Raw genomic sequence first — 57240 nt, forward strand, 5'->3', positions numbered from 1 at the left:
CAACTCGCCGGGGCTGAGTTCCGAGACCGACTCATCGATCGATCCAAACTGGCAGATGATGTGGTCCTGCTTGCGCGAAAGCCCGGATATGGCGGCAATAACGCCTTCGTTTTCTCCATGCAGGCGAATGGCGTGCAGCTCCAGAAGACTGTCCGTGCCCGTTTCCGGAAAGTTGGCCAGATCGTAGAAAAAGTCCTTCACCGATTGGCTCCGGAAAACATCCGGGATGCCCTGTGAGGCGAAGCGGGTGGCCTTTTGCCGGAAGAAAGCCTGCAATAACTCGCATTTTTCCTGTGGCGAACGGACAATCACATGGCTGTAACCGCCCATTTCCTCGGCCCTTCGGCTCTGGATACGGAATTTCTTTCGCCGCCTCTTGGCGTTGACCTGCCGCAAGGTGCTTTCAAAACTCTCCAGCAGCGGCAGTTGAAAGGCGGGGTTCTGATTTTCGACGGAGGCCAGATACGAAAGCGGATTGGTCCTGCCGCGCCAGGTGAGCGGTATGTTCTGCAAGGCCAGGATATCCGCCCGGCCATGTAGCAGTTTTCGCGCCTCGCGGGCGATCGCTGCCGCCGTCTTATGTTCTGCCTGTTCGGCAAAGGACGGATCGAAAAGCCCGGTATTGATATTGTTGAAACGGCCGCCCGGAAAACGCGCCTTGCGGATGCCGCCTTCCTGCACGATTTCAAGCGGCAACAGGAAAACCGTCTTTCCGACCTGTCTGCCGCGAATGATGAGCAGCGGGCTTTTTTGTGTCTGCGCCCAGATGGAGCACCAGCCGAAACCCTGATGCAGGGAGTTGAGCGGATCTCTCTCCATCTGCTCCCAGTCGGCGCGGATGGTGGAAGCATCATCGACGAGATCGATCACCAGACGGTCAGCACCTCGCCGTTCGCCTTGCATGGCGGTCGACGTTTTGCTCTCGCTAATTGTGACCGGCCCCTCAGCCGCCATCCACTCTCTCCGGTTGTTTCGATGGGACTATATCGCTGAGCGGCAAACAATCGGTTTATAAAATTGCGACCTCAGGGTGTTGCGCGAACGTTGGCGCTTATCCCTGCTTTTTGGGTCCGGCCATCCATTTGATGATGAGCATGGCCGGCAATATCCACAAAAGCCCGCTCAGCACGAAATAGGCGAGATGCACCCACCAGGGCGATTGCGCCAGCATCGCCGATGCGATGGCCGTCGCCGCCACGGCGTAGATGACGACAAGGCAGATGATGACGACGGTGCCGATAAGCGATCTGAAGCGAGGGTGCATGAAATCTTCCATCATGAGAGCATGTCTCCCCAAAGTGTCATCGGTTTTGGGAAAAAGACATGCGTAAAACAAAAAATCAGATCGTCTTGGCGATTCGAAGAAGAGGCAGGACGATCTAATATCTGGCGTGACTATACCGCCGCGACCGCATGCCGCAAACCCTGAGGCCTTGTTTTGTGGTGCCGGTTGGGGCTAATCAACATCACTGTATGAGGGAGACCTGAAAAGATGCGTTCAAGCAGCATGACGATGGCAAACGGTTCCGCGGAAATGGTGGTGGAGGCTGCCCTGCAGAAGCAGGAAAAGAACCGCCGCCTGCTGCGCATCTGGCTGCGCGTCGTTCTCTTCACGCTTTTCTGTCTCGTGCTGGTCGGCGGCGCCACGCGGCTCACCGAATCCGGCCTGTCGATCACCGAATGGAAACCCATCCACGGCGCTATCCCGCCGCTTTCGGTTGCCGAATGGGAAGAGGAATTCCAGCTCTATAAGCGCATTCCGCAATATCAGGAAATCAACAGGGGCATGTCGCTTGACGAGTTCAAGACGATTTTCTGGTGGGAATGGGCGCATCGCCTGCTGGCCCGCGCCATCGGTCTCATCTTCGCTTTGCCGCTCGCCTTCTTCTGGCTGACCGGCCGCGTTGAAAAGCGTTTGCGCCTGCCCTTGGTCGGCCTTCTGGGGCTCGGTGGTTTTCAGGGCTTTATCGGCTGGTGGATGGTATCATCAGGTCTCGTCAACCGCACGGATGTCTCGCAATATCGTCTTGCCACGCATCTGACCATTGCCTGCCTCATCTTCGCCGGCTGCATGTGGATATTGCGCGGCCTGTCGCATCATTCGCCTGAGGCAGCTGATGAAAAGACGGGCAGGGGCTTTGCCGGCCTGTTGACGGTGCTCTGTCTGTTCCAGATTTATCTCGGCGCGCTGGTGGCGGGGCTGAACGCCGGCCTTTCCTACAACACCTGGCCGTTGATGGACGGCTCACTGGTGCCGGGCGATCTCTTCCTGCAGCAGCCCTGGTGGATCAACCTCTTTGAAAACCCGAAGACGGTGCAGTTCATCCACCGTGTCGGTGCCTACACCCTGTTTGCCGCCACACTGTGGCACATGGTGTCGATGGCGCGTGCCTTGCCGAATACGCCACACGCACGCCGCGCCGTGCTGTTCTTCGTGCTCGTTTCCATTCAGGCGGCGCTCGGCATCACCACGCTTCTCATGCATGTGGATATTCATGTGGCGCTCGCCCATCAGGGCATGGCACTGTTCGTCCTTGGTTTTGCAGTCGCCCACTGGCGCGGGTTCATTGGCGAATATCCGGCACCTGTCGCCGTCGAAGTCAGGGACTGAGCGCACTCAGAACTGCTTCAACACCGTTTTGAGGGTGGCCGCGACAGCGAGTTCGTTGTCGCGCTCTTCCGCATTGCCGTCTTCTTCGTGCCACGCGGCCGAGAGGCAGCCATAAGCGAAGGCATATTGCAGCAACACCCGTTCATCCCGCTGTAGCGCTCTCGAAAAAATCGCCGCCATCGAGGCGATGCGCGCTTCGCTGCGTGTCAGATCGAAGCGGTCGAGTGGATTGGAGAACATGTTGGCGACATCGAGCGCCGCATCGCCGATCAGGCCGGCCGGGTCGATGATGATCCAGCCGCGCCCGCTGCGCATGATGTTCTCATGATGCAGATCGCCATGCAGCGGCTTCACATCCCGTTGCCCGTCGATAAGCTCCTGCGCCAGCGTGGCGGCTTCGATATAGATGCTCTCGACGCCATCGGTGCGATCCTGTTCGGCCTTGCGGAACAGGCTTTCGAAATAGAGAGGCAGTGTCAGCAGGCTTGAAGGCGGGGGCTGCTGCGATGGCTGATGGTATGTGAGCAGAACATCGGCGGCGATTTCTGTCGCCGCATCGTCGTCGCCGTCGCGGAACAGCACATCGCGCAGCGTCTCCGCGCCGGCATGTTCCATCAGCAGAATATCATCGGAACGCTCGAGTAGTTCCACGCAGCCGACACCCGCGCGCCACGTGATGAAATCCGCACCGCGAAGACTGTCCTTCAGCACCTTCTTTTTCAGGACTTTGGCGACGGCTGGAGAGCCGTCACCACGCGTCACCGCGTAGACCACCCCGGCCGGCGTGTCGGCAATCTGTTTTGCGGCCTCGATATTCCACGAGGCCGGAAAAGACGGGGTGGTTCGGCTCATGCAAAAAGCCTCATGCCGACAGCATCAGTTCCATGTTCTGCACAGCCGCCCCGGATGCGCCCTTGCCGAGATTGTCGAGCAGCGCCACGAGATTGATGTGTTCGCCGCCCGGCGTACCGAAAACGAACAGCTTCATCGTGTCCTTGCCCGCCAATTCCTCGGCATCGATGCGGGAAAGCCCCTTGCTTTCGGCAAGCGGCACCACACTGACGATATCCTGGCCCGCATAATGGGCGGTGAGCGCGGCATGCACCGTCTCGATGCTCGTACCTTCCTTGAGGTCGGCGGCAAACAACGGAACCTGCACGATCATGCCCTGTGCGAAACGTCCGACGGAAGGCGCAAACAGCGGCGCGCGGTCAAGCTGGCCGTGAATGGTCATTTCCGGTACATGCTTGTGGGCGAGCGTCAGGCCATAGAGGAAATTATTGGCGCTGATCGCGTCGTCCCGGCTCTGGTCTTCCATCTGCGCGATCATCTGCTTGCCGCCACCGGTATAACCGGAAACCGCATTGACGCTGACCGGATAACCATCGGGCAGGATGCCGGTAGCACGCAGCGGACGGATGAGGCCGATTGCGCCGGTCGGGTAGCAGCCCGGATTGGCGACGAAGCGGGCGGAACGAACCTTGTCGCCCTGCTCGCTGTCCATCTCGGCAAAACCGTAAGCCCAGTCCTTGTGGACGCGATAAGCGGTCGAGGTATCGATGATGCGGACATTGTTGTTGCCGGCCACCATCGAGACAGCTTCCCGCGAAGCATCATCAGGCAGGCAGAGGATCGAAATGTCGGCATTGTTGAGCATATCCTCGCGCATTGCGCCATTGCGGCGCTCTGCTTCGGGAATGGACAGCAGTTCAATATCGCGGCGACCAGCAAGGCGCGTGCGGATCTGCAGACCCGTGGTGCCGTGTTCGCCATCGATGAAGATCTTCGCTGTCATGTCCTTGTCCTGACTTTTCAAAGGGTTGTAAGGGTAATCGGAATCAGTTTGGCAAGTGCTGTTTTTTGTGTCAGCCAGCCTTGGCCAGCCGTTCGGCACGCAGGCCAAGCATATACATTGCAACGGTGGCTCCGGCAATGGCGGTAATATCCGCATGGTCGTAAGCGGGCGCGACTTCGACCACATCGGAGCCGCGAATATCCAGCTGGCCAAGCCCGCGCAGAACGGAGAGAATCTTGGCGCTGGTCGGCCCTCCGGCGACTGGCGTGCCGGTTCCGGGCGCGAAGGCCGGGTCGAGGCAATCGATGTCAAAGGTCAGATAGGTGGGCATACCAGCCGTATGTTTGACGATCAGCGAGGCAATGTCGCCCGCCCGCATCTCCTCCACCTCGTATCCATGGAGAATACGAATGCCGAAATCCTCCGGCGCATGGGTGCGGATGCCGATCTGGATCGAGCGGTCGGGATCGATCAGCCCGTCACGCACGGCGCGGGCCACGAAGGAACCGTGGTCGATGCGTTTGCCGTCGTCGAACCAGGTGTCCTGATGCGCGTCGAAATGCACCAGCGCCAACCGCCCGTGTTTGGCCACATGCGCGTTCAGCAGCGGCCAGGTAATGAAATGGTCGCCGCCAAGTGTCAGCAGATAATCCGTCTTGGAGATGATCCTGCGCGCTTCCTTTTCGATCGTCTCCGGCGTCTTCCAGTGATTGCCGTAGTCGAGCAGGCAGTCGCCATAATCGACGGTCGGCATATGGGCGAAGAGATCGCGCGCGAAGGGATATTGCGGGTCGTTATCGAAGATCGCCGAAGCGCGGCGGATTGCCTGCGGCCCAAAGCGCGCGCCCGGTCGATTGGATGTAGCGGCATCGAAGGGAATGCCCCAGACGGCTGTCGAAACGCCCTTGAGGGTTTTGGTGTATTTGCGCCGCATGAAGGAGAGGACGCCCGCATGGGTCGGATCGGTGGCAGCCGATGTCAGCGTTGTGGCGGTAAAGGCGTGGTCGATGGTTTTGGATGGCATTGATCACCCCTGTTGCGGTTTGCGCTGAGGGTGCTGTCTTCTCATCCAAAAAACAAGGGAAACGGCAATAAAAAAAGGCGGAGCCGAAGCCCCGCCTTTCGAATGTATTGCACCAGTAAGCGATTAACGCTTGGAGAACTGGAACGAACGGCGGGCCTTGGCCTTACCGTACTTCTTACGCTCGACAACGCGGCTGTCGCGGGTCAGGAAGCCACCCTTCTTCAGAACAGGGCGCAGGCCCGGTTCGAAGTAGGTGAGGGCCTTGGAAACACCGTGACGAACGGCGCCGGCCTGGCCGGAAAGACCGCCGCCTGCAACCGTTGCGATGATGTCGAACTGACCAGCGCGGGCAGCTGCGACCAGCGGCTGCTGGAGGATCATCTGCAGAACCGGACGTGCGAAATAAGCAGAGAAATCGCGACCGTTGATGATGATCTTGCCAGAACCGGCCTTCACCCATACGCGGGCGACGGCGTTCTTGCGCTTGCCGGTCGCGTAGGAGCGGCCGAGGGTATCAACCTTGCGGACGTGCACGGGAGCCGAAGCTTCCGATGCCGGGGCGAGGTCTTTCAGAGAGGAAAGATCGGCCATTATCAGGCGCTCCTTACGTTCTTCTTGTTAAGCGCGGCCACGTCGAGAACGGTGGGCTGCTGTGCTTCGTGCGGATGGTTCGAGCCGGCGTAAACGCGCAGGTTCTTCATCTGGCGACGGCCGAGCGGGCCGCGCGGGATCATGCGCTCGATGGCCTTTTCAACGACGCGCTCCGGGAAGCGGCCTTCGATGATCTGGCGAGCGGTGCGCTCCTTGATGCCACCCGGGTGACCGGTGTGCCAGTAGTACTTCTTGTCGGCGTATTTGTTGCCGGTGAAGGCAATCTTTTCCGCGTTGATAACGATGACATTGTCGCCATCATCGACGTGGGGGGTAAAGGTGGCCTTGTGCTTACCGCGCAGGCGGGTTGCAACGATAGTGGCGAGGCGACCAACAACGAGGCCTTCGGCGTCGATGATGATCCACTTCTTCTCCACCTCAGCAGGCTTCTGAACGAAAGTAGACATTGGTTTCACTTTCTAACGTGGACCCGTGATCCTCTTTTTGAATAAGAGCAAACGGGCGTTTCTTGTTGCTTGGTTTGGTTGCCCTGAGGGTAACCGCAAATGACCCTATTCCGGCTGGAATCCGATCTGGCGCGCTTATACGGTGCGCTGGCAGAGGCGTCAATATGACGTTTTTTGAAGGTCTCAAAAATAATTAAGTAAAAACAATAACTTATTTATGTGGTAATATTTTACCCCATTAAACTTGTCTGTTTTATCCCAGTCTCATGACCAGAACGCCTGCTGCGATGATGCCGCCGGCGAGATAACGCCAGATGCTGGCGCGCTCTTTCAGGATCACGACGGAGATGACCAGCGCAAACAGAATGGAGGTTTCCCGGAGCGCCGCAACGACGGCGACGGGGGCCTTGGTCATGGCGTAAAGCGCCAGCCCGTAAGAGAGAATCGAGCCGCCGCCGCCGATCAGGCCGCGCCACCAGTTGCGCCGTACATGCGCCGCGACGGTGCTTATTCCGCGTTGGTAAAAGGCGAAGCTGAAAAGCAGCACGGGCGGCAGCAGTGACATCCACAGCGTATAGGAAATCGCATTGCCCGAAAGCCTTGCGCCGACACCGTCCACGAAGGTGTAGGAGGCGATAACGAAGGCATTGATGAGCGCAAGGATGATCGCTTTTCCGCCGCCGCGCCGCGCCTCGAAGGCGAGTGTCAGGATGCCGCCGGAAATGATGGCGATCCCGGCAAGCGCCAGCGGGCTCAGCACCTCGCTCAGGAAAAGGCTGCTCGTCGCTGCAACGATCAGGGGGGCCACGCCACGCATGACGGGATAGACAAGGCCGATATCGCCGATCGTATAGGCAGCGGCGACAAGGCGGAAATAGGCAAATTGCAGAAAGGCAGACGCGATCAGAAAAGGAATGGCGACCGGAGCAGGAAAAGGCAGGAAGGGCAGAAACGGCAACGAGCAAGCCGCCGCGCCCGCCGCAATCAGCGAGGCGTCAAGTGACTTGTCGGAGCCGGACTTGACCAGCGCATTCCATCCGGCATGCAGGATGGCACCCAGAAGAACCAGAAAAAGAATGTCGATTGTCACAATAGGGACTCGCTTGCAGGCTACTTTCCGAAACCTATAGCATGGGTTTGAATACCGGAATCCATTTTCGATGGAGGTCGTGAGGCGTTATGGACGCTTTGCGATCATTCGAAAATGATTGCCGGTTTCGTCTGATCATCCGCGCGAATATTCAGCCTTCCGCCAATAATGACATGCGTAAAATTTTGGGTTTGTGCATGTCGCGAGACTTCCTGCTTCGCGAGCGAAATCGCGTTGCTCATGATTTCATCCGCGGGACGGGCATGCCGGCTCCGGATGCACAGCTCCAGTCTCGCCGAAATCTTGCGCGTTTTCTAAAAATCAGGGTTATTTCAGCGGATTTTCGCGCGTAATTCGCGTTTCTGGCGGAGCGTGAGAGCATAGTAGTTTCAGCGCCTATTTCTTTCATTATTATGAAAATAAATTTCACCGCCGTGTAAAATAACAAACTGCAACGTTGTAGATTTACAGATGGATTGATTTACAGAATAACTTTCTGAAAATTAGTCAAGTCTAATTCATCGGTGAACGGAATGAAAACAAACAGGAGACGAATGGCGCATAAATTGCACGCTAATGTTGTTTGAGCCAGCGTTCCTTCGCATATGGATCGTTTTGGAAACTGGATGAAAATACTCAATACCAGCTTATGCAGGGTGCTTTCGTGAAATCATTTTGCGTGAATGAAATACCCCATATCGAGCGAGGACGAGGCCATGTTCACGTGGTTTTAAACCGGGCAGGGGGTTCAAGAAAGCCACAACGCTTCCTAAATGACAATGAAAGCAACGGACAAAAGCAAGCGACGGTAGCGTGCAAATGTAGCTGCGGATTTATGCAGGAAACGCGATACTCGCGCTGATCTCTCGGAAGGGGTGCCTGCCAGCATCTCTCAAACTGCGTGATGCGCCAAAGGGACAAGTTGACATGCAGCATGATACTTACGAACCGGACTATCTCAGAAAAATCCTGACCGATGTCAGGACCATCGCCCTGCTTGGCGCCTCACCCAATCCGGACCGCCCCAGCCATGGCGTCATGCGCTTTTTATTGTCGAAGGGTTACCGCGTGTTTCCGGTCAATCCCGGTCAGGCGGGCAAGGAGATATTGGGGCAGAAGGTCTGTGCCCGGCTTGCCGATATTCCCGAACCTGTGGACATGATCGATGTCTTCAGGGCGCCGGAATATCTGTCGGCGATCGTGGAGGAGGCGATATTGCTGCCACAGCGCCCTAAAGTGATCTGGGGCCAGCTATCCGTGCGCGATGACAATGCCGCCGCCAAGGCCGAGGCCTATGGCATGGCTGTGGTGATGGACCGTTGCCCCGCAATTGAGTATCCGCGTCTCAATATTGTGCGATAGTTGGTACAGATCGGGCTTATCATTTCGCCGCAAGGCATTATGATCCCTCCAAAATTGTAATTGGAGGAAACATCATGTCGAGCAGCAATCCCGGTTTTTCAACGCTGGCCGTCCATGCAGGCGCACAGCCAGACCCGACCACCGGGGCGCGCGCGACGCCCATCTACCAGACGACCGCCTACGCGTTCCGTGATGCCGATCATGCCGCGGCGCTGTTCGGCCTGAAGGAATTCGGCAATATCTATACCCGCATCATGAACCCCACCCAGGCGGTTCTGGAAGAGCGTGTCGCAGCGCTTGAGGGCGGCACGGCGGCGCTCGCGGTCGCATCCGGCCACGCCGCGCAATTGCTGGTCTTCCACACGCTGCTGCAACACGGCGATAATTTCGTTGCCGCCCGCCAGCTTTATGGCGGCTCCATCAACCAGTTCGGCCACGCCTTCAAGGGTTTCGACTGGCAGGTGCGCTGGGCCGATGCGACCGATCCGGCCAGTTTCGAGCGGCAGATCGACGAGCGCACCCGCGCCGTCTTCATTGAAAGCCTTGCCAATCCCGGCGGTACCTTCGTGGATATCGCTGCAATTGCCGAGATTGCTCACCGCCATGGTCTACCGCTGATCGTCGACAACACGATGGCAAGCCCCTATCTGCTGCGGCCGTTGGAACATGGCGCTGACATCGTGCTGCATTCACTGACGAAATTCCTTGGCGGCCACGGCAATTCCATGGGCGGCATCATCGTCGATGGTGGAACCTTCGACTGGTCGGCGACCGACAGATATCCGGCGCTGTCGCAGCCCCGGCCGGAATATTCGGGCGTCGTGCTGCACGAGACCTTCGGCAATTTTGCTTTCGCCATCGCCTGCCGCGTGCTTGGCCTGCGTGACCTCGGCCCGGCCATCTCGCCCTTCAACGCCTTCCTCATCCTCACCGGCATCGAAACCCTGCCGCTGCGCGTTCAGCGCCATTCCGACAATGCGCTCGCTGTCGCCAAATGGCTGAAGGCGCATCCAAAAGTCGGCTGGGTGCATTATGCCGGGCTGGAGGACAGCGACAACTATGCCATCCAGCAGCATTATTCGCCAAAAGGGGCGGGCTCCGTCTTCACCTTCGGCGTCAAGGGCGGTTATGCCGCCGGCAAGGCGCTGGTGGAAGGGCTGCAGCTTTTCTCGCATCTCGCCAATATCGGCGATACGCGCTCGCTCGTCATCCACCCGGCGTCCACCACCCACGCGCAGCTGACGCCGGAACAGCAGACGGCGGCAGGTGCGGGGCCGGATGTGGTGCGCCTGTCCATCGGCATTGAAGATGTGAAAGACATCATCGCCGATCTCGAACAGTCGCTTTCGAAAATCTGAGAGGGCGGCTCGCTATGACGAACTTGCTGACATTTGATGTTTCGGTCGAAGCGGAGCATGGCGCGCCTGCGCCGGAACGATTGATTTCCGGCGATCCCAGATTCACCACGTGGAATCTGGAGGAAGCGCCGGGCGGCATCTATGCCGGCATCTGGCAATCCACGCCGGGCAAATGGCGGGTGGTCTATGACGAATGGGAATATTTCAACATTCTCGAAGGCCATTCCATCCTGACGGAAGATGGCGGGGCGCCGCGCCACCTGAAACCGGGCGACCGGCTGGTCCTGCAGCCTGGCTTTACAGGCACCTGGGAGGTCGTGGAAACGACAAGGAAGGATTACGTTATCCGGCTGTGATGGCGTAGTATTACCACCGCGCTTTACGGCCGGTCGAAGGATATGATCGACCGCATAAGCCCTGGAAAGCGTGCTTCCAGATCATCGTGGCGCATGACGTTGATGTTTTCGACGCCCTGTTTGTGGGTGCGTATCAGTCCTGCTTCGCGCAGGATACGCAGGTGGTTGGAAAGCGTCGAGCGTGGCATATCCGGGCAGGGTGCTGCACAAGCGCAATTCTGCCCGGCTTCCACTTCCCATAATTTCCGAACGATACCCATGCGGGCGGGGTCGCCGAGTGCGGCCAGCATGGCGGTGAGCGATATGTCTTCGCGGGCGGGGTGAAAAAACTGAACCATAAAACCGCTCTAGCACAAGGCTTGACAGGCTTCAATATTTCAATAAAACCGAAATACCGAATTATGCTAATTCGGAAGTTTAGATATTTTCAGGAGATTGCAATGTCTGGAATGTTCAGCGGGCAGGTCGTCGTCGTCACAGGCGGATCGACGGGCATTGGTTTTTCAGTTGCGAAGCTGTTTTTGGAAGGTGGTGCCGCTGCAGTTTATGTAACGGGCCGTAGTGCGGCCAATCTCGATGCCGCTGTCGCCAGACTTGGGGAGCGTGCAATCGGCGTCGTTTCCGATGTTGCGAATCTGTCGGAGCTGGAACAGCTCAAAAGCCGTATCGAAGCTGATGGGCGAACATTGGATGTCCTGGTCGCCAATGCCGGAATCGCGGAAAACAACGATCTTGGTGCAACTCACGAAGCGCTCTATGACCGGATTTTCGACATTAACGTAAAGGGCGTGTTCTATACCGTGCAGACGTTGTTGCCGGTGCTACGGGACGGCGGTTCGATCGTGCTGACGGGTTCGATCGTCGGCAATAAGGGCTTGGAAAAATTGAGTGCTTACAATGCTTCAAAGGCCGCGGTTCGCTCGTTCGCCCGTAGCTTTGCCAATGACCTGAAGGCGCGGGGAATCCGTGTCAATACGGTAAGCCCAGGTGTCACCCGCACGCCGATCATGGAAAATGGTCTTAAGATGGACGATGAAAAGATCGCCGGTTTCGAGGCCTATCTCAAGGACGCAGCGCCGATCGGCCGTATGGCCCATCCCGACGAAATTGCCGAAGCGGTACTGTTTTTGGCGTCAGCCAAGGCCAGCTATATCACCGGAGTGGAACTTTCCGTTGATGGTGGTTTGGCTCAGATCTAAAGGCGACCTCGCCTCCCGATTCACCACGCCAGATCAAGCCGCGCCAGACCATGGAAATGATAGACGTCCTTGACCTTCGGCGGCTGGGCGATCCTGAGACCCGGCAGGCGCTTGAACAGCAGCGGCAGGGCCAGATTAAGCTCCAGCCTTGCCAGCGGTGCGCCGATGCAGAAATGGATGCCGGCGCCGAAAGAGACGTTGGCGCCTTCGTTGCGGTCCGGCCGGAAAGCCAGCGGATCGGAGAATTTTGCCGGATCGAGATTGGCGGCGGCCAGAATGAGGCTGACCTTGTCACCGCGTTTGAAGGTCACACCGTCGATCTCGACCGGTTCCAGAACCCAGCGCTGGAAAATATGGACGGGCGCGCAGATGCGTAGCGTCTCTTCAATCGTGCGTTCCGTTGCGGTCTCGTCGTGGAACAGGGTTTCGGGCGGGATGCCGCTTTCGAGAATGATGCGTACGGAATTGCCGATCTGGTGCACGGTCGCCTCGTGCCCGGCGTTCAGCAGCACGATGGTGGTGGAAATCAGTTCGTCATCGGTCAGATACTGGCCCTTGTGTTCCGTATGGATCATGTGGCTCAGCAGGTCATCTTGCGGCTCCGCCCGTCGCTCGGCGATCACGCTGCGCACATAGTCCGAAAATTCCTTCGCAGCCTTGTCGGCAAGATGCTCGTCCTCGGGGGTGCGTTTGAACATGTACATGCCGACATAAGCATGCGACCATTTCAGGAGCTGCGGCCCCATCTCTTCGGGAATGCCGATCATGCGGGCGATCATCGTCACGGGAATGATATCGGCATAGGTGGAGAGCAGTTCCGTCGTGCCATCGGCTTCGAAAGCGTCGATCAGGCGGTTGGCGAGTTCTTCGATTTCCGGCTTCATCTTGTCGACATGCCGGGACACGAAGGCGCGGTTGATAAGCGTGCGCAACCGTGTGTGTTCCGGCGGCTCCAGTTCCAGCAGCGAATGCTGCTCGGCGGCATCGAAGTGCTTGACGTGTTCGAGCGGCTCGGCAAGGCCGATTTCCTCGCGGCTCGCCACATGCAGGATTTGCCTCCCGAATCGGCGGTCGCGCAGAAGCGCGCTGACATGGTCATATTCGGTAAAGAACCATTGCCGCTGCTCTTCCCAGTAAAAGGTGGGACATTGCGCGTGAAGCGCCGCATAGACCGGGTTCGGATCATTGTAGAAGGCCGGGTCGCGGGCATCAAGTGAAACGCGGCGCGTGGCGGGGTCGATGGTGAGGAAGGGAAATGTCGCTGTCATGCTCAAGGTTTAGTCCGCGTCTTGTGCTTTGGAAAGGGTGGGGAAAAACCGCTGCATGTTTTTCCGCCTGTCATCGCATGGGCATCATGTCACCGGCTGGCGATGGCCGATATCCGGTTCAGCGCTGCAACCTGCCGGTCGGCATTATTGTCCATCGGATTTTCGTCCCGGTCTGAGGAGGGGACGACGACATTGGCCGAATTCACGTGGATAACGGTCCTGTTGCGGCCGGCTTTTTTCGCGGCATAGAGCGCACGGTCGGCTTCCGTCATCATCACGCTCAGGTCGGCGTCCTTGATCATGGCTTCGGAGATGCCGACGCTGGTGGTGACTTCGATACCTTCGCCACGCGAACTGATCTTGGAAAGACGCAGATTGCTGCGAATGGCTTCCGCCAGCGTCACCGTGCTGGACGGGCTTTCGACTTCGGCGACCAGTGCGAATTCCTCGCCGCCCATTCTGACGAAAAGGCCACGATCGCCGATGACGCGCCGCGCCATGTCGCAGAAATGCACGAGCACCGCATCGCCGGACTGGTGGCCATATTTGTCGTTGATCTTCTTGAAATGGTCGATATCGAACAGCACCAGCGCCACATAGCGACTGGAAGCCTGTGACCGCTTCTTGATGCGCTCGAACTCCTCCAGCAGGCCGCGCCGGTTGAGAACGCCGGTGAGGTGGTCAGTCATCGCCAGCCGGTGCAGGCGGTTTTCGGAATCCTCCATGATGATCTTCGCGCTGATCATGATGATGATGGTAAAGCCGAGAATGCCTGAAAAGGCGAGTGGCGACGTCAGTGCGACGGCACTGGGGGACGCGATGTCACCGGGAATGACGACCAATGCGATGATGGCGCCGAAAAAGGCCTGTAAAATGAAAATCGCGGCAAGAACCTTGCGGCTGAGCGATGCCCGGCTCCTGTTTGCCAGAACGACGCCGGCCAGCATGAAATAAGCGACTGCGGCACAGGCATGGTAAAGCAGGATACGCGAAGCCATGCTTTCCCGCACTGGCGGGATGAGCATGCCGCCGACCCACAAAAGCGCTGGAATGGCGATCCAGCCGGCGAGCTTGCGCTGTTCGAAGGAGAGAAGGCCGGCCAGCCAGAAACCGAAAGCTGAAAGCGCCAGCGTGTTGCCGACTTCAATCGACAGGTAGTTGGGAATGTCGCCGCGCAGGGCGACAAGAATGGCGCCGATACCGGTCGAAAGGAAACCGGCGGCGAAATAGAGATTGTGCTGGCGGGCAGGGCGGTGCAGCCACAGGGTTCCCAAAAGGACGGCAAGGGTGAACGTCTCCGACGCCCAAAGCAGCATGCCCGTTTTTGCATCCAGCATTGCAAAATCCTATCTGCGCTATCATGCCGTGAAAGCGGGCTTTGTGGCACGATGTGCGCAATGCCCGCCGAAATTGTTGAGATGCCATTTCGCCCGAATGGGGCGCCCGCCTCCTGACGGAAACCGGAAATTCGCCGCGCAGTATCAGCAGTAAATCCCTAACGAGTTCTTGCCGGTAAGAAGTTATATCTGTGCATGGCCACGGGTTTTTGCATTTGCGGGTCGCTTCGATGAAAAATAATGTCGGCAAGGGCAGGTAGTTCGAGATGCGCCCGCCGGTTTGAAGCCGTTGCCGTCAGAGGCTTCAAACGCCTGCAATCGCTGTTGAGCCGTTAAGGATATGCGGCTTCGTGTCTTGAAGTACGGGGCAGGGACACTCTATGTAGGGAGTATGAAGGTTAGAAGTGATTCCGGAGCGGTTTCCCGCGAAGGGCAGAGTTGACAAAGGACGGACATGAAAAATCCAGTTGATACCGCCATGGCTCTGGTGCCGATGGTCGTAGAGCAGACCAATCGCGGCGAACGCTCCTATGACATATTTTCCCGTCTTCTCAAGGAACGCATCATTTTCCTCACCGGCCCGGTGGAAGACCAGATGGCTTCGCTCGTCTGCGCGCAGCTGCTTTTCCTCGAGGCTGAAAACCCGAAGAAGGAAATCGCGCTTTACATCAATTCGCCGGGTGGTGTCGTAACCGCCGGCATGGCGATCTACGATACGATGCAGTTCATTCGCCCTGCGGTATCGACGCTCTGCGTCGGCCAGGCCGCATCGATGGGTTCGCTGCTTCTGGCCGCCGGCGAAAAGGGAATGCGTTTCGCAACTCCGAACGCCCGCATCATGGTGCACCAGCCTTCCGGCGGTTTCCAGGGCCAGGCTTCGGACATCGAACGTCATGCTCGCGACATCATCAAGATGAAGCGTCGCCTGAATGAAGTCTACGTGAAGCACACCGGCCGCACGCTCGAAGAGGTTGAAAAAACCCTTGATCGCGACCACTTCATGGATGCGGACGAGGCGCAGAATTGGGGTGTGATCGACAAGATCCTTACCTCGCGCCAGGAAATGGAAGGTGCCGCCGCGAATTGAGGCGAGCCGCTTTTTGACGTTTGTTTGATCCCGCAAAAGTAATTTCGGGGCTTTCAACCGCAACAGAAAGCGATATTAGTATATATTAAGGCTGTGTTGAATTTTTATGACGTGGCCTTTGGTTTGATGGGGAATTCGTTGCAGCCGGTTGTCAGCTCCTGTATCTGACACGGCTAGTACCCCGGGAAACGAGGCGGATACGGCAATGCACCCCAAGGCGAGCCGTATCTGCGGGCGGTAAGTTGACCGCGATCCGTTTGGCGGACCTGCGGCGTGCTGGAAGGAAAGAGATATGAGCAAAGTCAGCGGCAGCAACGGCGGCGACTCTAAAAATACACTCTATTGTTCATTCTGCGGCAAGAGCCAGCACGAAGTCCGGAAACTCATTGCCGGGCCGACAGTATTCATCTGCGATGAATGCGTCGAATTGTGCATGGACATCATCCGCGAGGAGAACAAGACGTCTATGGTGAAGTCGCGCGAGGGTGTTCCCACCCCGCAGGATATCATCAAGATTCTCGACGAATATGTCATCGGTCAGAAACAGGCGAAGAAAATCCTGTCGGTGGCCGTTCACAACCATTACAAGCGCCTCGCGCACGCCTCCAAGAACGGCGATGTCGAGCTTGCGAAGTCGAACATCATGCTCGTCGGTCCGACGGGTTGCGGCAAGACCTATCTTGCGCAGACGCTCGCCCGCATCATCGACGTTCCCTTCACCATGGCGGACGCAACGACGCTGACCGAAGCCGGTTATGTCGGCGAGGATGTGGAAAACATCATCCTGAAGCTTCTGCAGTCTGCGGATTACAACGTCGAACGCGCCCAGCGCGGCATCGTCTATATCGATGAAGTCGACAAGATTTCCCGCAAGTCGGACAACCCGTCCATCACGCGCGACGTGTCGGGTGAGGGCGTTCAGCAGGCGCTTCTGAAGATCATGGAAGGCACGGTCGCTTCCGTTCCGCCGCAGGGCGGCCGCAAGCATCCGCAGCAGGAATTCCTGCAGGTGGATACGACCAACATCCTGTTCATCTGCGGCGGCGCTTTTGCCGGCCTCGACAAGATCATCTCGGCCCGTGGTGAAAAGACCTCGATCGGCTTCGGTGCGACCGTCAAGGCGGAAGACGATCGCCGTGTGGGCGAGGTGCTGCGCGAACTGGAGCCGGAAGATCTGGTGAAGTTCGGCCTCATCCCGGAATTCATCGGCCGTCTGCCCGTTCTGGCAACGCTGGAAGACCTTGATGAAGATGCGCTGATCCAGATCCTGTCCGAGCCGAAGAACGCGCTGGTCAAGCAGTATCAGCGCCTGTTCGAGATGGAAGATGTGGAACTGACCTTCCACGAGGACGCGCTGCGCGAGATCGCCCGCCGGGCGATTACCCGCAAGACCGGCGCCCGCGGCCTGCGCTCGATCATGGAAAAGATCCTGTTGGATACCATGTTCGAACTGCCGACGCTGGAAGGTGTGCGCGAAGTGGTGATCTCCAATGACGTCGTCAGCGGTGTCGCCCGTCCGCTCTACATCTATGCGGATCGTCAGGAAGAAAAGACCAACGTCTCGGCGTGATCGACTGATCCGGATTATCGTGAATGTGAAAGGCCCGCACCCGTGCGGGCCTTTTCTGTTGGGTCCGGGTGCGAAACTTGCGCCTAACTTGGCGGAGCCCGATTTTGCGTTTGGAGCGGATTGCGCTTTGCTGATAAAGTCTTACAACTGATTTGCAGCGCGATGTGACGGAAATGTGAATTGCCGTCGGCGACCCGGTTCCTGATCCTTATGGATAACCGGAAATGTCGGGAGTAATAGCCGGCGCTGGGTTTTGTTGAATTTCACGGTTCTGCCGGTGCGCGGGGCCGTCTCTTCCGGCGACTTGAAATCGGTGTTTCGAAACTCCACTTTCAGTCTCGAGAAATGAATATGCCGGACGCCCCCAAGATGTCCGGTAAGGTGTCCCGAAAGGGACCATGAAAGGAAATGATATGACGAACATCACGTCTGCGGCATCTGGCGGTACCTATCCGGTACTTCCCCTGCGCGACATTGTCGTTTTCCCGCATATGATCGTTCCCCTGTTCGTCGGGCGGGAAAAATCCATTCGTGCGCTCGAGGAAGTCATGGGTTCGGACAAGCAGATCATGCTTGTCACCCAGATCAACGCCAGCGATGACGATCCGACCCCGGACGCCATCCACAAGGTCGGCACGGTTGCCAATGTCCTCCAGCTTCTGAAGCTGCCCGACGGCACCGTGAAGGTGCTTGTGGAAGGCAAGGGCCGCGCGCAGATCGATGAATACACCGGCCGCGAGGATTTCTACGAAGCCTCCGCGACGCCGTTGCAGGAGCCTGCCGAAGACCCGGTCGAGATCGAAGCGCTGTCGCGCTCCGTCGTTTCGGAATTCGAGAGCTATGTGAAGCTCAACAAGAAGATTTCGCCCGAAGTTGTCGGCGCCGCCGGCCAGATCGACGATTATTCGAAGCTGGCCGATACGGTTGCTTCGCACCTGTCGATCAAGATCACCGAAAAGCAGGAAATGCTGGAAACCGTCAGCGTGAAGCAGCGGCTTGAAAAAGCGCTCGGCTTCATGGAAGGCGAAATTTCCGTGCTTCAGGTCGAAAAGCGCATCCGCTCGCGCGTTAAGCGCCAGATGGAGAAGACCCAGCGCGAATATTACCTGAACGAACAGATGAAGGCGATCCAGAAGGAACTCGGTGACGGCGAGGACGGCCGTGATGAGATGGCCGAACTGGAAGAACGCATCGCCAAGACCAAGCTTTCCAAGGAGGCCAAGGAAAAGGCCGAAGCGGAAATGAAGAAGCTGCGTCAGATGAGCCCGATGTCGGCGGAAGCCACGGTCGTGCGCAACTATCTGGACTGGCTGCTCAGCCTGCCCTGGGGCAAGAAGTCGAAGGTCAAGACGGACCTTAATGCCGCCGAGACGATCCTCGATCAGGATCATTTCGGCCTGGACAAAGTCAAGGAACGCATCGTCGAATATCTGGCCGTGCAGGCACGCGCCACGAAAATCCGCGGCCCCATCCTGTGCCTCGTCGGTCCTCCCGGCGTCGGCAAGACCTCGCTCGCCAAGTCGATCGCCAAGGCGACCGGCCGCGAATATGTCCGCATGGCGCTGGGTGGCGTCCGTGACGAAGCGGAAATCCGCGGTCACCGCCGTACCTATATCGGCTCCATGCCGGGCAAGATCGTTCAGTCGATGAAGAAGGCAAAGAAGGCGAACCCGCTGTTCCTGCTCGACGAAATCGACAAGATGGGCATGGATTTCCGTGGCGATCCGTCGTCCGCACTGCTGGAGGTTCTCGATCCGGAACAGAACTCCACCTTCATGGATCATTACCTTGAAGTGGAATACGACCTGTCCGACGTGATGTTCGTGACCACGGCCAACACGCTGAATATTCCCGGCCCGCTGATGGACCGCATGGAAGTGATCCGCATCGCCGGTTACACGGAAGACGAAAAGCGCGAAATCGCCAAGCGTCACCTGCTGCCGAAGGCGATCAAGGAACACGCCCTGCGTCCGGAAGAGTTCTCGGTCAGCGATGACGCTCTGATGATCGTCATCCAGCAATATACCCGCGAGGCGGGTGTACGCAGCTTCGAACGCGAGCTGATGAAGCTTGCCAGAAAGGCCGTCACCGAGATCATCAAGGGCAAGACCAAATCCGTGGAAGTCACCGCCGCCAATGTTCCGGATTATCTGGGCGTTCCGCGGTTCCGCCACGGTGAGGCCGAGCGCGAAGATCAGGTCGGTGTCGTCACCGGTCTTGCCTGGACGGAAGTTGGCGGTGAGTTGCTCACCATCGAAGGCGTGATGATGCCGGGCAAGGGCCGTATGACGGTCACCGGCAACCTCAAGGAAGTGATGAAGGAATCCATTTCGGCGGCGGCATCCTATGTCCGTTCGCGCGCCGTGGACTTCGGCATCGAGCCGCCGCGCTTCGACAAGAGCGACATCCACGTTCACGTTCCGGAAGGTGCTACCCCGAAGGACGGTCCGTCAGCCGGCGTCGCCATGGCAACCGCCATTGTCTCCATCATGACCGGTATTCCGGTTTCGAAGGATGTGGCGATGACGGGCGAGATCACGCTTCGTGGTCGCGTGTTGCCCATCGGCGGCCTGAAGGAAAAGCTGCTCGCAGCGCTTCGCGGCGGCATCAAGAAGGTGCTGATCCCGGAAGAAAACGCCAAGGATCTGGCGGAGATTCCGGACAATGTGAAGAACGAGATGGAGATCATCCCGGTTTCGCGCATGGGCGAGGTCATCGCACACGCGCTTCTTCGCACGCCGGAGCCCATCGAGTGGGATGGCAGCATCGAAACGCCGGTGATCGCTACGGTCGAAGGCGTCGACGACGGCGGCCAGACGATCGCGCATTGATACATGCATCCGCGCGGAAGCCGGAATCGGTTTTCGCAAAGGCGATGCATAGAATCAATGTGTTAGGTGTCGGAAGACAAGAGGCGGTGTTCCGCCCCGCGCAAGTGATGCCAAATTGGCACGAATATGTGGAAGGCCGGCAGAAATGTCGGCCTTTTTTGTGAAAAACCCCGTAGACCCCTTGTTTTTCAGGCGATTCCAGCGCTTTTGAGTTGCTGCGCGCGGATGCAAATGTATTCTGCGCCGGCTTAATTTTAGTCGTTTCAAACCATTGAAAGGGGTGGAAACATGAACAAGAACGAGCTCGTCTCTGCTGTTGCCGAAAAGGCTGGTCTCACGAAGGCAGATGCTGCTTCCGCTGTTGATGCCGTATTCGAAACCGTACAGAACGAACTGAAGAGCGGTGGCGACATCCGCCTCGCTGGCTTCGGCAGCTTCTCCGTTAGCCGCCGTGAAGCTTCCAAGGGTCGTAACCCTTCCACGGGTGCTGAAGTCGATATCCCGGCTCGCAACGTACCGAAGTTTTCCGCAGGCAAGGGCCTGAAGGACGCTGTTAACTCGTAAGGTTTCCGGAAGACCGTGATGCCCGGCGGCGGGCATACGGTTTTTCAGGTTCACGAGGAAACATGTTTTGACGCGCTCGCACCATCAGCAGGCATGAAGAGGGCGGTCTTTCGAAAGTGTCTTTCGGGCAGACCAGTTTCTCGGCCAGTATGGTGTGGATTGAAAGTGTCGATACGTGGCTGTGTAGCTTCCATCCGGAAACACGGCGTTTCGATACACGGAATGTGCGCATAAACAGGAAAGCCCGGCCTTCACGGCCGGGCTTTTTGATTCACCCGACAGGAAATGTCATCCCACTGTCATGTCTTTGACGCAGAAGCCATGAGGTATTTCTGGACCCAAGGGGGATTATAATGGCGTTCCGATTTTCTCATATGGCTTTGACTGCCGCGCTGCTGACATCCGCAGCTTTCCCGGCCGCTGCCGAGCCGGTTTTCAACCGCATCGCATCTTTCCCGGTGGCGAAAAATCTGCCCGCGGACAAGGACGCCAAGTCCGTCACGTCGGCTGAAATCGTCACTGCCAGCGAAGATGGCAAGACGCTGATCTATTCGGACAGCCCGCTTGGCGGCATTGGCTTCATCGATATCACCGACGCCAAGGCCCCCAAGGCCGGCGGCGCGTTGCTGCTCGAAGGCGAGCCGACCTCGGTTGCCGTTGCCGGCGTCAAGGTTCTGGCCGGCGTCAACACGTCGGAAAACCGCGCCAAGCCGTCCGGCAAGCTGGTCACGGTCGACATCGCCACCAAGAAGATCGAGGCAAGCTGTGATCTTGGCGGCCAGCCAGATTCGGTTGCCATTTCTCCCGACAAGACCTTTGCCGCCATCGCGATCGAAAACGAACGCGATGAAGACGTGAACGAAGGCGCTCTGCCGCAGATGCCTGCCGGTTATCTGGTAACGGTCGGTCTGAAGAACGGCGTTGCCGACTGCGCGACGTTGAAGAAGATCGAACTGACCGGCCTTGCCGAAATCGCCCCGGAAGATCCGGAGCCGGAATTCGTTTCGATCAACGCCAATGGCGAGATCGCGCTGACGATGCAGGAAAACAACCATATCGTCATTCTCGACGGCAAGACCGGTACGGTGAAGTCACATTTCTCCGCCGGCAAGGTTGATCTCGAAGGCATCGACACCAAGAGCGACGGCCAGCTGAAGTTCACCGACAAGCAGGAAGGCCGCAAGCGCGAGCCTGACGCCGTGAAGTGGCTGGACAATGACCGTATCGTCATCGCCAATGAAGGTGACTGGCAGGGCGGTTCGCGCGGCTTCACCATCTTCGACAAGACCGGCAAGCTTCTCTATGAGGCCGGCTCCTCGCTCGAGCATGCTGTTGCGGCCATCGGCCACTATCCGGAAAAGCGCTCCAAGGCCAAGGGCATCGAGCCGGAAGGTCTGGAAGCGGCAACATTCGGCGGTCAGAAATATTTCTTCGTGCTCGCCGAGCGTGCTTCTGTCGTCGCCGTCTACAAGGACACCGGAAAAGAGCCGGAACTGACGCAGCTCCTGCCTTCGGGCGTTTCGCCGGAAGGTGCCGTCGCCATCCCGTCGCGTAATCTTCTTGTCACGGCGAACGAAGTCGATCTGATCGAGGATGGCGGCGTTCGCTCGCACGTCATGCTTTATGAGCGCGCTGAAGGCGAGGCCGCCTATCCGCAGCTGGTTTCCGCCACCGTCGACGGTGCGCCGATCGGCTGGGGCGCTCTTTCGGGCCTGGTCGGCGATGCCGAAAAGCCCGGCATTCTTTATGCCGTTTCCGACTCGGTTTATGGCAACCAGCCGTCGATTTACACCATCGACGCAACGAAGACGCCCGCAACCATCACCAGCGTGCTGCGCGTCAAGCGCGACGGTATCGCTGCTCAGAAACTCGACATCGAAGGCATAACGCTCGATGGCAAGGGTGGCTTCTGGCTGGCCTCGGAAGGCGACAGCGCCAAGCTCGTTCCGCACGCGCTCTACAACGTCAACGCCAAGGGTGAAATCAAGGCTGAGATCGCGCTGCCGAAGGAACTTCTTGCCGGCGACACCCGCTTCGGTTTCGAAGGCGTGACCATGATCGGTAAGGGCGACGATGCAACGCTGTGGATGGCCATGCAGCGCGAATGGGGCACGGACGAGAAGGGCTTCGTCAAGCTCGTCTCCTACAATCCCAAGTCCAAGGAATGGGGCGCCGTGCGTTACCAGCTCGACAAGACCGAGGCAGGCTGGGTCGGCCTTTCTGAAATCACCGCGCAGGGCGAATATGTCTATATCGTCGAGCGCGACAACCAGATCGGCGACAAGGCCAAGATCAAGAAGCTCTACCGCGTTGCGATCGCAGACCTGAAGCCGGGCAAGATTGGTGGCGAACTGCCGCTGGTCGCCAAGCAGGAAGCGCATGACTTCCTGCCCGACCTCAAGGCCCAGACCAACGGTTATGTCGTCGACAAGCTGGAAGGCTTCACCTTCGACAAGGCGGGAACGGCCTATGCCGTGACCGACAATGACGGTGTGGACGATTCTTCCGGCGAGACGCTGTTCTTCAAGGTCGAGATGAAGGCGATCAACTGATCGTACCGATTGGCTTCGCAAACGAGAAAAGCCGGGCATAGCCCGGCTTTTTTTGCGGCAGAAGCGACCCCTGTGCGGGGGGTGCCTATTTGGCGCGATGTTTCGCAACGCAGGCCGTTAAAACCGGTATTGCCGCTTCGCTATCGGTCATTGAGAATTTGTCGGAGGGGGGGGCACCAGGCAAAAGCTGCGGACCGATCACGAAGGATCATCGCCCCATGGAATTCTTGCTTTTGGGAGTACTGTCTTTTTCCGAGTCCTGCTGGACCCAACGGAAGAAAATATAAACAGGCAGCGCAATAAGCGCGAGTGTAACAAACGCGTCGACCATGGTTTCATCCATTATTTCTACCGTTCATCATGAAACGGCTCGAAAACAATGCCTGAAATCTGTTTAAAAAGTCTGAATCTTCTTATTTTCCGGTATGTTGCGGGGTGATACACGAGCTCGCAAAGGTGTCGGAATCTGAAACAGGAGTGCCGATCTGGCATGGAAAAATCGCAAAACGATTCCATCCGCTCGAAACACAGGCCCGGCATTCGTTGATGTGGGGCAGGGGTGATTCCCGATTTCAGGAATTTACAACAAATCGAAATCGTATCCGAACGACATTCGGTTCAAGACATCAGAATTTAAAGGGCTCGGGAAATGGTGGGCGATGAGAGACTCGAACTCCCGACATCCTCGGTGTAAACGAGGCGCTCTACCAACTGAGCTAATCGCCCTTCGCGTTTTGCAGATCATGTCCGCCGCGTCGGTGGCCGTGATGTATTCGGATCGGAAAAAAACCGCAAGGGCTTTTGTGAAGTTTTTTTGTTTTTTTTGCCGGCAGCTTTTCCCTTCATCGGAGGTTGGCGGCGAAAAGCCGGGAACTGTGGGCTTTCCGGTAAAAACTTATCCTCAGCGACCTTAAGAGACATGCGGAAATCTTGCCTGAGACGCCTATGGCTGTGGACAAGTTTTTTGTTTTCGTTGGGAAAAGCCCGCAGAACAAGGCATTTGCGCCAGCGCCCGCCAAAGGCCTCTAAGTTTTTCCCGATCAAAATGCAGAAGCTTATTCTTTTGTCGTGAAACCTGCTTGACACCCCCGCACGAACGCCGTAGTTAGCCGCTCAACGAACAGCCGAGGCTAGTTCGTGCGGCGGGACACGGTCCTGTCCGTCAGGAGATGCGGGTGTAGCTCAGTTGGTTAGAGTGCCGGCCTGTCACGCCGGAGGTCGCGGGTTCGAGCCCCGTCACTCGCGCCATTTCTTTTCAAGAAATGTCTCCATGAAAATCCAGCCGATGCGCCGACAAAGCGCCTCGGCATTGGTGATTCCGCCGCCTGATTCCCGCCTGCGCGGACGCGATTTTTCCTGCATTTTATAGTCAAGTTTCGATTTCTGGAGATCGTCACTTCGCCGCCATTTCGGCGTGAAATTCACCTGACTTTTTTGCGGTTGCGTCCTTCAATCGATTATTATTGTATTTGAGGGGCTTAGGTCGGAATTGTGGCCCAAATTTGCGTCAATTCGGGCAATATTGTTGCCAATCAATGCGGCAGGTGTCTTGAAATGGTGCCTAAACTCTTGCAGAGAGGGCGCGGCTGCGCTAACCACTTTGGCGTTGCAACATATTTGTGCGCCTTGAGACTTATCGGTCGCAAAGGCAGGTCCGGCACCCGGCCGGGCAAGGAAGAGACCATGACTGAACTCCTCAGTTCCTACATTCCGATCGCAATATTCATCGGTATCGCTCTTGTCATTGGCCTGGCGCTTCTCATTGCGCCGTTTGCTGTCGCTTACAAGGCGCCGGACCCGGAAAAGCTTTCTGCTTTCGAGTGCGGTTTCAACGCCTTCGACGACGCCCGCATGAAGTTCGATATCCGCTTTTATCTGGTGTCGATCCTGTTCATCATCTTCGATCTGGAAGTCGCCTTCCTGTTCCCCTGGGCGGTGTCGTTCGGTGATATGGGCTGGTTCGGTTTCTGGTCGATGATGGTGTTCCTTGGTGTCCTCACCATCGGCTTTATCTATGAGTGGAAGAAGGGAGCGCTGGAATGGGCATGAGCCAGGACAACAGCACGCTCGTTGCACAGCAGCCGAAGGGGATCATCGATCCCTCGACCGGCAAGCCGGTTGGCAGCAATGATGCCTACTTCACGGAAATCAACGACGAGCTGGCCGACAAGGGCTTTCTCGTCACCTCGACCGACGAGCTGATCACCTGGGCGCGCACCGGCTCGCTGATGTGGATGCAGTTCGGTCTTGCCTGCTGCGCCGTTGAAGGCCTGATGCAGGCTTCCGGTCCGCGTTATGACATGGAGCGCTTCGGTGTCGCCCCGCGCGCTTCGCCGCGCCAGTCGGACGTGATGATCGTTGCCGGCACGCTGACCAACAAGATGGCCCCGGCACTGCGCAAGGTCTATGACCAGATGCCTGAGCCGCGTTACGTCATTTCCATGGGCTCCTGCGCCAATGGCGGCGGTTATTATCACTATTCCTACGCCGTTGTGCGTGGCTGCGACCGAGTCGTGCCGGTGGATATCTACGTTCCGGGCTGTCCCCCCACGGCCGAAGCGCTGCTTTACGGCGTGCTTCTGCTGCAGAAGAAGATCCGGCGTACCGGTACGATCGAGCGCTAAGGGCAAAGGACGGATAGATAATGAGCGAAGCTCTCAACGATCTCGCTGCTTACGTTAAGGAAGCGCGCGGTTCTCTCGTGGTATCTGCCGATATCGCCTATGGCGAGCTGACGCTGAACACGACCACTGAAAGCGTGATTGCGCTTTTGACCTTCCTGCGCGACGACGTTCAGTGCGGTTTCGTCAACATCATCGATATTTGCGGCGTTGACTGGCCGCAGCGCGAAAAGCGTTTCGATGTCGTCTACCATCTTCTGTCGCCGCGCCAGAATCTGCGCGTGCGCATCAAGCTGCAGGTGGCGGAAGACGAAGGCGTTCCTTCATCGACCTCCGTCTACATGGGCGCGGAATGGTTTGAGCGCGAAGCCTGGGATATGTATGGCATTCCTTTCGAGGGCCATAAGGACCTGCGCCGCATCCTCACGGATTACGGTTTTGAAGGCCATCCGCTGCGCAAGGATTTTCCGGTTACCGGCTTTGTGGAAGTGCGTTACGATGACGTTCTGAAGCGGGTTCTTTATGAACCGGTCGAACTGAAGCAGGAATTCCGTAACTTCGACTTCCTTTCCCCCTGGGAAGGAACCGAATATGTTCTCCCGGGTGACGAAAAGGCCAAGCAATGAGCCAAGCCCCCGCGACAGAGCATGGACAATGTCTTTGCGGCGCCGTTGGCTTTACTGCCAGCATCGGCGCCCGCGAATTCGGCGTTTGCCATTGCTCCATGTGCCGCCGCTGGTCCGGCGGTGCGTTCATGGCTGTCGAATGCACTGATATCGCCTTCGAAAACGAGCAGAACCTCGGCGTCTATTCTTCGTCGGAGTGGGGCGAGCGCTGCTTCTGCAAGACGTGCGGCAGCACGCTGATGTGGCGTTCCAAGGATGGCAAACATTTTGCCGTTTCGCTGCAGGCTTTCGACAACCCTTCCAGCTTCACGTTCGCGCAGCAGATTTTCACGGATGAGAAGCCTTCGAGCTATTCTTTCGCAGAAACCACGCAGAACATGACCGGCCCCGAATTCATCGCCATGATCACCTCGGCGGAGCACTAGAATGACTGAGCATAACGTCCGCAATTTCACGATCAACTTCGGTCCGGAACATCCGTCCGCGCACGGTGTGCTGCGTCTGGTTCTGGAACTGGACGGCGAAATCGTCGAGCGCGTCGATCCGCATATCGGTCTTCTGCATCGCGGCACCGAAAAGCTGATCGAAACCAAGACCTATCTGCAGGCCGTTCCCTATTTCGATCGTCTCGACTATGTCGCGCCGATGAACCAGGAGCATGCTTTCGCGCTCGCCGTCGAAAAGCTGCTTGGCCTCGAAATCCCGATGCGCGGTCAGCTGATCCGCGTGCTTTATTCGGAAATCGGCCGCATCCTGTCTCACATCATGAACGTCACCACGCAGGCCATGGACGTTGGCGCGATGACGCCGCCGGTCTGGGGTTTCGAAGAACGCGAAAAGCTGATGGTGTTTTACGAGCGCGCCTGTGGCGCCCGTATGCACTCGGCCTATGTTCGTCCGGGCGGTGTACACCAGGACCTGCCGCCAGAACTGGTGGACGATATCGGCAAATGGTGCGATCCGTTCCTCACCGTTCTCGACAATATCGAAGGCCTTCTGACCGACAACCGCATCTACAAGCAGCGTAACGTCGATATCGGCGTCGTCTCGCTGGAAGATGCCTTCGCCTGGGGTTTCACCGGCGTCATGGTTCGCGGTTCTGGCGCTGCCTGGGATCTGCGCCGTTCGCAGCCCTATGAGTGCTATTCCGATCTGGAATTCGACATTCCCGTCGGCAAGAACGGCGACTGCTACGACCGTTACCTGATCCGCATGCAGGAAATGCGTGAATCGGTGAAGATCATGAAGCAGTGCGTCGATCTTCTGTCCGGCAAGCATCGCATCGGTCCGGTTTCCTCGCTTGACGGTAAGGTGGTTCCGCCCAAGCGCGGCGAGATGAAGCGTTCGATGGAAGCTTTGATCCACCACTTCAAGCTTTACACCGAAGGTTACCACGTTCCCGCCGGCGAAGTTTACGCCGCCGTCGAAGCGCCGAAGGGCGAGTTCGGGGTCTATGTGGTTGCTGATGGTTCCAACAAGCCCTACCGCTGCAAGATTCGCGCGCCGGGCTACGCACATTTGCAGGCGATGGATTTCCTGTGCAAGGGCCATCAGCTTGCCGACGTTACAGCCGTGCTCGGCTCCCTCGACATCGTGTTCGGGGAGGTCGACCGCTGATGCGTCTGCCGCTGGCCATATTGGCTTTTCTTGCTGCGATGTCTGCCCCCGTTCTCGCCCAGACGGCGACCGGCGAGGGTGGCGTGTCGCTGTCAAGCGGCGGCGGTTCAACCATCAAGCAGCTTCTGTCGTCAGGATACGAGATCAAGGCCTCGGTTCCGAACGGCAGCAAGTTCATTGTGTTCATGCAAAAAGACAAGGCGGCTTACGCCTGCGAATTCGTCACGGTGGCGAGATCGCGTTGTGAGACGTTAAACTGAAAAGGCGTGAGGAAGTATGTCCGTTCGTCGACTAGCCGAAGATCAGTTCCAGCCCGTGGCGTTTGCCTTCAACGCGGATAACACCGCTTGGGCGGAAAAGACGATTCTGAAATATCCAGAGGGACGCCAGCAATCGGCGGTTATCCCGCTGCTCATGCGTGCGCAGGAGCAGGATGGCTGGGTTACCCGCGCCGCCATCGAAAAGATCGCCGACATGCTGGATATGGCCTATATCCGCGTCATGGAAGTGGCGACCTTCTATACACAGTTCCAGCTGAAGCCGGTCGGCACGCGCGCCCACGTTCAGGTGTGTGGCACCACGCCCTGCATGCTGCGCGGTTCCGAAGCGCTGATGGATGTCTGCCGCAAGAAAATTCACCACGATCCGCTGCACACCAACGACAGCGGCACGCTGTCCTGGGAAGAAGTGGAATGTCAGGGCGCCTGCGTCAACGCGCCGATGGTCATCATCTTCAAGGATGCCTATGAGGACCTGACGCCTGAGCGCCTGGAAGAGATCATCGACACATTCGAGGCCGGCAAGGGCGACACGGTCAAGACCGGCCCGCAGATCGACCGTCATGAATCGGTTCCGGTCGGCGGCCTGACGACGCTGACGGAAGAGATCAAGCCGGATCGTTCCAACCTCGACAAGCCGGCCGAAGTGGCGGCGGATGCGGCACCGGTTCCGCCGGCCAATGCCGCCAAGCCGAAGACCGATGCTCCGGAAACCGATCCGAAGCTGAAGACGCCGGTTACTGAACCGAAAGCCGCTGCTGAAAACGCAAAGGCCGGGGAAAAGGAATCGGCTGGCAAGGAAGCGACAGCATCCAAGCCGTCGCTTGATTCCGCCGATCGTCCGGCAGGCATCGAACGTCCGGCGGCACCCGACGACCTGAAGCTGATTTCCGGCGTCGGTCCGAAGATCGAGGGCACGTTGCACGAGCTTGGCATCTTCACCTTCGCGCAGGTTGCCGGCTGGAAAAAGGCCGAGTGCGACTGGGTCGACGGTTATCTGAATTTCAAGGGCCGCATCGAACGCGACGAGTGGATCAAGCAGGCCGAGGCGCTCGCCAAGGGTGGCGAAGCCGAGTATATCAGGGTCTTCGGCAAGAAGCCGCGGTAAAGGGTGAAGCATGTTAAAAGATCAGGATCGCATCTTTACCAATCTCTATGGCCTCAAGGACAAGTCCCTGAAGGGCGTGAGAGCGCGCGGCCATTGGGACGGCACCAAGCAGATCATTGAAAAGGGCCGTGACTGGATCATCAACGAGATGAAGGCTTCCGGCCTTCGCGGTCGCGGCGGCGCAGGCTTCCCGACGGGTCTCAAATGGTCCTTCATGCCGAAGGAAAATGACGGCCGTCCGCATTACCTCGTCGTCAATGCCGACGAATCAGAGCCCGGCACCTGCAAGGACCGCGAAATCCTGCGCAACGATCCGCATACGCTGATCGAAGGCTGCGTGATCGCCGGTTTCGCCATGGGTGCTCACACTGCCTATATCTACGTTCGCGGCGAATATATGCGTGAGCGCGAGGCGCTGCAGGCGGCCATTGACGAATGTTACGATGCCGGCCTGCTCGGCAAGAACAACAAGAACGGCTGGGACTACGACATCTACGTCCATCACGGCGCCGGCGCCTATATCTGCGGCGAAGAAACGGCTCTGCTGGAAAGCCTTGAAGGCAAGAAGGGCCAGCCGCGTCTGAAGCCCCCGTTCCCGGCCAATATGGGTCTTTACGGCTGCCCGACGACCGTCAACAACGTTGAATCCATCGCCGTTGCACCGACCATCCTGCGCCGTGGTGCGGCATGGTTCTCGGGGATCGGTCGTCCGAACAATGTCGGCACCAAGCTGTTCATGGTGTCGGGCCATGTCGAGCGTCCCTGCACCTTCGAAGATGCGCTTGGCCTGTCCTTCCGTGAGCTGATCGAAACCCATTGCGGCGGCATTCGCGGCGGCTGGGACAATCTGCTCGGCGTCATTCCCGGCGGCGCATCCTGCCCCATCGTGCGCGGTGAGGACATGAAGGACGCCATCATGGACTTCGACGGCATGCGCGAAGTGAAGTCTTCGTTCGGCACCGGCGGCATGATCGTCATGGACAAGTCCACCGATGTCATCAAGGCGATTGCCCGTATCGCGGCCTTCTTCAAGCATGAAAGCTGCGGCCAGTGCACGCCGTGCCGCGAAGGCACCGGCTGGATGTGGCGCGTGCTGGAACGCATGGTCAAGGGCAATGCGCAGAAGCGCGAAATCGACATGCTGTTTGAAGTGACGAAGCAGATCGAAGGCCACACCATCTGTGCGCTCGGCGACGCCGCCGCATGGCCGGTACAGGCGCTGATCCGCAATTTCCGTCCGGAAATCGAAAAGCGCATCGACCAATATACCTACAGGGCCATGGATGATGGCGCTGTTCTGGAAGCCGCTGAATAAGCATCAAAGGCTTCGAGCGGAGCCGGAAATTTCCGGCCCCGCAACACCATGAAACGTCTGGCAAACCTTCGGATGCCGGGCGCGATTAAGGATTTGTTGCGGACCGTGTGAGACATGGGACGAACAGGCAACAGGACGTAAGTAGAACCATGGCAAAGCTCAAGGTTGACGGTAAAGAGATCGAGGTTCCGGATCATTTCACGCTGTTGCAGGCGTGCGAGGAGGCTGGTGCCGAAGTTCCGCGCTTTTGTTTTCATGAGCGCTTGTCGGTCGCGGGTAACTGCCGCATGTGTCTCATCGAGGTGAAGGGCGGACCGCCCAAGCCAGCCGCCTCCTGCGCCATGGGCGTGCGCGATGTTCGCGGCGGCCCGAACGGCGAATTGCCTGAGGTTTTCACCAATACGCCGATGGTCAAGAAGGCCCGCGAAGGCGTGATGGAATTCCTGCTCATCAACCACCCGCTGGATTGCCCGATCTGCGACCAGGGCGGTGAATGCGACCTGCAGGACCAGGCCATGGCCTTCGGTATCGCCGGTTCGCGTTATGCGGAAAACAAGCGCGCGGTTGAAGACAAATATATCGGCCCGCTCGTCAAGACGGTGATGAACCGCTGTATCCACTGCACGCGCTGCGTCCGTTTCACCACGGAAGTGGCCGGCATTGCCGAACTCGGCCTCATCGGCCGCGGCGAAGATGCCGAAATCACCACCTATCTCGAGCAGGCGATGACCTCGGAGCTGCAGGGCAACGTTGTTGACCTTTGCCCGGTCGGCGCGCTCACCTCCAAGCCTTTCGCTTTCACCGCCCGTCCGTGGGAACTGAACAAGACCGAAACCATCGACGTGATGGACGCGCTCGGTTCGGCCATCCGTGTCGATACCCGTGGCCGCGAAGTCATGCGCGTCATGCCGCGCGTCAACGAGGCGATCAACGAAGAGTGGATTTCCGACAAGAGCCGCTTCATCTGGGACGGCCTGAAGACGCAGCGTCTCGACCGGCCTTACGTTCGCAAGGATGGCCGTTTGCAAGCCGCTACCTGGGGTGAAGCCTTCGGTGCGATCAAGCAGGCGGTTGCCGCGACATCCGGCAACAAGATCGGCGCGATTGCCGGCGATCTGTCTTCGGTCGAAGAAATGTTCGCGCTGAAGTCGCTGCTGGCGTCGCTCGGCTCGGCTAATGTGGATTGCCGTCAGGATGGCGCAGCGCTTGATCCGTCCTTGGGTCGCGCCAGCTACATCTTCAATTCCACCATTGAAGGCATCGAGCAGGCCGACGCGCTGCTGATCATTGGTTCCAACCCGCGTTACGAAGCTGCCGTGCTGAACGCCCGCATTCGCAAGCGCTGGCGTCGCGGCGGTTTCCCGATCGGCGTGATCGGTGAAGCCGGCGAGTTGCGCTATAACTACGAATATCTCGGCTCGGGTGCCGAAACGCTTTCCGATCTGGCCGGCGGCTCGCACAGCTTCGTTGAAAAACTGAAGTCTGCGAAGAACCCGCTGATCATCATCGGTCAGGGCGCTCTGGCACGCGCCGACGGTGCCGCCGTTCTGGCTGCTGCTGCAAAGCTTGCTGCTTCGGTGGGTGCTATCAACGACGAATGGAACGGCTTCTCGGTGCTGCACACGGCTGCTTCGCGCGTCGGCGGTCTCGATATCGGCTTCGTGCCGGGCGAGGGCGGTGTTGCCGCCTCCGACATGGTTGCCTCCATGGACGTTCTCTTCCTGCTGGGCGCCGATGAACTCGACCTGTCCAACAAGGGCGCAAAGTTCACCGTCTATATCGGCAGCCATGGCGATCAGGGCGCGATGAACGCCGACGTTATCCTTCCGGGTGCGGCCTATACCGAAAAATCCGGTATCTGGGTCAACACCGAAGGCCGCGTGCAGGTTGGCAATCGCGCCGGTTTCGCACCGGGCGAAGCCCGCGAAGACTGGGCGATCCTGCGTGCGCTTTCCGATGTGCTCGGCAAGAAGCTGCCGTTCGATTCGCTGTCGGCGCTTCGCGGCCAGCTTTATGTCGCGCATCCGCATCTGGCGGAAACCGACGAGATCGCCGCCGGCAATTGCCAGGATATCGAGGCTTTGGCTGGCAAGACCGGCTCACTCAACAAGTCGGCGTTTGCTTCGCCGGTAAAAGACTTTTATTTGACGAACCCGATTGCGCGCGCATCCGCCGTCATGGCCGAGTGTTCCGCATTGGCCCGCAACAATTTCCAGGCTGCGGCAGAGTAAGGGTAGGGGATTTATGGAACAGTTTTTCTGGAGCTACGTCTGGCCCGCGCTGATCATGGTCGGCCAGTCCCTGCTGCTTCTCGTTTGCCTTCTGGTGGCCATCGCCTTCCTGCTGCTTGCCGACCGCAAGGTCTGGGCAGCCGTGCAGCTGCGCCGTGGTCCGAACGTCGTTGGTCCCTTCGGTCTCTTCCAGTCCTTCGCCGACCTTTTAAAGTTCATCCTCAAGGAGCCCGTCATTCCGGCTGGCGCCAACAAGGCGGTCTTCCTTCTGGCGCCGCTGGTTGCCGTGACGCTGGCGCTTGCCACCTACGCGGTCATTCCCTTCGCCGATGGCTGGGTCGTCGCCAATATCAATGTCGGCATTCTCTACATCTTTGCGATTTCCTCGCTTGAAGTGTACGGCATCATCATGGGCGGCTGGGCTTCGAACTCGAAGTATCCGTTCCTCGGCGCGCTGCGTTCGGCCGCGCAGATGGTGTCCTACGAAGTGTCGATCGGTCTCGTCATCGTTACCGTTCTGCTCTGCGTCGGCTCGCTCAACCTGACAGACATCGTTCTGGCGCAACGCACCGGCCTCGGCACCATGATGGGCCTGCCTGCCTCGTTCCTCGACTGGCACTGGCTGTCGCTGTTCCCGATGTTCATCGTGTTCTTCATTTCGGGCCTTGCCGAAACCAACCGGCCGCCCTTCGACCTTCCGGAAGCGGAATCGGAACTGGTCGCCGGTCACATGGTCGAATATGGCTCGACGCCTTACATGATGTTCATGCTCGGCGAATATGCTGCGATCGTTTTGATCTGCTGCCTGACGACCATCCTCTTCCTTGGCGGCTGGCTGCCGATCGTCGATGTGTGGTTCCTGAACTGGGTTCCGGGCATTGTCTGGTTCGCGCTGAAGGGCTGCATGGTCTTCTTCATGATCGCGCTCACCAAGGCCTTCGTTCCGCGTTACCGCTATGACCAGCTCATGCGCCTCGGCTGGAAGGTGTTCCTGCCGCTGTCGCTCGCCATGGTCGTTATTGTTGCATTCGTACTGAAGTTGACGGGGTGGGCCGGTTGATGTCTGAACTCCTCGCTCAAAGATCTGGAGACTGAGATGGCAAGCCTGTCCCAAGCCGTCAATTCGCTGTTCCTCAAGGAATTCGTCGGAGCGATCTTCCTGACGATGCGCCACTTCTTCAAGCAGAAGGCGACGATAAACTATCCTTTCGAAAAGGGTCCGGTCTCTCCGCGCTTCCGTGGCGAACATGCGCTGCGCCGTTATCCGAACGGTGAAGAACGCTGCATCGCCTGCAAGCTGTGTGAAGCGATCTGTCCCGCTCAGGCGATCACCATCGAAGCCGGCCCGCGCCGCAATGACGGCACCCGCCGCACGGTGCGTTACGACATCGACATGGTGAAGTGCATCTATTGCGGCTTCTGCCAGGAAGCCTGCCCGGTCGACGCCATCGTCGAAGGTCCGAACTTCGAATTCGCGACGGAAACCCGCGAGGAGCTTTATTTCGACAAGCAGAGGCTTCTCGAAAATGGCGATCGCTGGGAGCGTGAAATCGCACGCAACCTCGCACTGGATGCGCCTTACCGTTAAGGCGCAACCGTCTTTCCGGGGGCGACCCCGGAAAGCGATGACAACGTAAAATGCCTGCGCGGTTTTCGCCGGCGGGGACGAAACGGGTGAGGGGGCGGCTGCGTCATTCTTCCCGATGAGGACAAGAAGGCACCAAGATGGGTCTGCACGCTGTATTCTTTTATATATTCGCTTTCGTCGCCGTGGCGTCTGCGTTCATGGTCATTGCATCGAAGAACCCTGTTCATTCGGTGCTCTTCCTGATTTTGACCTTCTTCAACGCAGCCGCGCTGTTCCTGCTGACGGGGGCCGAATTCCTCGCCATGATCCTGCTGGTGGTTTATGTCGGCGCGGTCGCGGTGCTCTTCCTCTTCGTCGTCATGATGCTGGATGTGGATTTTGCCGAGCTGCGCTCCGGCGTGCTGCAATATGCCCCTGTTGGCGCGCTGATCGGCGTCATTCTGGCGGCCGAGCTGATCGTTGTGGTCGGCGGCAGTGTGCTGAACCCGGTCGCGGCAAAATCGATCACCATGCCGATACCGTCGCCGGCCGTGCGCACCAATACGGCCGCTCTCGGCGATGTGCTCTATACCAATTACGTCTACTTCTTCCAGCTGGCCGGTCTCGTGCTGCTGGTGGCCATGATCGGCGCCATCGTGCTGACCCTGCGTCATCGCACCGACATCAAGCGGCAGGATATCTCCACGCAGGTCGGCCGTGACCCGAAGACCGCCGTTACCACGGTCAAGGTCAAGCCGGGCCAGGGCATCTGAAGGCGAACGGATCCAAGGAAACAGAATATGGAAATCGGTCTTTCCCACTACCTGACGGTCAGCGCCATTCTCTTCACGATCGGCGTGTTCGGCATCTTCCTCAACCGGAAGAACGTCATCGTCATCCTCATGTCGATCGAGCTTATCCTGCTTGCGGTCAACATCAACATGGTGGCGTTTTCGGCGTTCCTGAACGATATCGTCGGCCAGGTCTTCGCTTTGTTCATTCTGACCGTCGCAGCCGCCGAAGCGGCCATCGGTCTTGCAATACTCGTTGTCTTCTACCGCAACCGCGGATCGATCGCCGTCGAAGACGTCAATATGATGAAGGGCTGATAAGGCTATGATCTACAAGGCTATCGTCTTTCTTCCCCTGATCGGCTTCCTGATCGCCGGCCTGTTCGGCCGCTCGATCGGCGCCAAGGCGTCGGAATATGTCACCACCGGTCTGATGATCGTGGTCGCCATCCTGTCATGGATCGTCTTCTTCACCGTGGCGCTTGCCCATGGCGAGCCGGGCGAGGTGATCAAGGTCACCGTTTTGCGCTGGATCCAGTCCGGCGGCATCGACGTCGAATGGGCTTTCCGCATCGATACGCTGACGGCCGTCATGTTCGTCGTGGTCAACACGGTCTCGACGCTGGTGCACCTCTATTCGATCGGCTACATGCACCACGATCCGCATCGTCCGCGCTTCTTTGCCTATCTGTCGCTCTTCACCTTCGCCATGCTGATGCTGGTGACCTCTGACAACCTGCTGCAGATGTTCTTCGGCTGGGAAGGCGTGGGTCTGGCGTCCTATCTGCTGATCGGCTTCTGGTTCAAGAAACCGTCTGCTTCTGCCGCTGCCATGAAGGCCTTCATCGTCAACCGTGTCGGTGACTTCGGCTTCATCCTCGGCATTGGCGGTGTGTTCGTGCTGTTTGGCTCGATCAATCTGGAAACGATCTTTGCCGCCGCCAGCACCTATCTGCCGGCTGAAGGCGCTGCCTCCACCGAAACCGTCATCAACCTGTTCGGCATGCATCTGGACAAGGCCAATGCGATGACGGGTGTGTGCCTGCTGCTCTTCATGGGCGCGATGGGTAAATCGGCGCAGTTCCTGCTGCACACCTGGCTGCCGGACGCCATGGAAGGCCCGACCCCGGTGTCCGCCCTCATTCACGCCGCAACCATGGTCACCGCCGGCGTCTTCCTCGTCGCCCGCATGTCGCCTTTGTTCGAACTGTCGCCGGATGCACTGACCGTCGTGACATTGATCGGCGCGATCACCGCCTTCTTCGCGGCGACCGTCGGCCTCGTGCAGAACGACATCAAGCGCGTGATTGCTTACTCGACCTGCTCGCAGCTCGGTTACATGTTCGTGGCCCTCGGCGTCGGCGCTTATGGCGCTGCCGTGTTCCACCTCTTCACGCACGCCTTCTTCAAGGCCCTGCTGTTCTTGTGCGCCGGCTCGGTCATCCATGCCGTCGATGGCGAGCAGGACATGCGGTACATGGGCGGCCTGCGCAAACATATCCCCATCACCTTCTGGACCATGACTGTCGGCACGCTGGCGCTGACCGGCGTCGGTATTCCGGGCACGATGATCGGCTTTGCCGGTTTCTTCTCGAAGGACGTCATCATCGAATCCGCTTATGCATCCCATTCGGTGCTGTCAGGTTTCGCCTTCACGCTGCTGGTCATCGCCGCGCTGTTCACCAGCTTCTATTCCTGGCGTCTGGCCTTCATGACCTTCTTCGGCAAGCCGCGCGCTTCGGCCGACGTCATGCACCATGTGCATGAATCGCCGATGGTCATGTTGATCCCGCTCTTCATTCTCACTATCGGCGCGATCTTTGCCGGTGTCCTGTTCGAAGGTCACTTCTTCGGTGAGGAATATGCCGAATTCTGGAAGGGCGCTTTGTTCATGCTTCCGGAAAACGAAATCCTCGAGGAATTCCACCATGTGCCCCTCTGGGTAAAGTGGAGCCCGTTCTTCGCCATGGCGCTTGGTTTCGTGACCGCCTGGTACATGTACATCAAGTCGCCGGAGACACCGAAGCGTCTGGCAGCGACCCATCGTGGCCTCTACCAGTTCCTTCTCAACAAGTGGTACTTCGACGAGCTTTACGATTTCCTCTTCGTTCGTTCCGCAAAGGCGCTCGGCCGCTTCCTGTGGAAGAAGGGCGACGTCGCCGTCATCGACCACTATGGACCGAACGGCATTGCAGCGCGTGTGGTTGACGTGACCAACCGCATGGTCCGCCTGCAATCCGGTTACCTTTATCACTATGCCTTTGCGATGCTGATCGGCATCGCGGCGCTTGTCACCTGGATGATGCTCGGGAGTGCCCTCTGATGACCGATTGGCCTATTCTTTCAACGGTCACCTTTCTGCCGCTCGTCGGCGTGGTGCTCCTGCTTTTGACGAATGAGAACGGCCCCTTCGGTCGCCGTAACATTCTCAACGTTTCTCTGCTGACGACCGTTTTCACCTTCCTGGTGTCGCTGTTCGTCTGGATCGGGTTCGACAATTCGAACCCGGGTTTCCAGATGGTGGAAAAACACGCCTGGTTCGGCAACATCGCCGCCTATCATCTGGGTGTCGACGGCATCTCCATGCTGTTCGTAATCCTCACCACTTTCCTCATGCCTTTCTGCGTACTGGCAAGCTGGAATTCGATCGAGAAGCGCGTCAAGGAATACATGATCGCCTTCCTGCTGCTGGAAGTCGTGATGGTCGGCGTCTTCGTGGCGCTGGATACGGTTCTCTTCTACGTCTTCTTCGAAGCGACGCTGATCCCGATGTTCATCATCATCGGTGTCTGGGGCGGCAAGGATCGCGTTTACGCCTCCTACAAGTTCTTCCTCTACACGCTGCTCGGCTCGGTTCTGACCATGCTCGCCATCATGGCGATGTACTGGCAGGCCGGCACGACCGACATGACCGAGCTTCTGAAATTCGGCTTCCCGGCCGGCATGCAGACATGGCTCTGGCTTGCCTGTTTTGCGGCCTTCTCGGTGAAGATGCCGATGTGGCCGGTGCATACCTGGCTGCCGGATGCCCACGTTCAGGCACCGACCGCAGGCTCCGTCATTCTGGCCGGCGTCATGCTGAAGCTCGGCGGTTACGGTTTCATCCGTTTCTCGCTGTCAATGTTCCCACTGGCGTCGGATTATTTCGCGCCCTTCGTCTTTACGCTGTCGGTTGTCGCCATCATCTACACATCGCTGGTGGCGATGATGCAGGACGACATCAAGAAGCTGATCGCCTATTCGTCGGTCGCCCACATGGGTTACGTGACCATGGGCATCTTCGCCGCCAATGTGCAGGGCGTGCAGGGCGCAATCTTCCAGATGCTGTCTCACGGCATCGTGTCAGGCGCGCTCTTCCTCTGCGTCGGCGTCGTTTACGACCGGCTGCATACCCGCGAGATTTCCGCCTATGGCGGTCTCGTGAACAACATGCCGAAATATGCCGTCGCCTTCATGGTCTTCACCATGGCCAATGTCGGTCTGCCCGGCACTTCCGGCTTCGTCGGTGAATTCCTGACGCTGATCGGTATCTTCCGCGCCAACACGCTGGTCGCACTGTTTGCGGCAACCGGCGTCATCCTCTCGGCCGCTTATGCGCTGTGGCTCTACCGCCGCGTGATTTTTGGCGCGCTCGAGAAGGAAAGCCTTAAATCGATGCTCGATCTGTCGACCCGCGAAAAAATCATCCTTTATCCGCTGGTTGCGCTGACGATCTTCTTCGGCGTCTATCCGGCGCCGGTCTTCGATGCGACAGCCGCATCGGTGGATCTTCTGGTAAACAACTATTCGGCTGCATTGCAGGCGGCGCAAAATGTTGCGCTTTCTATGAATTGACGACAGGACCCGTTGGACATGACCGCTGAAATCCTTTTTGCCAGTCTGCACATCGCGACGCCCGAGCTGATCCTTGCGGTCGGCGCGCTGGCGCTGCTCATGATTGGCGTCTTCTCGGGCGACAAGTCGACAACGACGGTCACCGGCCTTGCCGTTGCCCTCCTGCTCGTCGTCGGTCTCTGGATCATCTTCGCCCCGGCAACGGGCGTGGCCTTCGGCGGTGTTTACATCGCCGATTCCTTCGGCAATTTCATGAAGGTTCTGGCGCTGATCGGCTCGATCACCGCCATGATCCTTTCCGTCGGCCAGGGTCGTTTCGAGCCTATCGGCCGTTTCGAATATCCGGTGCTGCTGGTTCTGGCGACCCTTGGCATTTTGCTGATGATCTCCGCCAATAACATGATCTCGCTTTATATGGCGCTGGAGTTGCAGTCGCTGGCGCTTTACGTCGTCTGCGCCATCAACCGCGAAAGCCTGCGCTCTACGGAAGCGGGCCTGAAATATTTCGTTCTCGGCGCGCTCTCTTCCGGCATGCTGCTTTACGGCATGTCGCTGGTTTACGGCTTCACCGGCAATACCGGCTTTGCCGAAATCGCGCAGGTGCTGGCATCTGAAACGCGGTCGCTCGGCCTCGTCTTCGGTCTGGTCTTCGTTCTCGCCGGCCTTGCCTTCAAAATTTCGGCCGTGCCGTTCCACATGTGGACGCCTGACGTCTATGAAGGCGCGCCGACCCCGGTCACCGCCTTCCTCTCTGCTGCACCGAAGATCGGCGCCATGGCGATCCTCGTGCGCATCGTCGTTGAGGCTTTCCAGCCGGTGTTTGCCGACTGGCAGCAGATCGTCGTCTTCATCTCGATTGCCTCGATGCTGCTTGGTTCCTTTGCGGCCATCGGCCAGAAGAACATCAAACGCCTGATGGCCTATTCCTCCATCGGTCACATGGGTTACGCGCTGGTCGGTCTTGCGGCCGGAACGGAAGCCGGTATTTCGGGTGTGATCCTTTACATGACCATCTACATGGTCATGACGCTCGGCACCTTCGCCTGCATTCTTTCCATGCGCCGCAAGGAAATCGGCAATGTCGAAAATGTCGAGGATTTGGCCGGGCTTTCCTCCACCAATCCCTTCATGGCTGTCATTCTGACGATCCTGATGTTCTCGCTTGCCGGCATCCCGCCGCTCGCCGGCTTCTTCGGCAAGTATTACGTCTTCCTCGCCGCCATCGAGGCCAAGCTCTATCCGCTCGCCGTCATCGGCGTGATCGGCTCGGTCGTGGGTGCCTATTATTACATCCGCGTCGTCAAGGTCATGTGGTTCGATGAAGCCAAGGGCAGCTTCGAGCGTCCGGCCGGTGAACTGAAGGTCGTTTATGCACTTTCGGGCCTGTTCGTCGTCGGCTTCATCGTCTTCGGCGGTGCGCTCGGCAATGCGGTCACGGTCGCGGCAAAGACGTTCTTTTGAGCGATACCCATAAGCATACGGGCCGGATGTCCATTGATGACTTCCGGCACGAGGCGATGGCGGAGACGCCATCGACCAACATCGAATGTTTCGCCCGCGCAAGGGCAGGCGATGGCGGCAATCTGTGGATCACCGCCATTCGCCAGACCGGCGGGCGCGGCCGTCGCGGTCGGCCGTGGGTCTCCGAACCCGGCAATCTCTACGCCTCGCTTCTCCTCATCGATCCCGCTCCGATGGACCGTATCGGCTCCCTGCCGCTTGCCTTCGCGCTTGCGGTCTATCGCGCCATTCGCGCAGTTTTGCCGACGGGCGGCGCGCCGCTTGAAATCAAATGGCCGAACGACGTGCTGATCGGCCGCAAGAAAACCTGCGGCATTCTGATGGAGGCCGAGCTTCTGCCGGATGGACGCCGCGCCATCGTCATCGGCATCGGCATCAATATCGCCCATAAGCCGGATAACCCGCTTTATCCCGTCACCATGCTGTCCGAACACGGCGCGTCCTGCTCGCCCGACGAGCTTTTCGCGCACTTGTTCCGCGAGACGGCGGATGTGCTGCGAGATTGGGATGAGGGCAGGGGCGTTGCAGGCGTCATGGCTGGCTGGCGCGCAGCGGCATGCGGTATCGGTGAACATATCACCGTCAACTTTCCGGATCGCTCGATCGGCGGGCGTTTCGTTGGAATAGATGATAATGGTTATCTGCTGCTGGATGAGGATGAGGGTGCGAGACGCGCCATCGCCGCCGGCGACGTGTTTTTTGGATGAGGTGAACGGTGCGGGCCTAAAACGCCGCGCCGAACCCGATCCCAAAGGTTGGAGTTTTCCTGCAGCTCATGAAAAGCAGGATGGTAGACCGGCTCCGCATCGGCCCGGTCGATCAGATGGTTTAACAGGTCCGATGCTGGAAACATGCGCGGGGCGCGGCATTTCGCCGTCGCCTGCGCGCTCTTGTGAATGGATAAGAAAAACAATGGCTAAACAGGACGAACTGGTCTTCCTGCCGCTTGGCGGCGTCGGTGAAATCGGCATGAATCTGGCGCTTTATGGCTACGGGCCGGCAGGCAAGCGCGAATGGATCATGGTGGATTGCGGCGTGACCTTTGCCGGTCTCGATCTGCCGGGCGTCGATCTGGTGCTCCCCGATATCACCTATATCGCCGAGCAGAAGAAGAACCTCAAAGGCATCATCATCACCCACGCCCATGAGGATCACTACGGCGCGCTGAACGATCTGTGGCCGGGCCTCAACGTGCCGGTCTATGCCTCGGGTTTCACCGCCGGCATGCTGGAAGCCAAACGGGCCTATGAGGGCAGCCGCGCCGAAATTCCGATCACTCCCTTCAAGGCGGGCGATCGCATCAATGTCGGTCCGTTCGAAATCGAAGCCGTAGGCGTCAACCACTCCATCCCCGAGCCGATGTCGCTGGTCATCCGCACGCCGCTCGGCAATGTCATCCACACGGGTGACTGGAAAATCGACGAAGCGCCGTCGCTCGGGCCGTTGACGGATGAAACGCGCTTCCGCGCCATTGGCGAAGAGGGCGTGCTGGCGCTGATGTGCGACAGCACCAACGCGCTGCGCGACGGCGTTTCGCCGTCGGAACAGGAAGTTTCCGAGGGCCTGCGGCAGATCATCGAAAATGCCGAAGGTCGGGTGGCCGTTACCACCTTCTCCTCCAATGTCGGGCGCATCCGCTCGATTGCGCAGGCGGCGGAGGCGGCGGGCCGTGAGGTGCTGCTGCTCGGCTCGTCGCTGAAGCGCGTCGTCAATGTCTCGCAGGATCTCGGTATCATGGAAGGCATCAAGCCGTTTCTGGCCGAAGATGAATATGGATATATCCCGCGCGACAAGGTGGTGCTGATCCTGACCGGTTCGCAGGGCGAACCGCGCGCCGCACTCGCCAAGCTCTCGCGTGACGAGATGCGTAATGTGGCGCTGGCTGCGGGAGATACAGTTGTGTTTTCTTCGCGCCCCATTCCCGGCAATGAAAAGGCCATCATCGACATCAAGAACGGCCTGATCGAGCAGGGTGTCCATATCATCACCGACAACGAGGCTCTGGTTCACGTTTCCGGCCATCCGCGCCGTAACGAGCTTCTGAGGATGTATGAGTGGACGAAGCCGCAGATCGTCGTGCCCGTTCATGGCGAGGCTGCGCATCTGGTGGCGCAGAAAGAGCTGGCCGAGCAGGCCGGTATTTCGCAGGTGCCGAAGGTGCGCAACGGCAATGTTCTGCGTCTGGCGCCGGGACCTGCGGAAGTCATCGATGACGCGCCGCATGGCCGCGTGTTCAAGGATGGCAATCTCATCGGCGATATGGATGAGATGGGGATCAGCAATCGCCGCAAGCTTTCTTTCGCCGGTCACGTCTCGGTGAATGTCGTGCTGGACAGCCGTTACGACTTCCATGGCGATCCCGATGTCGTGCCCTTCGGCCTGCCGGAATTCGATGATGAGGGCGAGGATATGGAAGACACGCTGTATGACGCCGTTCTCGGCGCCGTGGAAAGCATTCCCCGCGCCCGCCGCAAGGATCTGGCGCTGTTGCGCGAAGCGGTGCGCCGCGCCGTGCGCGCCGCCGCCAACCAGACCTGGGGCAAGAAGCCGATCGTCACGGTTTTCGTCACGAAGGTCTGATCGGGGAAGCAAGACGCTCCGTCACCCCGGACTAATTCCGGGGTCCAGCACGATCAAGTCCTTGATCGCGTGAAGACTTGTCTCACGGCGCAGATGCGCCGTGGCTGGATGCCGGATCTAGTCTGGAATGACGGAGATAAGTCGCCCTCCTTGGTCAGCGATCTGAGGGTGCCCGCTCAAAGCGCGGTTCTGTTCCTCCCTCCACGGCTTTTTACACTTCTGGCACGGAAGTGATTTCGCTATACGGATGAATGCGTTACAAGGAACGCATTGCGCAGGAGGACGTCATGCCGCTTCTTTCGGTCTTCGCCGTTTATTTCATCGTCTGGTGGACGGTGCTTTTTGTCGTGTTGCCGATTGGACTTCGCACCCAGGCGGAAGAGGGCGATGTGGCACTCGGCACCATCGCCAGCGCGCCCTCCCGCTTCCGAGGAGGTCGCATCGTTCTGTGGACAACGCTGATATCGGCCCTGATCTGTGGTGTCTGGTACGGGGTGTCCTGGTGGTTCGGTTTCAGCCTCGATGATCTCCCGAGGATTGTCCCCGTTTACGACTGAAGATCGGCCCCCACGCTGCCAAATCCGTGCTTTGAGAACCGCGTTCCCAACGAGGGCAAATGCGATGTCTAACGGATTTTGGCTCAAGGCTGGAGTGACAGAAAATGTCGTAGCGCACTGACGAAACTGCCCGTTTCGCACGCGGGCAAAGATGGGGCTGTCATATGGATGTCATCTCTGTCGTGCACACAGCATGAGCATAGTGAACGGCTGATTCACCGTCACAATTTCACCGGAATAACCGGCAGACGCGTTTTGGTGTGATGGAATCAAAAAAAAACAAGGCATTTCAGCCTTGTTTTTCAGGTTTCGCGTGATCTGTAACCGTTGCCGGGGCAGCGACGAGCGCGCCTAAGATCTGATCCTCCCAAGACTGACCGCGAAAACGACAAGAATTTAGACTTCCTGCCTCTTTTGTAAGCTAAAGCTAGCTTAATCACCCATGCTTGTCATCTCATTTTTTGCATATTTGTTACAGTCGGCAAAAAATTCTCTATGGTGCAATTTGTCGCACCGGATCAAGAATAATATTCCGGTCAAAGCGTTTTGACGCGAATTAGCTATCTCGAAAATGCCACGAACTCGCCTTCAATGCTCTTTTCATGGCGGGTTTTCTTCTTGGCGGGAAACGGCTATATCCGGCGCCAATATCCCTTTATTCGGGGCGATTCCCGCGCCTTTCGCGCCGTCGTCCACATCAATGGAAGCCGTCATGCGTCTCAGCCGTTATTTCATGCCCATCCTGAAGGAAAATCCCAAGGAAGCGGAGATCGTCTCCCACCGCCTGATGTTGCGCGCAGGCATGATCCGGCAGCAATCGGCAGGCATTTATTCCTGGCTGCCGCTCGGCAAGCGCGTGCTGGACAAGGTCAACAAGATCATCCGTCAGGAGCAGGACCGCTCCGGCGCCATCGAGCTTCTGATGCCGACGCTGCAGACCGCCGAACTCTGGCAGGAAAGCGGCCGTTATGACGATTACGGCAAGGAAATGCTGCGCATCAAGGACCGTCAGGACCGCCAGATGCTCTATGGCCCCACCAATGAGGAGATGATCACCGACATCTTCCGGTCCTATGTGAAGTCCTACAAGAACCTGCCGCTGAACCTTTACCATATCCAGCTGAAGTTCCGCGATGAAGTGCGTCCGCGTTTCGGCACCATGCGTTCGCGCGAATTCCTGATGAAGGATGCCTATTCCTTCGACCTGACCAAGGAAGACGCGATCCACTCCTATAACAAGATGTTCGTGGCTTACCTGCGCACCTTCGAGCGCCTTGGTCTGCGCGCCATTCCCATGCGTGCCGATACCGGCCCGATTGGCGGCAACCACAGCCATGAATTCATCATTCTTGCTGATACCGGCGAATCTGAAGTCTTCTGCCACAAGAGCTTCCTCGATCGCGCCATCCCGGCCGAAAACACCGACTTCGACGATGTCGCAGCCCTTCAGGGCGTATTCGACGAGTGGACGGCCGATTATGCCGCTACCTCCGAAATGCACGACGAAGCCGCCTATGACGCCATTCCCGATGGTGAGCGTCTTTCGGCACGCGGTATCGAAGTTGGCCACATCTTCTATTTCGGCACCAAATATTCCGAGCCGATGGGGGCGAAGGTGCAGGGCAAGGACGGCAAGGAACACCCTGTCCACATGGGTTCTTATGGCATTGGCCCGACACGCCTTGTTCCCGCCATCATTGAAGCATCGCATGATGAGAACGGAATCATCTGGCCGGCCTCGGTCGCTCCTTTCGATGTCGTCATTATCAACATGAAGGCAGGCGATGCGGCCTGTGATGCGGCTTGCGAAAAGCTGTATTATTCGCTCTCCAACGCCGGCAAGGATGTTCTTTACGACGATACCGACGACCGTGCGGGCCAGAAATTCGCCACTGCCGATCTGATTGGTGTACCGATGCAGATCATCGTCGGCCCACGTTCCGTCGCGAATGGCGAAGTCGAAGTGAAGGACCGCAAGACCGGCGAACGTGAAACCGTCACAATCGAGGCGGCAATGAACAAGGCGCTTGCCTAAGCGCAACGGAAAGATGGGAGCGGCCTTCACCCGAAGACCGCTCCAGTTTAATGCGCAGATGCCGCAGAGATTGGGACCGGTCTTTGAAAGGACCGATCTTGCAATTTGAGATCAGGGAGACGACATGGCAAAAGCCGAGGCTGACAAGGGTGCGGCTCCTTCCGCCAAGGGAAAGACCGCTCGGCCTTTTTCCGCTTTTGAACGCATGGTGGCGTGGCGCTATCTGCGGTCGCGGCGCAAGGAAGCGTTCATTTCCGTCATTGCCGGTTTTTCCTTCGTCGGCATCATGTTGGGTGTCGCGACGCTGATCATCGTCATGGCTGTCATGAACGGCTTCCGCACTGAGCTGATTTCACGCATTCTCGGCATTAACGGCCATATGATCGTGCAGCCGATCGACCAGCCCTTCAACAATTACGATGAGCTGGCGAAGAAGTTTTCCGCCGTGCCGGGCGTCACCATGGCCCTGCCGCTGGTGGAGGGCCAGACCTTGGCCTCCGGCCGTGGTGGTGCAGGCTCCGGCGCGCTGGTGCGCGGTGTGCGCCAGGAGGACATCGACAAGATCAAGGAAGTTGCCAGCAACATCAAGACCGGCGACCTCGTCGGATTCATGGCAGGCGATGGCGTTTTGGTCGGCTCGAGGCTCGCCGCGCAGCTTGGCGTGACGGCTGGCGACGATATCACCCTCATTTCTCCGGAAGGCGACGTGACGCCGATGGGCGTCAATCCGCGCGTCAAATCCTACAAGATATCAGGCGTCTTCGAGATCGGCATGTCGGAATATGACGCATCGATGATCTATATGCCTCTTTCCGAAGCCCAGCTTTATTTCAACGCCGACGGCATCGTGCAATCCATCGAGCTCTACGTCAGCCGGCCTGATGATGTCGACGGCATCCGGCCGCTGGTGGAGCAGGCGGCCGAACGGCAGATCTATATCACCGACTGGAGACAACGGAACCAGACCTTCTTTTCCGCCCTGCAGGTGGAAAGAAACGTGATGTTCATGATCCTCACCCTCATCGTTCTGGTGGCGGCGCTGAATATTATTTCCGGCCTGATCATGCTGGTGAAGGACAAGGGCAGCGATATCGCCATTCTGCGCACCATGGGCGCCAGTTCCGGCGCGGTCATGCGGATATTTTTCATGACCGGCGCAGCCATCGGCACGGTCGGCACCTTTGCCGGTGTGGCGCTCGGCGTCATCGTCTGCCTCAATGTGGAATCCATCCGGCAGTTCTTCTCGTGGATATCAGGCACGGTGCTGTTCGATCCGCAGCTCTATTTCCTCAGCCAGCTGCCGGCCGAAATGGATATCAGCGAGACCATCACCGTCGTCATCATGGCGTTGACGCTTTCTTTCCTGGCAACGATCTTTCCAGCATGGCGGGCTTCCAAGCTCGATCCGGTGCAGGCCCTGCGTTACGAATAAGGACTGCTTCGCAATATGGCAAAAAAAACAGTGCTGCGGCTTACCGGCGTGGAACGGACCTATGGTCAGGGTGAAACGTCGCTTTCCATTCTGCGCAAGGCCGATTTTGAATTGAGGAGCGGTGAGATGGTGGCGCTCGTCGCCCCCTCCGGTACCGGAAAATCCACACTGCTGCATCTGGCCGGGCTTCTGGAACACCCCGATGCCGGCGAGGTCTTCATCAACGGCGCGCCATGCAACGGCCTGCCGGATGAAACCCGCACCGCGATCCGCCGCAGCGATATCGGCTTCGTCTACCAGTTCCATCACCTCCTACCGGAATTTTCAGCGGTGGAAAATGTGATGATGCCGCAGCTCATCGCTGGCTTGACACAGGCCGAGGCCCGCAAGCGCGCGAGCGCCCTGCTGGACTACATGCGTGTCGGCCATCGCGGCGAACATCGCCCGGCTGAACTTTCCGGCGGCGAGCAGCAGCGCGTGGCGATTGCGCGCGCGGTTGCCAATGCGCCGCTGCTTCTGCTTGCGGATGAGCCGACCGGCAACCTCGATCCCGAGACCGCGCATTATGTTTTCGATGCGCTGGAGGCCTTAGTGCGCCAGTCCGGCCTTGCGGCGATGATCGCCACCCATAATCACGACCTCGCGGCCCGCATGGACCGACGCGTAACGCTTGCAGACGGCAAGATCGTCGATTTCTGATCTGAGCCGGCGATACCGTCCACACGGTTGAGCCGCTTCGCCGCGGCTCCTCCATGGATAGCCTCTTTCTTCCACAATTGAATTTTTTCCGAACCCGGAGGTGTTTTAACCTCCGGGTTTTTTCGCTTTGGAGTCAGAGGCTTGCCCCAGGCGCAAACGGAACCCCATTCGATTCTACCGCGTTAGCAAGGGGAATATCAGCAAAACCCTGTTGACAATCGAACAAAATGAGAACAAAGTTGGAACATAACGAGTAAGGAGAGACCAATGACTGATTTCATCCGTGACGTTGCCGCTTTCGCTTCCATCGCTGTCTTTGTTGCCAGCTTTTCGGTGATCCTCACTGCCCTGTGAAGGAAACACCGGCGCAGAAGCCTGTATGGAGGCCGCAAGGCTGTAGACTTTAAGCGCCGGAAATCGGAAAATCGCCCCCTCGATTCAGAATGACAGGACGACGATATGGGCGATACGGTTGTGCGTGGAGAAAACTCTGACGAAACGCTGAAAACGCCTGGTTTCGTTCATTTGCGGGTTCATTCCGCTTACTCCCTGCTTGAGGGGGCATTACCCCTCAAGAAAATCATGTCCAAGGCCGTCGCAGACGGCCAGCCGGCAATCGCCATCACCGACACCAACAATCTTTTCGTCGCGCTCGAATTTTCCGAAAAAGCGCGTGACGAAGGTTTGCAACCGATCATCGGCTGCCAGGTGTCGATCGACATGCAGGATGCGGCGGAAGATCGCCGCAATCATAACAGCCATCTTGCAAAGCTCCCCGCCATCGTGCTTCTGGCCGCCAACGCCGAAGGTTATGAGCGACTGGTGGATCTGATCAGCTGTGCCTATCTGGATGGCGAGGGCGGCGGTCAATCCGTCCATATTACCCGTGCATGGCTGGAAGAGGCTTCCAATGCCGGCTTGATCGCGCTGACGGGCGCCACCGGCGGTCCGGTGGATATGGCCCTGAGAGAAGGCCATGCTGCACAGGCCAAAGAGCGGCTGCTGGTGCTGAAATCACTCTTCGGTGACAGGCTTTATATCGAATTGCAACGCCAGTCCGGTTACGACCGCTCCCATGAGCGACGCATGATCAGTCTTGCTTATGAACACGATATACCGCTGGTCGCCACCAACGAGGCGTTTTTCCCTTCCAAGGCCGATTACGAGGCGCACGATGCACTGATGGCGGTGGCGCATAACGCCATCGTTTCCGATGACAGCCGCTTTCGCCTGACGCCCGATCATTATCTCAAAAGCCGCGAAGAGATGACGGCGCTGTTTGCCGACATTCCCGAGGCGCTCGAAAGCACCATCGAGATTGCGCTCCGCTGCTCCTATGTGCTGAAAAAGCGCGGACCCATCCTGCCGCGTTTCACCGGCGCCAGCGAGGACCCGGAAGCGGCGCAGCGGGCAGAGGCCGAGGAGCTTCGCCGTCAGGCGATCGAGGGTCTCGATCAACGCCTTGCAGCCCTTGGCATGGCACCGGGCTACATCGAGCAGGAATATCGCGACAGGCTGGATTTTGAGCTCGGCGTTATTGAACGCATGGGTTTTCCCGGTTACTTCCTGATTGTTGCCGACTTCATCAAATGGGCCAAGCAGCAGGACATCCCGGTCGGCCCTGGCCGCGGTTCGGGCGCCGGCTCGCTTGTGGCTTATGCGCTGACCATCACCGATGTCGATCCGTTGCGTTTTTCGTTGCTGTTCGAGCGCTTCCTCAATCCCGAACGCGTCTCGATGCCCGACTTCGATATCGACTTCTGCCAGGATCGCCGCGAAGAGGTGATCCGCTACGTGCAGCGCAAATATGGCCGCGAGCAGGTGGCGCAGATCATCACCTTCGGTTCGTTGCAGGCGCGCGCGGCCTTGCGCGACGTCGGCCGCGTGCTGGAAATGCCCTATGGGCAGGTGGACAAGATCTGCAAGCTGGTGCCCAACAACCCGGCCAATCCCACGCCGCTGTCTAAAGCGATCGAGGAAGAGCCGCGCCTGCAGGAAGAGGCGGACAAGGAACCGGTCGTCGCTCGCCTCTTGGATATCGCCCAGAAGATCGAGGGGCTTTATCGCCACGCTTCCACCCACGCCGCCGGTATCGTCATTGGCGACCGGCCGCTGTCGAAGCTGGTGCCGATGTATCGCGATCCGCGGTCCGACATGCCGGTCACCCAGTTCAACATGAAATGGGTGGAAAGCGCCGGTCTCGTCAAATTTGACTTTCTCGGCCTGAAGACGCTGACGGTGCTGAAGGTGGCTGTCGATTTCGTCGCCAAGCGTGGCATCAAGGTCGATCTTGCCGCCATTCCGCTTGAGGACGTCAAAACCTACGAGATGCTCTCGCGTGGCGAAACCATCGGCGTGTTCCAGGTGGAAAGTGCGGGCATGCGCAAGGCGCTGATCGGCATGCGCCCGGACTGCATTGAGGATATCATCGCGCTGGTGGCGCTTTATCGTCCAGGCCCGATGGAAAACATCCCGGTTTATAATGCCCGCAAACATGGCGAGGAGGAGCTGGAGTCCATCCACCCGACCATCGACCATCTGCTCAAGGAAACGCAGGGCGTTATCGTCTATCAGGAACAGGTGATGCAGATCGCCCAGGTCCTGTCAGGTTATTCGCTCGGCGAGGCCGATCTTCTGCGCCGCGCCATGGGCAAGAAGATCAAGGAAGAGATGGACCAGCAGCGCGAACGTTTCGTCGATGGCGCCATCAGGAACGGTGTGTCGAAACCGCAGGCCAACACCATCTTCGACCTTCTGGCAAAGTTTGCCAATTACGGCTTCAACAAGAGCCACGCCGCCGCTTACGCCATCGTTTCTTACCAGACCGCCTATATGAAGGCGCATTATCCGGTGGAATTCCTTGCCGCCTCCATGACGCTCGATATGGCGAACACGGAAAAGCTCAATGATTTCCGTCAGGATGCCGGCCGCCTCGGCATCGAGGTCGTAGCGCCTTCGGTGCAGACGTCTTTCCGCCAGTTCGAGACGGGTGAAAACCGCATCTATTATTCGCTGGCCGCCATCAAGGGCGTCGGCGAGGGCGCGGTCGAACATATCGTCGAAGTGCGTGGCGACAAGCCGTTCACGAGCCTTGAGGATTTCTGCCTGCGTATCGATCCGAAGCAGATCAATCGGCGTGTTCTGGAAAGCCTTATCAATGCCGGCGGCTTCGATTGTTTCGGCCGCGATCGTGCCGAATTGATCGGTGGGCTCGACCGCATCATTGGTTATGCGCAGATGGCGCAGAACAACCGCACCATCGGCCAGTCGGACATGTTCGGTTCCGGTGGTGGAAACGGCCCGGAAAAGCTGGTGCTGCCGGCCTTCCAGCCGTGGCTCGCTTCGGAAAAGCTGTTGCGTGAATATCAGGTGCTCGGGTTCTACCTCACCGCCCATCCGCTCGACACCTATCGCCCCGTGCTGGAAAAGTTGCGTGTGCAGAATATCGCTGATTTTTCCGCCGCGGTGAAACAGGGCGCAACCGCCGGGCGTCTGGCCGGCACCGTCACCGGCAAGCAGGAGCGCAAGACCCGTACCGGCAACAAGATGGGCATCGTCACCTTCTCGGATGCGTCAGGGCAATATGAGGCGGTGCTGTTTTCCGAAGGGCTCGCTCAGTTCCGTGATCTGCTCGAGGTCGGCAAATCACTTGTCATCACCGTGGCTGCGGAAGAACGCCCGGAAGGCATCGGTCTGCGCATCCAGACGGCGCAGTCGCTGGAGGAGAAGTCGGTGCAGATGCAGAAGGCTCTGCGCGTCTATGTGCGCGATTCCGGCCCACTGAAAACCGTTGCCCGCCACCTCAACACCAAGGGTGACGGGTCAGTCTATTTCATCGTCATCAAGGATGAGGGCAGCCGCGAAATCGAAGTGGAACTGACGGAGAAATACCGCATTTCACCGGAAATCGCCGCAGCACTTCGCTCCGCTCCCGGCGTCGTCGATGTGGAACTGGTTTAAGGGTTCAGACACTCACGCGCCCCTCAAACCGGCCCTTCCTTCGTCACGGTAATGAAGTCCGTTCCGGTTCCTGTCTCCATCTGGTGACTGAGATCGGAAACAGTGATCGAGCTGCCGGTTGAAAGCTCCTGTTCAATGCGGGAGCGAATGTCTGCCGGTATGTCGAGACGGCCAAGTACGGCGCTCAATTGATCGAAGCCGCCCGGCGCTTCGGCAACGGTAATGCCAAGCCGCTTGCGGGCGGCGGCGGGAAGATGGTTTTCGAGCGTCACGCCGTTCCATTCGGCGGTTCCTTTTGCACGATCCACTGAAACGGCTTCTAGAAAATGGGTTCCCAGCGCCACCTCCGGATCCTTGATGTCGATCGCCGCCTCGAACAGCGGCTTGAAATCCTGCCGCACCATGATCTGGCCGCTCAGTGGATGATCTTCGCCGGCGGAAGTGTAAAGCGCCGTCACGAAGGCTTCGGTCAGAAGCGGTCCGGTGGTTGGCAAACCCTTCCAGCGCTTGAAACCGTTCACGGCGCTGACAGTCATTTCTCCGGTATAACCATCGGGCGAACCGGCATCGAAGCCGAGGCGGGTCAGCAGGGCCTGGATATCCATCACCTTTTCCCGCTCACCACGCCGGGTAATGAGAATGCGCAAAGGGGAGGGATCCCTGACCTTCGCCGCCGGCTTGATGGCTTGCGTCTTTTCATTGACGGCAACCTCGACCGTGCCCAATGCCGCATCGAAGGTCGCCGGGCGCAACTCGACATCGGACAGAAGCAGCTTGCCGTCATCGCCGTCGTTTCGCGGTGTAAACAACGCCGGATGCTCAACGAAGCGCAGCGAAACCGGGCGGTCGGTGATGATAACATGCACGCCAGTCGCTGTGTCGCCGAAAAGTGACTTGGCGAATTTCGAAGGCAGGCGCACGCAGCCATGCGAAGCCGCGTAGTTCGGTACCTTGCCTTCGTGCAGCGCAATGCCGGACCATGTCAGCCGCTGCATGAAGGGCATGGGGGCGGCCGAGTAGATATTCGATTCGTGGTATTTCCGTTTTTCCAGAATGGAAAATATGCCGCTCGGCGTCTCATGCCCGGCCTTGCCGGTGGAGACTTTCGAGGTGGCGATGATCTCGCCATTTTCATAAAGCGAAAGCGACTGGTCGCTTTTCGAAACGAGGATCTGCAGCGATCTGCTGTCGGCGGCAAGCGCCGGGAAGGCAAAAATACTGGCCGACAGCATGCCGGTCAGAAGACGGAGGCGAAGGGACATGACGCAATACACCACATGCACAAAACTTGCTTCACTCAACCACGCGAAGTTTAAGGAAGCTTAAGGACGGCGCAGCCGTAACATCACTAATTTGTGTAAAATCTAAAATACATTGGTATGAAGTGGCGGAACGGGGTCGATGCGCAGTTCCCAAGGCTCACGATTAAACCGCTATTTGCGTGTGCCAAACGTGTAGCCGGTCTCGACGCTGCCTTTGCCGAACTTGTCGCGCAGCTTGTCCATCGCCGCTTCCGCCGCCGCCCGGCGGGCAGCCTGCCTGTCGACGAGATCAGGAGGGTCGGCAAGGCCCGCATCACGCAGATCGCTGACGCCGATGCCGAGCAGGCGGAATTTTGTGCCGTCGGTTTCCTTTTCCAACATAGATAGCCCGGTACGGAAAATCCGGTCGGCAAGCTGGGTGGGATCATCGAGCTTGCGGTTGCGGGTACGGATTTTAAAGTCGGACGTCTTCATCTTCAGCACCACTGTCTGGCCGGCAATGCCGTTTTTCTTCAGCCGCCATGCGACTTTTTCGGAAAGCGACCGCAGGATCGGTACCAGGTCCTCATGGCGGGAAATGTCGTTGAAGAAGGTGGTCTCGGAAGACACGCTTTTGACCGGGTCGTTATTGTGCACATGCCGCTCGTCGATGCCGCGCGAAAGCCGGAAGAGCCGCTGTCCCATCACACCATAACGGCGCATCAGGTCGCCTTCTTCCATTTCCTGCAGCTGGGCAATCATGCGGATACCGTCCGCCTCCAGCGTCGCCGCAAAAGCTTTGCCCACGCCCCAGATTGTGGTTACGGGCCGCGTCGCCAGAAAGGCAGGCGCCTCCGCCTCGCCAATCACCGAAAAACCCCGCGGCTTGTTGAGGTCGGATGCGACCTTGGCCAGAAACTTGCAATAGGAAAGCCCGGCCGAGACAGTCACGCCGACCTCTTTTTCCACACGCTTTGCAAACTTCGCCAGCACGCGCGCTGGCGGATCGTGATGCAGCCTCTCCGTGCCGGCGAGATCGAGAAAAGCTTCGTCTATGGAAAGCGGCTGCACCAGCGGCGTCAATTCCTGCATCATGGCGCGGATTTCGCGTCCGACACGGCTGTATTTCTCCATATCCGGCTTGATGACCACCGCATCCGGGCAGGCTTCCAACGCCTTGAACATCGGCATGGCGGAACGCACGCCCTGAATGCGGGCGATGTAGCACGCCGTCGAAACCACGCCCCGCTTGCCACCGCCGATGATGACCGGCTTGTCGGCCAGTTCCGGATTGTCGCGCTTTTCAACGGAAGCATAAAAGGCGTCGCAGTCGATATGGGCGATGCTCAGATCATAAAGTTCATCATGATAGACGAGACGCGGGCTGCCACAGGCGCGGCAACGCCTCAACCCCGCTGGCTGACCGGCCAGACAGTCGCGACAAAAACCGGGATCATAGGAGTGCGACGTGGACATGGGCCGAAAACAAAACCAGAACGTTGCCGACCATACTCCGGTGGTGACGGTCGCTCAAGGGGCTGGCCGGTCAATACACACCCGAATCCAGCCCTGGACCGGAAAAATGGTGCCAGGCGGCAGCCACCGTTTCGGGTGAGGTATCGGTTGCGGCACAGAACGCCATGAGGTCCGGCTCGTGGCTCATCAGAAAATCGGTAAGACCGGCCAGAAAGCCGGGATCGTTGACGGCCTGGCGCAACATATTGGCCTGCAAGCCGCTCAGCGCCAGAAAACGTGCCAGCATGTCCGGCTCGTTGGCCAGCCAGCCAAGTATGGCGGCCGCCGTTTCTTGCGGATCTTTGCCGGCATTGCCTTTGTTTTTCGTATCGCGCAGCATTTCTTCCCCGAAGTTACCTATTTTGAAACCAAATCCCTCTAGCCTTGCGCAACAAATGGACGATGGAATCGGTTCTCTGACAACTTATATGTCTGGATGAAGGTTTCAAAGCGAAACGGGGACTGCCCACCATGCCCAAACAGGTCATGATAGTCGAAGACAACGAGCTGAACATGAAGCTCTTTCGCGACCTGATCGAGGCGTCTGGTTATACGACGATCCAGACGCGCAACGGCATGGAAGCGCTGGACCTTGCCCGCAAGCACCGCCCGGACCTCATTCTCATGGATATCCAGCTGCCGGAGGTTTCGGGGCTGGAGGTGACGAAATGGCTGAAGGAGGACGACGAGCTGCACGTCATTCCGGTCATCGCCGTGACGGCCTTTGCCATGAAGGGCGACGAGGAACGGATTCGCCAGGGCGGCTGCGAGGCCTATGTGTCGAAGCCGATTTCCGTCCCGAAATTCATCGAAATCATCAAGACTTATCTGGGCGACGCCTAAGGCGGCTGGGGAACGGTTATGACGGCGAGAGTTCTGGTTGTTGACGACATTCCTGCCAATGTGAAGCTTCTCGAGGCTCGGCTTGTGGCGGAATATTTCGATGTCGTCACCGCCGAGGATGGTTTTAAGGCGCTGGCGATCTGCGACGAGGAACAGGTCGATATTATCCTGCTCGACATCATGATGCCGGGCATGGACGGTTTCGAGGTCTGCGAGAGGCTGAAGGCCAACCCGAAGACGGCGCATATTCCCGTCGTCATGGTCACTGCGCTCGATCAGCCGTCCGACCGCGTGCGCGGCCTGAAAGCCGGCGCCGACGATTTTCTGACCAAGCCGGTCAACGACCTTCAGCTGATTGCCCGTGTCAAAAGCCTCGTGCGCCTGAAAGCCGTCAGCGATGAATTGCGATTGCGCGCCGAAACTGCAAGGCAGATCGGCATCGAGGAGATGCTACGTGCCGACGGCCTGATGCAGACGCCCGGCCGCGTGCTGGTTGCGGATGGCCGCGCCAGCTCGCAGGAACGTATCGTCAGGGCGCTGAAGCCGGTCGCTGAGGTGGATGCCGTCATCGAGCCGCAGGCGGCGCTGCTGAAAGCGGCAAGCAACCCCTTCGAGCTTGTCATCGTCAATTCCAATTTTGCGGACTACGATCCGCTGCGATTGTGTTCGCAGCTTCGCTCGCTGGAACGCACCCGTTTCCTCCCGCTGCTTCTGGTGGCGGAGCAGGGGGCGGACGATATGGTGGCGCGTGCGCTCGATCTCGGCGTCAATGACTATATTCTGCGCCCGATCGACCCCAACGAACTTGTCGCCCGTTCGCTGACGCAGATCAGGCGCAAGCGTTACAACGAACATCTGCGGCTCAACCTGCAGCACACGATGGAGCTTGCCATCGTCGACGCGCTGACCGGCCTCAACAATCGCCGTTATCTCGACAATCATCTCAAGATACTCTTCGACCGTGCCGCCGTGCGGGGCCGCCCGATTTCCATCTGCATGACCGACATAGATCGGTTCAAGCTGGTCAATGATACCTATGGCCATGATGTGGGCGATGAGGTGCTGCGGGAATTTGCAGCACGCATCCGCAGCACGGTGCGCGGCGCTGATCTTGCCTGCCGTTACGGTGGCGAAGAATTCGTCGTGGTCATGCCTGACACGCCGATGGAGCTTGCTGCCAGCGTCGCCGAGCGGCTGCGGGCGATCGTCGAAGACAAGCCCTTCTACGTCCGCTCCATCGACCGTGAACTGAGCATTACCGCCTCGCTCGGCATCGCCACCAGCAGCGGCGCTTTCGGCATGCCGGACGAACTGTTGAAACAGGCCGACCGGGCGCTCTATGAAGCGAAACATGCCGGGCGCAACCGGGTGGTGGCTGCTGCCGCCTGAAGCGGCCCGTAGGCGTCTGGCCCGGAAAACCATGCCATCTTTTCGGGTTTACCGAAGATAGCCGTCGTTCAAGGAGCTGAAAAGTCACATTGACAGGCTCAAGCCACTGACCTTGCCTGTATTTTATCTTATTGCAATGAATAGGCGAAATTTAGCGGGTTTAATACAGTTCAAGTTGAAAAATATATTGAATTCAATCTCGCGGGAAACTATAGTGTGCCAGCGTTGTATATTTAACCATGTTTTTCGAGTTATGTATCGCTGGCTTAAGAATTTGTTGATTTTTATTTTACTTCTGCGCACACTCATTATCGAGAATAACAGTTCTTCCGGCGGTTTTTCCGTCTTGTGATGATGGAATGATGGCGGTTCATGCCGCTGCGGTTTCGCTCGTCAGGGGCTGGTATTGCGTAGTTCG

Annotated in this window: 51 protein-coding genes and 2 tRNA genes (1 of these 53 cut by a window edge); 36 read left to right on the top strand and 17 right to left on the bottom strand. The window is 58.3% G+C overall.

Going from position 1 to position 57240, the window contains the following annotated elements; all coding sequences use genetic code 11:
- A protein-coding gene (gene uppA / locus JZX89_RS01540; protein ID WP_207132881.1) for a polysaccharide biosynthesis GNAT family N-acetyltransferase UppA crosses the window boundary here: on the bottom strand, window positions 1–954 show its 5' portion. 279 nt of this gene lie to the left of the window's left edge; the window shows 954 of its 1233 coding nt (coding positions 1–954); the start codon lies at window positions 952–954; the stop codon falls past the left edge of the window.
- 97 nt (window positions 955–1051) lie between these two features.
- Complete coding sequence (locus JZX89_RS01545) at window positions 1052–1264, bottom strand: DUF2842 domain-containing protein (RefSeq protein WP_153514180.1); 213 nt, start codon at window positions 1262–1264, stop codon at window positions 1052–1054.
- A gap of 228 nt (window positions 1265–1492) precedes the next feature.
- Between JZX89_RS01545 and JZX89_RS01550 the strand changes: the two genes are divergently transcribed.
- Entirely contained in the window at window positions 1493–2611 is a 1119-nt protein-coding gene (locus JZX89_RS01550; protein ID WP_149897772.1) for a COX15/CtaA family protein, read from the top strand.
- A 6-nt stretch (window positions 2612–2617) separates the two neighbouring features.
- On the opposite strand, the gene JZX89_RS01555 is transcribed toward JZX89_RS01550, so the two are convergent.
- The 7 genes from JZX89_RS01555 to JZX89_RS01585 form a co-directional block, all read right to left on the bottom strand.
- The gene (locus JZX89_RS01555) at window positions 2618–3463 is read right to left on the bottom strand and encodes an aminoglycoside phosphotransferase family protein (protein WP_153513576.1); all 846 of its coding nucleotides are present in this window, start codon (window positions 3461–3463) and stop codon (window positions 2618–2620) included.
- 10 nt (window positions 3464–3473) lie between these two features.
- A complete protein-coding gene (argC, locus tag JZX89_RS01560) occupies window positions 3474–4406 on the bottom strand; it encodes an N-acetyl-gamma-glutamyl-phosphate reductase (RefSeq protein ID WP_207132882.1) in 933 nt (310 codons plus the stop codon).
- 70 nt (window positions 4407–4476) lie between these two features.
- Entirely contained in the window at window positions 4477–5430 is a 954-nt protein-coding gene (gene speB, locus JZX89_RS01565) for an agmatinase (protein ID WP_207132883.1), read from the bottom strand.
- A gap of 123 nt (window positions 5431–5553) precedes the next feature.
- Window positions 5554–6021 carry a 30S ribosomal protein S9 gene (gene rpsI / locus JZX89_RS01570; RefSeq protein ID WP_149897768.1) on the bottom strand — a complete coding sequence of 156 codons (468 nt, stop codon included), beginning with the start codon at window positions 6019–6021 and terminating at the stop codon, window positions 5554–5556.
- Between the two features lie 2 nt (window positions 6022–6023).
- Window positions 6024–6488 carry a 50S ribosomal protein L13 gene (gene rplM / locus JZX89_RS01575; protein ID WP_149897767.1) on the bottom strand — a complete coding sequence of 155 codons (465 nt, stop codon included), beginning with the start codon at window positions 6486–6488 and terminating at the stop codon, window positions 6024–6026.
- A gap of 253 nt (window positions 6489–6741) precedes the next feature.
- Entirely contained in the window at window positions 6742–7578 is an 837-nt protein-coding gene (locus JZX89_RS01580) for an EamA family transporter (RefSeq protein WP_149897766.1), read from the bottom strand.
- 104 nt (window positions 7579–7682) lie between these two features.
- The gene (locus JZX89_RS01585) at window positions 7683–7820 is read right to left on the bottom strand and encodes a hypothetical protein (RefSeq protein ID WP_207132884.1); all 138 of its coding nucleotides are present in this window, start codon (window positions 7818–7820) and stop codon (window positions 7683–7685) included.
- 685 nt (window positions 7821–8505) lie between these two features.
- Between JZX89_RS01585 and JZX89_RS01590 the strand changes: the two genes are divergently transcribed.
- The 3 genes from JZX89_RS01590 (at window position 8506) to JZX89_RS01600 (ending at window position 10654) form a co-directional block, all read left to right on the top strand.
- Complete coding sequence (locus tag JZX89_RS01590; protein WP_207132885.1) at window positions 8506–8940, top strand: CoA-binding protein; 435 nt, start codon at window positions 8506–8508, stop codon at window positions 8938–8940.
- Window positions 8941–9014: 74 nt separating this feature from the next.
- Window positions 9015–10298 (top strand): O-acetylhomoserine aminocarboxypropyltransferase, encoded by a 1284-nt coding sequence (locus tag JZX89_RS01595; RefSeq protein WP_207132886.1) that lies wholly within the window; start codon window positions 9015–9017, stop codon window positions 10296–10298.
- Between the two features lie 14 nt (window positions 10299–10312).
- The gene (locus tag JZX89_RS01600; protein ID WP_149897763.1) at window positions 10313–10654 is read left to right on the top strand and encodes a cupin domain-containing protein; all 342 of its coding nucleotides are present in this window, start codon (window positions 10313–10315) and stop codon (window positions 10652–10654) included.
- Between the two features lie 23 nt (window positions 10655–10677).
- Here the strand turns inward: JZX89_RS01600 and JZX89_RS01605 are convergent, their stop codons facing one another.
- Window positions 10678–10992, bottom strand: coding sequence for an ArsR/SmtB family transcription factor (locus tag JZX89_RS01605; protein ID WP_207132887.1), 315 nt, complete (start codon window positions 10990–10992; stop codon window positions 10678–10680).
- A 102-nt stretch (window positions 10993–11094) separates the two neighbouring features.
- Here JZX89_RS01605 and JZX89_RS01610 point away from each other — a divergent pair, with 102 nt between their 5' ends.
- Window positions 11095–11853: an SDR family NAD(P)-dependent oxidoreductase gene (locus tag JZX89_RS01610; RefSeq protein WP_149898140.1), complete on the top strand. Its 759-nt coding sequence runs from the start codon at window positions 11095–11097 to the stop codon at window positions 11851–11853.
- 20 nt (window positions 11854–11873) lie between these two features.
- Here the strand turns inward: JZX89_RS01610 and JZX89_RS01615 are convergent, their stop codons facing one another.
- Both JZX89_RS01615 and JZX89_RS01620 read right to left on the bottom strand, forming a co-directional pair.
- Window positions 11874–13121 (bottom strand): cytochrome P450, encoded by a 1248-nt coding sequence (locus tag JZX89_RS01615; RefSeq protein ID WP_207132888.1) that lies wholly within the window; start codon window positions 13119–13121, stop codon window positions 11874–11876.
- Between the two features lie 89 nt (window positions 13122–13210).
- Window positions 13211–14458: a GGDEF domain-containing protein gene (locus JZX89_RS01620; protein WP_207132889.1), complete on the bottom strand. Its 1248-nt coding sequence runs from the start codon at window positions 14456–14458 to the stop codon at window positions 13211–13213.
- 454 nt (window positions 14459–14912) lie between these two features.
- Between JZX89_RS01620 and clpP the strand changes: the two genes are divergently transcribed.
- From clpP to JZX89_RS01645, 5 genes are all read left to right on the top strand, one after another.
- Entirely contained in the window at window positions 14913–15545 is a 633-nt protein-coding gene (clpP, locus tag JZX89_RS01625) for an ATP-dependent Clp endopeptidase proteolytic subunit ClpP (protein WP_046800320.1), read from the top strand.
- Window positions 15546–15837: 292 nt separating this feature from the next.
- Window positions 15838–17115 (top strand): ATP-dependent Clp protease ATP-binding subunit ClpX, encoded by a 1278-nt coding sequence (gene clpX, locus JZX89_RS01630; protein WP_149897759.1) that lies wholly within the window; start codon window positions 15838–15840, stop codon window positions 17113–17115.
- 413 nt (window positions 17116–17528) lie between these two features.
- Entirely contained in the window at window positions 17529–19946 is a 2418-nt protein-coding gene (lon, locus tag JZX89_RS01635; protein WP_149897757.1) for an endopeptidase La, read from the top strand.
- Window positions 19947–20234: 288 nt separating this feature from the next.
- The gene (gene hupB, locus JZX89_RS01640) at window positions 20235–20510 is read left to right on the top strand and encodes a DNA-binding protein HupB (protein ID WP_003496481.1); all 276 of its coding nucleotides are present in this window, start codon (window positions 20235–20237) and stop codon (window positions 20508–20510) included.
- 353 nt (window positions 20511–20863) lie between these two features.
- Window positions 20864–23062 (top strand): esterase-like activity of phytase family protein, encoded by a 2199-nt coding sequence (locus tag JZX89_RS01645; protein WP_207132890.1) that lies wholly within the window; start codon window positions 20864–20866, stop codon window positions 23060–23062.
- 208 nt (window positions 23063–23270) lie between these two features.
- Here the strand turns inward: JZX89_RS01645 and JZX89_RS28770 are convergent, their stop codons facing one another.
- A complete protein-coding gene (locus JZX89_RS28770) occupies window positions 23271–23405 on the bottom strand; it encodes a hypothetical protein (RefSeq protein ID WP_256438097.1) in 135 nt (44 codons plus the stop codon).
- Between the two features lie 307 nt (window positions 23406–23712).
- A tRNA-Val gene (locus JZX89_RS01650) sits at window positions 23713–23788 on the bottom strand.
- Window positions 23789–24233: 445 nt separating this feature from the next.
- On the opposite strand from JZX89_RS01650, the gene JZX89_RS01655 reads away from it, so the two are divergent.
- From JZX89_RS01655 to dnaE, 24 genes are all read left to right on the top strand, one after another.
- Window positions 24234–24310, top strand: a tRNA-Asp gene (locus JZX89_RS01655).
- Window positions 24311–24745: 435 nt separating this feature from the next.
- Window positions 24746–25111, top strand: a complete 366-nt coding sequence (locus JZX89_RS01660; protein ID WP_046800315.1) for an NADH-quinone oxidoreductase subunit A — start codon at window positions 24746–24748, stop codon at window positions 25109–25111.
- The gene (locus tag JZX89_RS01665; RefSeq protein WP_149897755.1) at window positions 25102–25686 is read left to right on the top strand and encodes a NuoB/complex I 20 kDa subunit family protein; all 585 of its coding nucleotides are present in this window, start codon (window positions 25102–25104) and stop codon (window positions 25684–25686) included. Before JZX89_RS01660 ends, JZX89_RS01665 begins: the two co-directional genes overlap by 10 nt.
- Window positions 25687–25706: 20 nt before the next feature.
- Window positions 25707–26309 carry an NADH-quinone oxidoreductase subunit C gene (locus JZX89_RS01670; protein WP_046800314.1) on the top strand — a complete coding sequence of 201 codons (603 nt, stop codon included), beginning with the start codon at window positions 25707–25709 and terminating at the stop codon, window positions 26307–26309.
- The gene (locus JZX89_RS01675) at window positions 26306–26734 is read left to right on the top strand and encodes a GFA family protein (protein ID WP_149897754.1); all 429 of its coding nucleotides are present in this window, start codon (window positions 26306–26308) and stop codon (window positions 26732–26734) included. Before JZX89_RS01670 ends, JZX89_RS01675 begins: the two co-directional genes overlap by 4 nt.
- Before the next feature lies 1 nt (window position 26735).
- The gene (locus JZX89_RS01680; RefSeq protein WP_020012326.1) at window positions 26736–27926 is read left to right on the top strand and encodes an NADH-quinone oxidoreductase subunit D; all 1191 of its coding nucleotides are present in this window, start codon (window positions 26736–26738) and stop codon (window positions 27924–27926) included.
- Window positions 27926–28186: a hypothetical protein gene (locus JZX89_RS01685; protein ID WP_046800312.1), complete on the top strand. Its 261-nt coding sequence runs from the start codon at window positions 27926–27928 to the stop codon at window positions 28184–28186. Before JZX89_RS01680 ends, JZX89_RS01685 begins: the two co-directional genes overlap by 1 nt.
- Window positions 28187–28202: 16 nt before the next feature.
- Window positions 28203–29312 carry an NADH-quinone oxidoreductase subunit E gene (locus JZX89_RS01690; protein WP_174372706.1) on the top strand — a complete coding sequence of 370 codons (1110 nt, stop codon included), beginning with the start codon at window positions 28203–28205 and terminating at the stop codon, window positions 29310–29312.
- A gap of 10 nt (window positions 29313–29322) precedes the next feature.
- On the top strand, window positions 29323–30627 hold the full coding sequence (gene nuoF / locus JZX89_RS01695) for an NADH-quinone oxidoreductase subunit NuoF (RefSeq protein ID WP_149897752.1): 1305 nt from the start codon (window positions 29323–29325) through the stop codon (window positions 30625–30627).
- 149 nt (window positions 30628–30776) lie between these two features.
- On the top strand, window positions 30777–32858 hold the full coding sequence (gene nuoG, locus JZX89_RS01700) for an NADH-quinone oxidoreductase subunit NuoG (protein ID WP_207132891.1): 2082 nt from the start codon (window positions 30777–30779) through the stop codon (window positions 32856–32858).
- Between the two features lie 13 nt (window positions 32859–32871).
- The gene (gene nuoH / locus JZX89_RS01705) at window positions 32872–33918 is read left to right on the top strand and encodes an NADH-quinone oxidoreductase subunit NuoH (protein WP_010971512.1); all 1047 of its coding nucleotides are present in this window, start codon (window positions 32872–32874) and stop codon (window positions 33916–33918) included.
- A gap of 36 nt (window positions 33919–33954) precedes the next feature.
- Window positions 33955–34446: an NADH-quinone oxidoreductase subunit NuoI gene (gene nuoI, locus JZX89_RS01710; RefSeq protein ID WP_149897750.1), complete on the top strand. Its 492-nt coding sequence runs from the start codon at window positions 33955–33957 to the stop codon at window positions 34444–34446.
- 137 nt (window positions 34447–34583) lie between these two features.
- On the top strand, window positions 34584–35198 hold the full coding sequence (locus JZX89_RS01715; RefSeq protein WP_080809276.1) for an NADH-quinone oxidoreductase subunit J: 615 nt from the start codon (window positions 34584–34586) through the stop codon (window positions 35196–35198).
- A gap of 27 nt (window positions 35199–35225) precedes the next feature.
- Window positions 35226–35534: an NADH-quinone oxidoreductase subunit NuoK gene (gene nuoK, locus JZX89_RS01720; protein WP_003521516.1), complete on the top strand. Its 309-nt coding sequence runs from the start codon at window positions 35226–35228 to the stop codon at window positions 35532–35534.
- Window positions 35535–35541: 7 nt separating this feature from the next.
- The gene (gene nuoL, locus JZX89_RS01725) at window positions 35542–37539 is read left to right on the top strand and encodes an NADH-quinone oxidoreductase subunit L (protein WP_207132892.1); all 1998 of its coding nucleotides are present in this window, start codon (window positions 35542–35544) and stop codon (window positions 37537–37539) included.
- Entirely contained in the window at window positions 37539–39050 is a 1512-nt protein-coding gene (locus JZX89_RS01730; RefSeq protein ID WP_149897748.1) for an NADH-quinone oxidoreductase subunit M, read from the top strand. Before nuoL ends, JZX89_RS01730 begins: the two co-directional genes overlap by 1 nt.
- A gap of 18 nt (window positions 39051–39068) precedes the next feature.
- Complete coding sequence (gene nuoN / locus JZX89_RS01735; RefSeq protein ID WP_207132893.1) at window positions 39069–40511, top strand: NADH-quinone oxidoreductase subunit NuoN; 1443 nt, start codon at window positions 39069–39071, stop codon at window positions 40509–40511.
- Window positions 40512–40537: 26 nt separating this feature from the next.
- A complete protein-coding gene (locus JZX89_RS01740) occupies window positions 40538–41278 on the top strand; it encodes a biotin--[acetyl-CoA-carboxylase] ligase (RefSeq protein ID WP_207132894.1) in 741 nt (246 codons plus the stop codon).
- 205 nt (window positions 41279–41483) lie between these two features.
- Window positions 41484–43151, top strand: a complete 1668-nt coding sequence (locus JZX89_RS01745) for a ribonuclease J (protein WP_207132895.1) — start codon at window positions 41484–41486, stop codon at window positions 43149–43151.
- A gap of 251 nt (window positions 43152–43402) precedes the next feature.
- On the top strand, window positions 43403–43708 hold the full coding sequence (locus JZX89_RS01750) for a DUF1467 family protein (protein ID WP_174372700.1): 306 nt from the start codon (window positions 43403–43405) through the stop codon (window positions 43706–43708).
- A gap of 712 nt (window positions 43709–44420) precedes the next feature.
- The gene (gene proS, locus JZX89_RS01755) at window positions 44421–45743 is read left to right on the top strand and encodes a proline--tRNA ligase (protein ID WP_149897743.1); all 1323 of its coding nucleotides are present in this window, start codon (window positions 44421–44423) and stop codon (window positions 45741–45743) included.
- A gap of 124 nt (window positions 45744–45867) precedes the next feature.
- Complete coding sequence (locus tag JZX89_RS01760) at window positions 45868–47175, top strand: lipoprotein-releasing ABC transporter permease subunit (protein ID WP_149897742.1); 1308 nt, start codon at window positions 45868–45870, stop codon at window positions 47173–47175.
- A 15-nt stretch (window positions 47176–47190) separates the two neighbouring features.
- The gene (locus JZX89_RS01765) at window positions 47191–47874 is read left to right on the top strand and encodes an ABC transporter ATP-binding protein (RefSeq protein WP_052818533.1); all 684 of its coding nucleotides are present in this window, start codon (window positions 47191–47193) and stop codon (window positions 47872–47874) included.
- A 459-nt stretch (window positions 47875–48333) separates the two neighbouring features.
- Window positions 48334–51834 carry a DNA polymerase III subunit alpha gene (dnaE, locus tag JZX89_RS01770; protein WP_207132896.1) on the top strand — a complete coding sequence of 1167 codons (3501 nt, stop codon included), beginning with the start codon at window positions 48334–48336 and terminating at the stop codon, window positions 51832–51834.
- Window positions 51835–51857: 23 nt separating this feature from the next.
- Here dnaE and JZX89_RS01775 read toward each other — a convergent pair whose 3' ends face one another.
- The 3 genes from JZX89_RS01775 to JZX89_RS01785 all read right to left on the bottom strand — a co-directional run bounded on the left by JZX89_RS01775 (window position 51858) and on the right by JZX89_RS01785 (window position 54930).
- Entirely contained in the window at window positions 51858–53096 is a 1239-nt protein-coding gene (locus tag JZX89_RS01775) for a L,D-transpeptidase family protein (protein WP_207132897.1), read from the bottom strand.
- Window positions 53097–53267: 171 nt separating this feature from the next.
- Window positions 53268–54551, bottom strand: coding sequence for a DNA polymerase IV (locus tag JZX89_RS01780; protein WP_207132898.1), 1284 nt, complete (start codon window positions 54549–54551; stop codon window positions 53268–53270).
- A gap of 70 nt (window positions 54552–54621) precedes the next feature.
- Window positions 54622–54930 carry a DUF3572 domain-containing protein gene (locus JZX89_RS01785; RefSeq protein ID WP_112277769.1) on the bottom strand — a complete coding sequence of 103 codons (309 nt, stop codon included), beginning with the start codon at window positions 54928–54930 and terminating at the stop codon, window positions 54622–54624.
- Window positions 54931–55061: 131 nt separating this feature from the next.
- Between JZX89_RS01785 and JZX89_RS01790 the strand changes: the two genes are divergently transcribed.
- Window positions 55062–55433 carry a response regulator gene (locus JZX89_RS01790; RefSeq protein WP_003496409.1) on the top strand — a complete coding sequence of 124 codons (372 nt, stop codon included), beginning with the start codon at window positions 55062–55064 and terminating at the stop codon, window positions 55431–55433.
- A gap of 18 nt (window positions 55434–55451) precedes the next feature.
- Window positions 55452–56822 carry a PleD family two-component system response regulator gene (locus JZX89_RS01795; protein ID WP_207132899.1) on the top strand — a complete coding sequence of 457 codons (1371 nt, stop codon included), beginning with the start codon at window positions 55452–55454 and terminating at the stop codon, window positions 56820–56822.
- Window positions 56823–57240 lie beyond the last annotated feature (418 nt).

Source organism: Agrobacterium burrii (assembly GCF_017313405.1).
Classification (GTDB): Bacteria; Pseudomonadota; Alphaproteobacteria; order Rhizobiales; family Rhizobiaceae; genus Agrobacterium; species Agrobacterium burrii.

Excerpts from the sequence above, each read along its gene's own strand:
- JZX89_RS01545 (WP_153514180.1), bottom strand. The coding sequence starts at position 1,264 with ATGCACCCTCGCTTCAGATCGCTTATCGGCACCGTCGTCATCATCTGC.
- JZX89_RS01550 (WP_149897772.1), top strand. The coding sequence starts at position 1,493 with ATGCGTTCAAGCAGCATGACGATGGCAAACGGTTCCGCGGAAATGGTG.
- JZX89_RS01555 (WP_153513576.1), bottom strand. The coding sequence starts at position 3,463 with ATGAGCCGAACCACCCCGTCTTTTCCGGCCTCGTGGAATATCGAGGCC.
- argC (WP_207132882.1), bottom strand. The coding sequence starts at position 4,406 with ATGACAGCGAAGATCTTCATCGATGGCGAACACGGCACCACGGGTCTG.
- speB (WP_207132883.1), bottom strand. The coding sequence starts at position 5,430 with ATGCCATCCAAAACCATCGACCACGCCTTTACCGCCACAACGCTGACA.
- rpsI (WP_149897768.1), bottom strand. The coding sequence starts at position 6,021 with ATGGCCGATCTTTCCTCTCTGAAAGACCTCGCCCCGGCATCGGAAGCT.
- rplM (WP_149897767.1), bottom strand. The coding sequence starts at position 6,488 with ATGTCTACTTTCGTTCAGAAGCCTGCTGAGGTGGAGAAGAAGTGGATC.
- JZX89_RS01585 (WP_207132884.1), bottom strand. The coding sequence starts at position 7,820 with ATGAGCAACGCGATTTCGCTCGCGAAGCAGGAAGTCTCGCGACATGCA.
- JZX89_RS01590 (WP_207132885.1), top strand. The coding sequence starts at position 8,506 with ATGCAGCATGATACTTACGAACCGGACTATCTCAGAAAAATCCTGACC.
- JZX89_RS01595 (WP_207132886.1), top strand. The coding sequence starts at position 9,015 with ATGTCGAGCAGCAATCCCGGTTTTTCAACGCTGGCCGTCCATGCAGGC.
- JZX89_RS01600 (WP_149897763.1), top strand. The coding sequence starts at position 10,313 with ATGACGAACTTGCTGACATTTGATGTTTCGGTCGAAGCGGAGCATGGC.
- JZX89_RS01605 (WP_207132887.1), bottom strand. The coding sequence starts at position 10,992 with ATGGTTCAGTTTTTTCACCCCGCCCGCGAAGACATATCGCTCACCGCC.
- JZX89_RS01610 (WP_149898140.1), top strand. The coding sequence starts at position 11,095 with ATGTCTGGAATGTTCAGCGGGCAGGTCGTCGTCGTCACAGGCGGATCG.
- JZX89_RS01615 (WP_207132888.1), bottom strand. The coding sequence starts at position 13,121 with ATGACAGCGACATTTCCCTTCCTCACCATCGACCCCGCCACGCGCCGC.
- JZX89_RS01620 (WP_207132889.1), bottom strand. The coding sequence starts at position 14,458 with ATGCTGGATGCAAAAACGGGCATGCTGCTTTGGGCGTCGGAGACGTTC.
- clpP (WP_046800320.1), top strand. The coding sequence starts at position 14,913 with ATGAAAAATCCAGTTGATACCGCCATGGCTCTGGTGCCGATGGTCGTA.
- clpX (WP_149897759.1), top strand. The coding sequence starts at position 15,838 with ATGAGCAAAGTCAGCGGCAGCAACGGCGGCGACTCTAAAAATACACTC.
- lon (WP_149897757.1), top strand. The coding sequence starts at position 17,529 with ATGACGAACATCACGTCTGCGGCATCTGGCGGTACCTATCCGGTACTT.
- hupB (WP_003496481.1), top strand. The coding sequence starts at position 20,235 with ATGAACAAGAACGAGCTCGTCTCTGCTGTTGCCGAAAAGGCTGGTCTC.
- JZX89_RS01645 (WP_207132890.1), top strand. The coding sequence starts at position 20,864 with ATGGCGTTCCGATTTTCTCATATGGCTTTGACTGCCGCGCTGCTGACA.
- JZX89_RS28770 (WP_256438097.1), bottom strand. The coding sequence starts at position 23,405 with ATGGATGAAACCATGGTCGACGCGTTTGTTACACTCGCGCTTATTGCG.
- JZX89_RS01660 (WP_046800315.1), top strand. The coding sequence starts at position 24,746 with ATGACTGAACTCCTCAGTTCCTACATTCCGATCGCAATATTCATCGGT.
- JZX89_RS01665 (WP_149897755.1), top strand. The coding sequence starts at position 25,102 with ATGGGCATGAGCCAGGACAACAGCACGCTCGTTGCACAGCAGCCGAAG.
- JZX89_RS01670 (WP_046800314.1), top strand. The coding sequence starts at position 25,707 with ATGAGCGAAGCTCTCAACGATCTCGCTGCTTACGTTAAGGAAGCGCGC.
- JZX89_RS01675 (WP_149897754.1), top strand. The coding sequence starts at position 26,306 with ATGAGCCAAGCCCCCGCGACAGAGCATGGACAATGTCTTTGCGGCGCC.
- JZX89_RS01680 (WP_020012326.1), top strand. The coding sequence starts at position 26,736 with ATGACTGAGCATAACGTCCGCAATTTCACGATCAACTTCGGTCCGGAA.
- JZX89_RS01685 (WP_046800312.1), top strand. The coding sequence starts at position 27,926 with ATGCGTCTGCCGCTGGCCATATTGGCTTTTCTTGCTGCGATGTCTGCC.
- JZX89_RS01690 (WP_174372706.1), top strand. The coding sequence starts at position 28,203 with ATGTCCGTTCGTCGACTAGCCGAAGATCAGTTCCAGCCCGTGGCGTTT.
- nuoF (WP_149897752.1), top strand. The coding sequence starts at position 29,323 with ATGTTAAAAGATCAGGATCGCATCTTTACCAATCTCTATGGCCTCAAG.
- nuoG (WP_207132891.1), top strand. The coding sequence starts at position 30,777 with ATGGCAAAGCTCAAGGTTGACGGTAAAGAGATCGAGGTTCCGGATCAT.
- nuoH (WP_010971512.1), top strand. The coding sequence starts at position 32,872 with ATGGAACAGTTTTTCTGGAGCTACGTCTGGCCCGCGCTGATCATGGTC.
- nuoI (WP_149897750.1), top strand. The coding sequence starts at position 33,955 with ATGGCAAGCCTGTCCCAAGCCGTCAATTCGCTGTTCCTCAAGGAATTC.
- JZX89_RS01715 (WP_080809276.1), top strand. The coding sequence starts at position 34,584 with ATGGGTCTGCACGCTGTATTCTTTTATATATTCGCTTTCGTCGCCGTG.
- nuoK (WP_003521516.1), top strand. The coding sequence starts at position 35,226 with ATGGAAATCGGTCTTTCCCACTACCTGACGGTCAGCGCCATTCTCTTC.
- nuoL (WP_207132892.1), top strand. The coding sequence starts at position 35,542 with ATGATCTACAAGGCTATCGTCTTTCTTCCCCTGATCGGCTTCCTGATC.
- JZX89_RS01730 (WP_149897748.1), top strand. The coding sequence starts at position 37,539 with ATGACCGATTGGCCTATTCTTTCAACGGTCACCTTTCTGCCGCTCGTC.
- nuoN (WP_207132893.1), top strand. The coding sequence starts at position 39,069 with ATGACCGCTGAAATCCTTTTTGCCAGTCTGCACATCGCGACGCCCGAG.
- JZX89_RS01740 (WP_207132894.1), top strand. The coding sequence starts at position 40,538 with ATGTCCATTGATGACTTCCGGCACGAGGCGATGGCGGAGACGCCATCG.
- JZX89_RS01745 (WP_207132895.1), top strand. The coding sequence starts at position 41,484 with ATGGCTAAACAGGACGAACTGGTCTTCCTGCCGCTTGGCGGCGTCGGT.
- JZX89_RS01750 (WP_174372700.1), top strand. The coding sequence starts at position 43,403 with ATGCGTTACAAGGAACGCATTGCGCAGGAGGACGTCATGCCGCTTCTT.
- proS (WP_149897743.1), top strand. The coding sequence starts at position 44,421 with ATGCGTCTCAGCCGTTATTTCATGCCCATCCTGAAGGAAAATCCCAAG.
- JZX89_RS01760 (WP_149897742.1), top strand. The coding sequence starts at position 45,868 with ATGGCAAAAGCCGAGGCTGACAAGGGTGCGGCTCCTTCCGCCAAGGGA.
- JZX89_RS01765 (WP_052818533.1), top strand. The coding sequence starts at position 47,191 with ATGGCAAAAAAAACAGTGCTGCGGCTTACCGGCGTGGAACGGACCTAT.
- dnaE (WP_207132896.1), top strand. The coding sequence starts at position 48,334 with ATGGGCGATACGGTTGTGCGTGGAGAAAACTCTGACGAAACGCTGAAA.
- JZX89_RS01775 (WP_207132897.1), bottom strand. The coding sequence starts at position 53,096 with ATGTCCCTTCGCCTCCGTCTTCTGACCGGCATGCTGTCGGCCAGTATT.
- JZX89_RS01780 (WP_207132898.1), bottom strand. The coding sequence starts at position 54,551 with ATGTCCACGTCGCACTCCTATGATCCCGGTTTTTGTCGCGACTGTCTG.
- JZX89_RS01785 (WP_112277769.1), bottom strand. The coding sequence starts at position 54,930 with ATGCTGCGCGATACGAAAAACAAAGGCAATGCCGGCAAAGATCCGCAA.
- JZX89_RS01790 (WP_003496409.1), top strand. The coding sequence starts at position 55,062 with ATGCCCAAACAGGTCATGATAGTCGAAGACAACGAGCTGAACATGAAG.
- JZX89_RS01795 (WP_207132899.1), top strand. The coding sequence starts at position 55,452 with ATGACGGCGAGAGTTCTGGTTGTTGACGACATTCCTGCCAATGTGAAG.